The organism is Chitinophaga oryziterrae, assembly GCF_009758125.1.
Taxonomy (GTDB): Bacteria; Bacteroidota; Bacteroidia; order Chitinophagales; family Chitinophagaceae; genus Chitinophaga; species Chitinophaga oryziterrae.
Genome location: NZ_WRXO01000002.1, coordinates 576160 through 633830 on the forward strand (window position 1 = coordinate 576160; position 57671 = coordinate 633830).

Annotated in this window: 43 protein-coding genes (2 of these 43 only partly in view); 27 read left to right on the plus strand and 16 right to left on the minus strand. The window is 44.1% G+C overall.

From position 1 onward, the window contains the following. The 5 genes in view from GO495_RS10010 to flxY are tightly spaced (at most 15 nt apart) and all read left to right on the plus strand, a layout consistent with a single transcriptional unit that may run on beyond the window. Window positions 1–1568, plus strand: partial view of a 1-acyl-sn-glycerol-3-phosphate acyltransferase gene (locus tag GO495_RS10010; protein WP_157299541.1) — the 3' portion only. It extends 2287 nt beyond the left edge of the window; the window shows 1568 of its 3855 coding nt (coding positions 2288–3855); its start codon lies beyond the left edge, outside the window; the stop codon is at window positions 1566–1568. Then, window positions 1565–3073: a phytoene desaturase family protein gene (locus GO495_RS10015; RefSeq protein WP_157299542.1), complete on the plus strand. Its 1509-nt coding sequence runs from the start codon at window positions 1565–1567 to the stop codon at window positions 3071–3073. Before GO495_RS10010 ends, GO495_RS10015 begins: the two co-directional genes overlap by 4 nt. 15 nt (window positions 3074–3088) lie before the next feature. Continuing rightward, a complete protein-coding gene (locus GO495_RS10020; RefSeq protein ID WP_157299543.1) occupies window positions 3089–4762 on the plus strand; it encodes a C45 family autoproteolytic acyltransferase/hydrolase in 1674 nt (557 codons plus the stop codon). Then, complete coding sequence (gene acpS, locus GO495_RS10025) at window positions 4759–5142, plus strand: holo-ACP synthase (protein ID WP_157299544.1); 384 nt, start codon at window positions 4759–4761, stop codon at window positions 5140–5142. The genes GO495_RS10020 and acpS overlap by 4 nt, the downstream gene beginning before the upstream one ends. A gap of 6 nt (window positions 5143–5148) precedes the next feature. After that, window positions 5149–6450 carry a flexirubin biosynthesis putative acyl-CoA ligase FlxY gene (flxY, locus tag GO495_RS10030; protein ID WP_157299545.1) on the plus strand — a complete coding sequence of 434 codons (1302 nt, stop codon included), beginning with the start codon at window positions 5149–5151 and terminating at the stop codon, window positions 6448–6450. Here the strand turns inward: flxY and GO495_RS10035 are convergent. Further along, window positions 6447–6923 (minus strand): DUF6702 family protein, encoded by a 477-nt coding sequence (locus GO495_RS10035; RefSeq protein ID WP_205691234.1) that lies wholly within the window; start codon window positions 6921–6923, stop codon window positions 6447–6449. The two genes, flxY and GO495_RS10035, sit on opposite strands and share 4 nt — an antisense overlap. A 69-nt stretch (window positions 6924–6992) precedes the next feature. On the opposite strand from GO495_RS10035, the gene GO495_RS10040 reads away from it, so the two are divergent. Both GO495_RS10040 and GO495_RS10045 read left to right on the plus strand, forming a co-directional pair. Further along, entirely contained in the window at window positions 6993–7583 is a 591-nt protein-coding gene (locus GO495_RS10040; protein ID WP_157299546.1) for a HupE/UreJ family protein, read from the plus strand. 46 nt (window positions 7584–7629) lie between these two features. Further along, the gene (locus GO495_RS10045) at window positions 7630–9951 is read left to right on the plus strand and encodes a M1 family metallopeptidase (protein WP_157299547.1); all 2322 of its coding nucleotides are present in this window, start codon (window positions 7630–7632) and stop codon (window positions 9949–9951) included. 195 nt (window positions 9952–10146) lie between these two features. On the opposite strand, the gene GO495_RS10050 is transcribed toward GO495_RS10045, so the two are convergent. From GO495_RS10050 to GO495_RS10090, 9 genes are all read right to left on the minus strand, one after another. Continuing rightward, window positions 10147–10329 (minus strand): type II toxin-antitoxin system antitoxin, encoded by a 183-nt coding sequence (locus GO495_RS10050; protein WP_157299548.1) that lies wholly within the window; start codon window positions 10327–10329, stop codon window positions 10147–10149. A gap of 13 nt (window positions 10330–10342) precedes the next feature. Continuing rightward, window positions 10343–11212 carry an SPFH domain-containing protein gene (locus GO495_RS10055; RefSeq protein ID WP_157299549.1) on the minus strand — a complete coding sequence of 290 codons (870 nt, stop codon included), beginning with the start codon at window positions 11210–11212 and terminating at the stop codon, window positions 10343–10345. A 227-nt stretch (window positions 11213–11439) separates the two neighbouring features. After that, the gene (locus tag GO495_RS10060; RefSeq protein ID WP_157299550.1) at window positions 11440–13026 is read right to left on the minus strand and encodes a SusD/RagB family nutrient-binding outer membrane lipoprotein; all 1587 of its coding nucleotides are present in this window, start codon (window positions 13024–13026) and stop codon (window positions 11440–11442) included. Between the two features lie 19 nt (window positions 13027–13045). Further along, on the minus strand, window positions 13046–16165 hold the full coding sequence (locus GO495_RS10065; RefSeq protein ID WP_157299551.1) for a SusC/RagA family TonB-linked outer membrane protein: 3120 nt from the start codon (window positions 16163–16165) through the stop codon (window positions 13046–13048). 226 nt (window positions 16166–16391) lie between these two features. Further along, window positions 16392–17960, minus strand: a complete 1569-nt coding sequence (locus tag GO495_RS10070) for a SusD/RagB family nutrient-binding outer membrane lipoprotein (RefSeq protein WP_157299552.1) — start codon at window positions 17958–17960, stop codon at window positions 16392–16394. A 12-nt stretch (window positions 17961–17972) separates the two neighbouring features. Continuing rightward, window positions 17973–21440 (minus strand): SusC/RagA family TonB-linked outer membrane protein, encoded by a 3468-nt coding sequence (locus GO495_RS10075; RefSeq protein WP_157299553.1) that lies wholly within the window; start codon window positions 21438–21440, stop codon window positions 17973–17975. Window positions 21441–21480: 40 nt separating this feature from the next. Next, window positions 21481–22482, minus strand: a complete 1002-nt coding sequence (locus GO495_RS32520; RefSeq protein WP_157299554.1) for a FecR domain-containing protein — start codon at window positions 22480–22482, stop codon at window positions 21481–21483. Window positions 22483–22558: 76 nt separating this feature from the next. Further along, window positions 22559–23158, minus strand: a complete 600-nt coding sequence (locus GO495_RS10085; protein ID WP_157299555.1) for an RNA polymerase sigma factor — start codon at window positions 23156–23158, stop codon at window positions 22559–22561. Between the two features lie 280 nt (window positions 23159–23438). After that, the gene (locus GO495_RS10090; RefSeq protein WP_089782859.1) at window positions 23439–24314 is read right to left on the minus strand and encodes an AraC family transcriptional regulator; all 876 of its coding nucleotides are present in this window, start codon (window positions 24312–24314) and stop codon (window positions 23439–23441) included. Between the two features lie 284 nt (window positions 24315–24598). On the opposite strand from GO495_RS10090, the gene GO495_RS10095 reads away from it, so the two are divergent. From GO495_RS10095 to GO495_RS10125, 7 genes are all read left to right on the plus strand, one after another. Continuing rightward, the gene (locus GO495_RS10095) at window positions 24599–25618 is read left to right on the plus strand and encodes a substrate-binding domain-containing protein (protein WP_157299556.1); all 1020 of its coding nucleotides are present in this window, start codon (window positions 24599–24601) and stop codon (window positions 25616–25618) included. 979 nt (window positions 25619–26597) lie between these two features. Then, window positions 26598–29885 (plus strand): SusC/RagA family TonB-linked outer membrane protein, encoded by a 3288-nt coding sequence (locus GO495_RS10100; RefSeq protein WP_157299557.1) that lies wholly within the window; start codon window positions 26598–26600, stop codon window positions 29883–29885. A 36-nt stretch (window positions 29886–29921) separates the two neighbouring features. Next, window positions 29922–31508 carry a SusD/RagB family nutrient-binding outer membrane lipoprotein gene (locus GO495_RS10105; RefSeq protein ID WP_157299558.1) on the plus strand — a complete coding sequence of 529 codons (1587 nt, stop codon included), beginning with the start codon at window positions 29922–29924 and terminating at the stop codon, window positions 31506–31508. A 243-nt stretch (window positions 31509–31751) separates the two neighbouring features. Continuing rightward, a complete protein-coding gene (locus GO495_RS10110) occupies window positions 31752–32114 on the plus strand; it encodes a hypothetical protein (protein WP_157299559.1) in 363 nt (120 codons plus the stop codon). A 363-nt stretch (window positions 32115–32477) separates the two neighbouring features. Beyond that, window positions 32478–33053 carry a redoxin domain-containing protein gene (locus GO495_RS10115; protein ID WP_157299560.1) on the plus strand — a complete coding sequence of 192 codons (576 nt, stop codon included), beginning with the start codon at window positions 32478–32480 and terminating at the stop codon, window positions 33051–33053. Between the two features lie 2 nt (window positions 33054–33055). Next, a complete protein-coding gene (locus tag GO495_RS10120; RefSeq protein WP_157299561.1) occupies window positions 33056–34348 on the plus strand; it encodes a cytochrome c in 1293 nt (430 codons plus the stop codon). Then, window positions 34345–35643, plus strand: a complete 1299-nt coding sequence (locus GO495_RS10125; RefSeq protein WP_157299562.1) for a cytochrome c — start codon at window positions 34345–34347, stop codon at window positions 35641–35643. The genes GO495_RS10120 and GO495_RS10125 overlap by 4 nt, the downstream gene beginning before the upstream one ends. Before the next feature lie 378 nt (window positions 35644–36021). Here the strand turns inward: GO495_RS10125 and mutS are convergent, their stop codons facing one another. Beyond that, window positions 36022–38628 (minus strand): DNA mismatch repair protein MutS, encoded by a 2607-nt coding sequence (mutS, locus tag GO495_RS10130; RefSeq protein ID WP_157299563.1) that lies wholly within the window; start codon window positions 38626–38628, stop codon window positions 36022–36024. Window positions 38629–38692: 64 nt separating this feature from the next. On the opposite strand from mutS, the gene GO495_RS10135 reads away from it, so the two are divergent. The 9 genes from GO495_RS10135 to GO495_RS10175 all read left to right on the plus strand — a co-directional run bounded on the left by GO495_RS10135 (window position 38693) and on the right by GO495_RS10175 (window position 45217). Then, window positions 38693–39235: an RNA methyltransferase gene (locus GO495_RS10135; RefSeq protein WP_170302655.1), complete on the plus strand. Its 543-nt coding sequence runs from the start codon at window positions 38693–38695 to the stop codon at window positions 39233–39235. Further along, window positions 39232–40098 carry a UbiA-like polyprenyltransferase gene (locus tag GO495_RS10140; RefSeq protein ID WP_157299564.1) on the plus strand — a complete coding sequence of 289 codons (867 nt, stop codon included), beginning with the start codon at window positions 39232–39234 and terminating at the stop codon, window positions 40096–40098. Before GO495_RS10135 ends, GO495_RS10140 begins: the two co-directional genes overlap by 4 nt. 1 nt (window position 40099) lies before the next feature. Next, the gene (gene ruvX / locus GO495_RS10145) at window positions 40100–40510 is read left to right on the plus strand and encodes a Holliday junction resolvase RuvX (RefSeq protein ID WP_157299565.1); all 411 of its coding nucleotides are present in this window, start codon (window positions 40100–40102) and stop codon (window positions 40508–40510) included. 66 nt (window positions 40511–40576) lie between these two features. After that, window positions 40577–41155: a peptide deformylase gene (gene def, locus GO495_RS10150; protein WP_157299566.1), complete on the plus strand. Its 579-nt coding sequence runs from the start codon at window positions 40577–40579 to the stop codon at window positions 41153–41155. A gap of 67 nt (window positions 41156–41222) precedes the next feature. Beyond that, the gene (locus tag GO495_RS10155; RefSeq protein ID WP_157299567.1) at window positions 41223–41771 is read left to right on the plus strand and encodes an RNA polymerase sigma factor; all 549 of its coding nucleotides are present in this window, start codon (window positions 41223–41225) and stop codon (window positions 41769–41771) included. A 4-nt stretch (window positions 41772–41775) separates the two neighbouring features. After that, on the plus strand, window positions 41776–42627 hold the full coding sequence (locus GO495_RS10160) for an anti-sigma factor domain-containing protein (RefSeq protein ID WP_157299568.1): 852 nt from the start codon (window positions 41776–41778) through the stop codon (window positions 42625–42627). A gap of 235 nt (window positions 42628–42862) precedes the next feature. After that, the gene (locus GO495_RS10165; protein WP_157299569.1) at window positions 42863–43411 is read left to right on the plus strand and encodes an RNA polymerase sigma factor; all 549 of its coding nucleotides are present in this window, start codon (window positions 42863–42865) and stop codon (window positions 43409–43411) included. A gap of 6 nt (window positions 43412–43417) precedes the next feature. After that, window positions 43418–44257, plus strand: coding sequence for an anti-sigma factor domain-containing protein (locus GO495_RS10170; protein ID WP_157299570.1), 840 nt, complete (start codon window positions 43418–43420; stop codon window positions 44255–44257). An 18-nt stretch (window positions 44258–44275) separates the two neighbouring features. Continuing rightward, a complete protein-coding gene (locus GO495_RS10175; RefSeq protein WP_157299571.1) occupies window positions 44276–45217 on the plus strand; it encodes a hypothetical protein in 942 nt (313 codons plus the stop codon). A gap of 243 nt (window positions 45218–45460) precedes the next feature. Here the strand turns inward: GO495_RS10175 and GO495_RS10180 are convergent, their stop codons facing one another. Further along, entirely contained in the window at window positions 45461–47122 is a 1662-nt protein-coding gene (locus tag GO495_RS10180; RefSeq protein ID WP_157299572.1) for a T9SS type B sorting domain-containing protein, read from the minus strand. 247 nt (window positions 47123–47369) lie between these two features. After that, on the minus strand, window positions 47370–48455 hold the full coding sequence (locus GO495_RS10185; protein ID WP_240915199.1) for an RluA family pseudouridine synthase: 1086 nt from the start codon (window positions 48453–48455) through the stop codon (window positions 47370–47372). Window positions 48456–48507: 52 nt separating this feature from the next. Here GO495_RS10185 and lipB point away from each other — a divergent pair, with 52 nt between their 5' ends. After that, complete coding sequence (lipB, locus tag GO495_RS10190) at window positions 48508–49242, plus strand: lipoyl(octanoyl) transferase LipB (protein WP_157299573.1); 735 nt, start codon at window positions 48508–48510, stop codon at window positions 49240–49242. A 65-nt stretch (window positions 49243–49307) separates the two neighbouring features. Here the strand turns inward: lipB and GO495_RS10195 are convergent, their stop codons facing one another. The 3 genes from GO495_RS10195 to GO495_RS10205 all read right to left on the minus strand — a co-directional run bounded on the left by GO495_RS10195 (window position 49308) and on the right by GO495_RS10205 (window position 53350). After that, the gene (locus GO495_RS10195; protein ID WP_157299574.1) at window positions 49308–50075 is read right to left on the minus strand and encodes a hypothetical protein; all 768 of its coding nucleotides are present in this window, start codon (window positions 50073–50075) and stop codon (window positions 49308–49310) included. A gap of 130 nt (window positions 50076–50205) precedes the next feature. Next, window positions 50206–51066, minus strand: a complete 861-nt coding sequence (locus GO495_RS10200; protein WP_157299575.1) for a 1-aminocyclopropane-1-carboxylate deaminase/D-cysteine desulfhydrase — start codon at window positions 51064–51066, stop codon at window positions 50206–50208. Next, window positions 51047–53350: a family 20 glycosylhydrolase gene (locus tag GO495_RS10205; RefSeq protein ID WP_170302656.1), complete on the minus strand. Its 2304-nt coding sequence runs from the start codon at window positions 53348–53350 to the stop codon at window positions 51047–51049. Before GO495_RS10205 ends, GO495_RS10200 begins: the two co-directional genes overlap by 20 nt. Window positions 53351–53540: 190 nt before the next feature. Here GO495_RS10205 and GO495_RS10210 point away from each other — a divergent pair, with 190 nt between their 5' ends. The 3 genes from GO495_RS10210 to ilvD all read left to right on the plus strand — a co-directional run. Further along, on the plus strand, window positions 53541–54443 hold the full coding sequence (locus GO495_RS10210; RefSeq protein WP_157299577.1) for a sugar phosphate nucleotidyltransferase: 903 nt from the start codon (window positions 53541–53543) through the stop codon (window positions 54441–54443). A gap of 391 nt (window positions 54444–54834) precedes the next feature. Beyond that, a complete protein-coding gene (locus GO495_RS10215; RefSeq protein ID WP_157299578.1) occupies window positions 54835–55740 on the plus strand; it encodes a branched-chain amino acid transaminase in 906 nt (301 codons plus the stop codon). A gap of 344 nt (window positions 55741–56084) precedes the next feature. Further along, on the plus strand, window positions 56085–57671 hold the 5' portion of the coding sequence (gene ilvD, locus GO495_RS10220) for a dihydroxy-acid dehydratase (RefSeq protein WP_157299579.1). 93 nt of this gene lie beyond the right edge of the window; only the first 1587 of its 1680 coding nucleotides appear in the window; the start codon lies at window positions 56085–56087; its stop codon lies beyond the right edge, outside the window.

The following is a 57671-nucleotide window of genomic DNA, read 5'->3' on the forward strand; positions in this document are numbered from 1 at the left end:
CAATTACTACCATCCTTGGATTAGGTGTGATGATCTTTGCAAAACATCCATCCTTACAATCTATTGCACTGATCTCTATCATTGGTATCAGTTGTGTGGTATTGATATCTCAGGTATTAATTCCCTTCCTGTTCAACTGGCTGATAACAAACAGAACGACTAAAGGCAAAGCTCCCTGGACATTATCCGGTTTAATAAAATCCGTTTTTGCTTTCTCCTTTTTTGTGATGGGCAGCCTGTTATTAACTGTATTGGGTTTTGTGCTGATCAAATTAAACCCTTTTAATAAAGAGAAAGGCAAAGTAATATATCATACGCTCTTATCTGCTTATACGTGGGCCCAGATTTATATCATGGGTAATGTGAAAAAGCAGATCATCAATCCATTAAACGAACAACTGGATACACCTGCTGTCATCATCAGCAACCACCAGTCATTCCTCGATATTCTCGTATCTACCATGCTGCATCCGAAAGTGGTCCTGCTCACGAATAAGTGGGTATGGAACTCACCGGTATTTGGAGCGGTCGTCCGCCTGGCAGATTACTACCCGGTAGCAGAAGGCGCAGAAGGCAGCATAGAAAAGCTGAGAGACAGGGTAAAACAGGGTTATTCCATTGTAGTATATCCGGAAGGCACCCGTTCTCCTGATGCGGTCTTAAAACGTTTCCATAAGGGCGCATTTTACATAGCGGAACAACTGGGACTGGATATCCTCCCTATCCTGTTGCATGGTACTGCTTTTACCATGGAGAAAAATGATTTCCTGCTGAAAGATGGTACTATTACGGTAAAATATTTACCAAGGATAAAGGTGAATGATACCAGTTGGGGAGATAATTATTCAGCCCGTACCAAACAGATCAGCCGTTATTTCAAAGAGGAATATGAAGTATTGAGAGCAGCCACAGAAACGCCTGCTTATTTCCGTCAGCAACTGATCTATCAGTATATCTACAAAGGTCCTGTGCTGGAATGGTATATGCGGATCAAAACAAAGATGGAGAATAATTACGAACTGTTCCATCAACTGCTGCCGGAAAAAGGCCGTATTCTCGATATTGGTTGCGGATATGGTTTCCTGAGTTATATGTTACAGTTCATGTCCCCGGACAGGCAGATCGTGGGAATAGATTATGATGAAGATAAGATCAGCACGGCACAGCATAACTACATAAGAAGCGAAAGACTTAATTTTGAATGCGCAGATATTACAAACTATACGTTTGATAATTATGATGCGTTCGTAATTAGTGATGTACTGCATTATCTGCCATCAGAGGACCAGGAAAAAGTACTGGCGGAATGTATCCGCCATCTTAATCCCGGCGGAGTGATTGTAGTGCGTGACGGAGATCTGAACCTGGAAAGAAGGCATGAGAGGACCCGTTTAACAGAGTTCTTTTCTACTAAGCTGATCGGATTTAACAAAACACAGAATGAGTTGTCTTTCTTCTCTTCCACCCGCATGCGTGAAATAGTTACACGGTACGGCGCCACCATGGAACAGATAGACAACACGAAATATACATCCAACGTTATTTTCATCATTAAAAAAGCCCCATGAAACAATATGATGTAATCATTATCGGAAGTGGCCTTGGAAGCCTGGTATGCGGTGCCGTACTGGGCAAGAACGGGTATAGTGTCTGTATATATGAAAAGAACAGGCAGATTGGTGGTTGCATGCAAACTTATGCGCGCGACAAAACCATCATCGATTCCGGTGTGCATTACATTGGCAGTCTGGACGAAGAGCAGGCGCTCTGCAAGGTATTCCGTTACCTCGGTATTATGGATGCCATGAAACTGAAACGCCTGGACATGGACGGTTTTGACCATATCCATTTTAAAGACGAAGACAAAGTATACAAACATGCACAGGGATATGATAACTTCATTGAACAGCTGGCAAAGGAATTCCCTAAAGAAAAGGATGCCCTGCATGCTTACTGCGGGATGATGAAAGATGCCTGTAGTAAATTCCCCTTGTTCAACCTGCGCACAGGAGACTTCAGGGAAAAGGAAAAGATACTGGGGATAGATACCGCAGGCTATATCCGCAGTATTACAGACAATGAGCGTTTACGGCAGGTACTGGCAGGTAATAACCTGTTGTACGCCGGTGTAGAGAATAAAACACCTTTTTATGTGCATGCCCTGGTGCAGAACAGCTATATAGAAAGCGCCTGGAGATGCCTGGATGGGGGTTCGCAGATTTCCCGTGGATTGAACAGAGTGATAAGAGAACAGGGGGGAGATATCATCCGCAATGCAGAAGTAAAAAGCATAGTGGGGAAAGATGGTTTGGTAGAGTATATCAGACTGGCTGACGGACAGGAGATCAGCGGGAAATATTATATCTCCGGATTACATCCTTCACAGACCATCGCCATGACGGAAAGTGATAGCCTGCGTGGCGCTTACCGGTCAAGGATTGCCAACCTGGAGAATACTCCCGGTACCTTTATGATCAATGCGGTACTGAAACCGGGTAAATTCCCTTATCTCAATTACAACTATTATCACCACGCATCAGACAATGCCTGGGCGGGTGCTGATTATACAGCCGATACCTGGCCTCAGACCTTTGGGATGTTTGTCTCTGCGGGTGTAGGGAAAGATCAGTATGCAGACAACCTTTGCCTGATGACCTACATGCATTATGATGAAGTTGCGGCCTGGCATGATACCTTTAGCACAGATAGTTTTCCGGATACAAGGGGAGACGACTACCAGGCTTTTAAAAAGGAGAAAGCGGCAAAGCTGCTGGAAATGGCGGAAAAGCGTTTCCCCGGATTGAAAGACAGCATACACGCTTATTACGTGGCTACACCACTCACGTTCCGCGACTACCTGGCCATGCCGGAAGGAAGCATGTACGGGGTAGTGAAGGATTGTAATGATCCGTTAAAAGCATTTATTTCACCCTCTACCCGTTTACGTAATTTGTATCTTACAGGACAAAATATGAACTTACACGGGATACTCGGGGTTACTATGAGTTCCCTGGTTACCAGTGCAGAACTGGTGGGCATGGATAAACTGGTAAATGATATTATAGAAGCATAACAAACAGACTAAATAATGGGGACAAAAAGAAGTGGCTGGCGCAAACTTGGAAGAGTATTATTATATATCACAGGTAGTATTGTACTCCTGTTACTGATACTGATCATTTACGTGGTAAGTGTATCTCATATCAACCCTCCCGAGGTTGCAGATAAAAGCGCTCTGAAATGGGAACGTACACAAATCGATACCAGTTGCTATACACTTGGCAATAGCTGGTTCCGTAAAAGCAAAAGCGGATTGTACGAAATGTATGTAGAGGGTAAACCTTTTGAACGTGGGGTTGTGTATGGTAAATTGTCTGCCGAATTAGTAAAAAGACAGGAAGATCATTTCACCGATCAGATCAAAAAAATGATCCCTTCCCAATCTTATCTTAAATTCCTGAAATACTTTGTAGGGTTCTTTAACCGTAACCTGGCGGAGAATATCGCAGAAGAAAATAAAGAAGAGATTTACGGTATTTCTTTTTCTGCTTCTGATAAATATGATTTCATAGGTACTAATTACGAACGTATTCTCAACTACCATGCTGCTCACGATATCGGGCATGCTTTACAGAACATGGCGCTGGTGGGTTGTACTTCTTTTGGTACCTGGAATGATGCATCCGCAGACAGTAACCTGATCATAGGCCGTAACTTTGATTTTTATGTAGGAGATAAATTTGCAGAGGACAAGATAGTAGCATTTTATCATCCTGATAAAGGATATAATTTCATGATAGTGACCTGGGCAGGCTTCACCGGCGCTGCTTCGGGTATGAACGATAAAGGACTGACGGTAACGATCAACGCGGATAAAAGCGCCATCCCTACCGGTTCTGCTACGCCTGTGTCCTTAGTGGCAAGAGAGATCCTGCAATATGCAAAGAACATTGATGATGCCTGGGCAATTGCAAAGAAACATAAGATGTTCGTCTCTGAATCTTTCCTGATTGGCTCTGCGGAAGATAACCGTGCTGCTATCATCGAGAAAAGACCGGAAGGAATGGACCTGTATGATCCTAAAAAGAACTTCATCACCTGTACCAATCACTTCCAGGGAAGTATCTACGGTAATCAGGCAGAGAATATTAAACAACGTGATGAAACGGCTTCCGGCTATCGCTTTGAGCGCTTATCCGAGTTAATGCAGCAGAACGGTCAGAATACGGTACAGAAGACGGTAGATATTCTGAGAGACCGCTTTGGTTTACACGGGCAGAATATAGGAGTAGGTAACGAGAAGGCAGTGAACCAGTTCATTGCTCACCATGCCGTAGTATTCGAGCCAAAGAAGAAACTGGTATGGGTATCTACTTCACCCTGGCAGATGGGAGAGTTTGTAGCATACAATTTGGATTCTATCTTCAGTATGCATGGTTTAAAAACCAATCATGAGCTGAATGATACAACTAAGACTATTGCAGCAGATCCTTTCCTGAAAACAAAAGATTTCCAGTCGTTCGTTACTTACCGTGCTATGAGAGCCGCTATTATGAATGGGGAAGAAGTAGATGTAAAAGCAATGGTAGCGCTTGATCCTGAGTTTTATAACGTATATTTAATGGCCGGTGATTACGAATTCAAACGTAAGCACTTTGATAGTGCAAAGCAATACTATGAAACAGCATTGACGAAAGTAATGGCGAATAAAGGAGAAGAAATACATGCACGTAAACAAATAGAAAAATGCATTAAAAAATGATCTACGGATTAGGTACTGACATAGTAGAAGTAGACCGCATTGCCGCTAAAATTCAAAAGGGGCAGGGCTTCCGTGAGCTGGTATTTACACCGCATGAGATCAGTTACTGTGAAAAACAGGTGAATGCATATGAAAGTTATGCTGCCCGTTTTGCAGCAAAAGAAGCATTCCTGAAAGCATTGGGTACAGGGTGGGGGAATGGGGGTGTTGATTTCAATGAGATCGAAATTACAAATGATGAGGCAGGCAAACCCTCTCTGCGACTGATAGGGAAAGCGGCCGGCCGTTATACAAGATTACAGATCAGACAGATCCTTGTTTCATTATCTCATATCAAAACGACCGCTATTGCCACTGTGATAATAGAGGTCCGAAAATAGCTGACCATGTATATACCCAACATAGAACTGCAATCAAAAGCAGTGATCAGAAAATTCCAGGAAAAAGAGGTCCTTCACCTGCTGGGTTACCTGCGTGAATTCTCTCCCTTTTACAGGGAATGGTTTGTACAGCATGGCATTCAGCCATCGACTGTAAAATCTTTAAAGGACCTGTGGTTGATTCCTCCTGTTACCAAAGAACATTTGCAGGAACGTAACTGGGATTTTCTATGTGTTGATAAAAGCAAGATAGCTGAGTATACGACTACTTCGGGTACTTTGGGCAAACCTGTGATCATTCCCTTGACACAGAAAGACCTGGACCGTCTTACCTATAACGAATACATCTCTTTCTGCTGTGCCGATGGTACAGAGAATGATATCTTCCAGTTAATGTTAACGCTGGACCGTCAGTTCATGGCGGGTATGGCGTATTATAACGGTATCCGTAAACTGGGTGCCGGCATATTACGTGTAGGCCCCGGTGTTCCTTCTTTACAATGGGAGAATATAGATCGTATACAACCTACTACGATCGTAGCGGTGCCTTCCTTTATTGTGAAGTTAATCGCTCATGCAAAGGAACATAATATCGATATCAATGCTTCTTCTGTAAAGAAAGCAGTGTGTATAGGAGAGAATATCCGGAATGCAGATTTCTCTCTGAATGTACTGGGGACGAAGATTACAGAGCAGTGGGATATCAAACTGTATTCTACCTATGCTTCTACAGAAATGCAGACAGCCTTTACAGAGTGTAGTGCAGGTGTGGGAGGGCATCATCACCCTGAACTTTTATATATTGAATTACTGGATGATAATAATCAGCCGGTAGCTCCCGGTGAAGATGGAGAAGTAACCATTACCACACTTGGCGTTGAGGCGATGCCTTTACTGCGATATAAAACAGGGGATATCTGCAGATACTATGAGGAACCTTGTTCCTGCGGACGTCATACAATGCGCTTGTCACCTGTGATAGGCCGGCGTAAACAGATGATCAAATACAAGGGAACTACGCTGTATCCACCTGCATTATTCGACCTCCTGAATGATATGGAAGAGATAAGAGAGTTTGTGGTAGAGGTATTTTCCAATGAGATAGGAACAGATGAAATATTATTACACCTGTGGCCTGTATCAGAATCTGAGGATACGGACAGAAGGGTAAAGTCATACTTACAGGCGAAGCTGCGCGTAATACCGCAGGTACATTATATCTCCCAGGGAGAAATCATGAAAATGCAGATGCCGGAAGGGGCCAGGAAGCCTGTCAAATTTATGGATAACAGGAAACCGATGGTTTAGAATACGATATCTGCATTGGCGTTTGGATTATCCAGTTTCGTACTTTTACGTTCGTCATGGAGGATTACATGGATCATATTGATCTGGTTCGGATGTTCTGCATATAAAATGTCATCCTTTACATGTACCTGTTTAAAGGGTTTGATATTCTCCGCTTCCAGGAAGCACCAGGCTGCTTCTTCTTCGATCTTATAGCCTATGTAATGCAGTTTTACTGCTTTACCGTCTACGGTGATCACAAGATGTTTGCTTACATAAGCGGCTATCAGGCTGTCTGTCTGGGTGCGGTTGGCAGGATGAATAATATCCACCGCCCGCCGCGACTGCTTTTTCAGCACGTTTTCCAGGTCATCGGCAAAGATGCGGGAACTTATCTGTAATTCATTGGTGGCCGCATCATGCTTAATCTCCGTCACGCTTACGTAGAAGGGATGTAGTACAGTAAATAACCATTTAAATAATAATATTCCCACTTGCCTAAAAAATTTTAATTATTTGTCGCGCCGTTGTATAATTACCAAAATAAGAAGCAAATATAGGTAATGGCTGAATTTGTGATGTACTTTGAAATGGGATGGCAGCACATAGTGGCCTGGGACGGATATGATCATATATTGTTTATCATCGCCCTGTGTGCCATTTACGTGATGGAGGACTGGAAAAAAGTACTGGTGCTGGTAACGGCTTTCACAATAGGACATTCAGTTACACTGGCATTGAGTGTAACAAACATCCTCCATATACCGACGAAGACGATAGAGTTCCTGATACCGGTTACAATATTTATTACGGCCTTTTCTAATGTGGTAAGAAAACAGGCCATTCCGGAGAAGATACAGCTTAACTACTTTTTTGCATTGTTTTTCGGATTGATCCATGGACTCGGGTTTTCCAGTTATCTGAAAAGTTTACTGGGTACACAAACGAATATAGTGGCTCCTTTGCTGGCCTTTAACCTGGGATTGGAGTTCGGACAGATGCTGGTCGTAATGGGCATTTTACTGTTTACAGGCATTATTGTAAATATTACAGGTGTAAAACGCAGGGAATGGAATATCTTCCTTTCTGCGGCTATCTTCGGAATAGCAGTGATGCTATCCATAGAACGGTTAAAAGATCTGATATCTAAGTAGCTGGCTCAACCAACGGCTGTTTACCTTTTGAAATACAAATTTGTTTATGAGAAAAAGAAGCTTGAAACTGGCGCTTGGCCTTTGTTGTATCACAGCAATGGCGAATGCGCAAAACCCGGGATCTAATCATGGTAACCGCTTTGAACAGCTGGGTACTATGCTGGAAACCCCTAATATGTACCGTTCGGCCTCCGGCGCACCCGGACCAAAATACTGGCAGCAACGGGCCGATTACGATATCACCGCTACACTGGATGATGAAAAGCAGAAGCTCACCGGTGCGGAAACGATCACTTACTACAATAACTCACCGGACCCGCTCACTTACCTGTGGTTACAACTGGATGAGAATGAACACGATCCTAAAAGCGATAATAACAGTTTTGACGGCAGTGCTATGTCCGACAAAATGAATATGCGTAACCTTAGTGGTATCCTGGGACCAAGGACCGGTTTCGGTACCAATATCGTGAAACTGACGGATGAAAACGGGAAGGCATTGCCTTATACCATCAACCAGACGATGATGCGTATAGACCTGCCACAGACCCTGCAGCCAGGTCAGAAACTGCGCTTCAGGGTAGAGTGGTGGTACAACATCTCCGATCGTATGATTGAAGGTGGCCGTGGTGGTTATGAATACTTCCCGGAAGATAAGAACTACCTGTACACTATCACTCAATGGTATCCCCGCCTGGCGGTATATTCCGACTTCCAGGGATGGCAGAACAAGCAGTTCACCGGTCGTGGTGAGTTTGCACTGACTTTCGGCAATTTCCATGTGAGCATGAACGTACCTGCGGACCACATTCTGGGCGCTACCGGTGAATGTCAGAACTACAAAGATGTACTGACACCTGCGCAATTCCAGCGCTGGCAGCAGGCACAGACAGCTAAACAGCCTATAGAGATCGTAACCCTGGATGAAGCGAAAAAGTCGCTTGCAGGGCATGCTACCGCCCGTAAAACATGGGTGTATGAAGCGCAGAATGTACGCGACTTCGGTATGGTTGCTTCCCGCCGCCTGGTATGGGATGCAATGGCTGCCAATGTGGAAGGTAAAAAGGTGATGGCCATGTCTTACTACGGACCGGAAGCGTATCCTTTATACAACCGTTATTCTACCAAGGTAGTAGCGCATACGGTAAAATCTTACTCAAAGCATACGATCCCTTACCCTTATCCTGTCGCTATTTCTGTAGAAGCAGCGAATGGTATGGAATACCCGATGATCTGCTTTAACTATGGCCGTGCTGAAAAGGATGGTACTTATTCTGAAGCGACCAAAAACGGTATGATAGGCGTAATCATTCACGAAGTAGGGCATAACTTCTTCCCGATGATCGTGAACTCCGATGAACGTCAGTGGACATGGATGGATGAAGGGCTGAACACTTTCTGCCAGTTCCTGGCAGAGCAGGAGTGGGATAACAACTTCCCTTCCAACCGCGGACCTGCATACAAAATTGCAGACTACATGAAGATGCCGAAAGATCAGCTGGAGCCTATCATGACCAACTCTGAGAACATTTCACAGTTTGGGCCAAATGCATATGCTAAACCGGCTACAGCGCTGAATATCCTTCGCGAAACAGTCATGGGCCGCGATCTGTTCGACTTTGCTTTCCGTGAATATGCACGTCGCTGGGCATTCAAACACCCAACACCAGCGGATTTGTTCCGTACAATGGAAGATGCTTCTGCAGTGGACCTGGATTGGTTCTGGCGTGGCTGGTTCTATGGAACCGAACCGGTAGACATTGCTATCGACAGTGTGAAATGGTACCGTTTGGATACCAAGGACCCACAGGTAAGCAATCCGGAAGCAAAAGCGAAATATGACCGTAATGCAGATCATATCTCCCGTGCACGTAACCGTGCTGCCGGAGAGAAATTTGCGGTAGAGCAGGATACCAGCTTACAGGACTTCTACAGCAAATGGAACAGGTTCGATGTAACGGATGAAGACAAAACCGCTTATAACAATCTGTATGCTGGTCTGAGCCCTGAAGAGAAGAAGCTGTACGATAGCAAAAAGAACTTCTATGAAGTGTCTTTTACTAACTTAGGCGGTCTGGTAATGCCACTCATTATTGAATGGACATATGCAGATGGTACTAAGGAGACAGACCGTATCTCTGCTTATATCTGGCGCCACAATGAATCACAGGTAAAGAAAGTGTTTGCCAAGGATAAAGAGGTGGTAGCTATTAAATTAGATCCTTTACGTGAAACAGGAGATATTGATGAGGGGAATAACAGCTGGCCAAGAGTAGCAGCACCTACCCGCTTTGAACTGTTTAAACAGCAGCAGAGCGTACGTGGGGCATCTGTAGGAGGTAATCCTATGCAGAAGGCTAAGAAATAAGGTCCTGAATTAAAGAGGCAATAAATAATCAGGCGAAGGCCTGTAAATAAAAAGAGGGTGTACTATTACTGGTACACCCTCTTTTATGTCTGGAAACAGTAACAAAACAGTAATTGAACAGGATTATCCTCCGTTCAATTACTATTCAGAAGCCGTTCAAGAGCTATTCGGAAACTATTAAGAGTATATAAGTTCCTACTTCTTCTCAGGTTTGCCCTTATCTGGCGTTTTAACGGCCCTTCCGGCCTCTTTTAGTGCACGGTTGATTAACCATTCCATCTGGCCATTAACGCTCCTGAATTCGTCCGCAGCCCATTTTTCAATGGCTTCGAATGTGGGGGCATCAATCCTTACTACAAATGTTTTCTTCTCTGCCATAAGCCGTTTATAATTACTGGTGCAGCGTGCCGGTATTCACTACAGGAGTTACTTTGGAATCTCCGCAAAGTACTACCAGCAAATTGGATACCATTGCTGCCTTACGTTCTTCATCCAGTATAATGATCTGTTTTTCAGACAATCTGGCCAATGCCATTTCCACCATACCTACCGCACCTTCCACGATCTTGGAACGGGCGGCTACTATAGCTGTGGCCTGCTGGCGCTGTAGCATGGCGCCTGCAATCTCAGGCGCATAGGCCAGGTGACTGATCCTTGCTTCCAGTACGGAAATACCAGCCGGAGCAAGGCGTTCGTTCAGTTCTTTTTCCAGCATTTCATTTACCTTATCACCACCATCGCGCAGGGTGATATCGGCCGATTCATCTTCCATGATATCGTACGCATAACTTACTGCCAGGTGGCGCACTGCTGCTTCACTTTGTACATTTACGTACTGCTGGAAGTTGGATACCTCGAAAGAGGCTTTGTAGGTATCACTTACGCGCCATACAATTACAGCGGCTATTTCGATGGGGTTACCCAGTTTATCATTCACTTTTAACTGCTGTCCGTTCAGGTTCTGAGACCTTAATGAGAGGCTGGCAGAACTATACAGGGGATTTACCCATAACAGACCGTTTTCTTTCACAGAACCGGTGTATTTACCAAAGAAGGTGAGTACACGGGCATGGTTGGGATTTACTATTATGATCCCTTTCACTTCAAAAAAGAATACGATAAACAATAGTATGGCCGTCCAAAGGAACTTCAGGTCGCCTGTCACACTCATTAAGATAAACATGTAAACAGCTAAAGGCAGGGTAATAATGGCGACTACAAGTGCCAGGTAGCCGGAGAAGGGTTTAAGAATCTTTTCCATAAAGGTTTTAATTTGATATCAATATGATATCAAAAGTAATCAAATTAATTGAACCGGAAAACTTAGTTTTTGGGTGCAGGGAGAAGCCCTGCAAAACCCCTTCATTTTTTGGTGAGGGTGCGAAGCACCTTCACCAAAAAATCAAAACAGAAAAGCCGGACCTCGATAGGCCCGGCTTGTTATTTGCTGCTTTTTATAGCGGTATTGATGGCTATATAAAATCTTTGTTACTGCTTATCCCACCATACAGGTGTCATAAGGCTATTAGACCCCTGTCTTGAAATAGCTGACTGGTAATTGGTAGGATTAGATGCTGCTTCCGAAGAAGGGTACAGCATTCTGCGGGGTATCTGACCTCCCGTAGCATTCCCCACATAATTTACAGGTACCAGCGCCGGGTAACCGCTCCTGCGCCAGTTGGACCATGCTTCGTACCAGTCCAGCAGACAGGCGGCCCAATACTGGGTATTGATCTGGTTGTAACCGTCAGCGTCCACATAAGGGTGGGCTGTTAAATATGTTTGTATCGCTGCGCTGCTGATAGTAGCGCTGGCGTCGTATTGTACAAATTGTTCCATGGCAGCAGTTACACCGGCATTATAATGTGTCTGTGCATCTGCACCCACTGCCCATCCTCTCTTTGCCGCTTCTGCCAGTAACAGTTCTGTTTGCGCATAAGTAACCAGGAAAGTAGGTCCGTTCAGTTTCAGCAGGATATTTTTATTAAGGATAGAATACCTCTTCAGATCTCCCGGATAATCAGGTGCTTTGGATATATCTGTAGTGCTGCCGGAACCATTCTGGTCGTAGCCGTTTGGCATACCTAACTGGTCGGAAGGCAGTGTGCTGCCGGTAGCAGGAACGATGGCTGTAAATGCCAGACGGGGATCGTTGTTTGTTTGCAGGAAGTCTACAAATGTTTTACCCAGACTGGCCTGTCCTGGATCGGCGGTAGCATTCCATTCGCCGGAAAGAATGTTACTCACCCTGTTAACGGTAAGTCTTCCACCAGATGCATCGTGCAGGATATAAGCATTCTCTGCGTTGGATGATATCACGCCGCCGGTATAGGCTTTCTCTACCCATTTTTGTGCAGTACCGGCATCTATTTTGGTAAGGCGCATCGCAATACGCAACATCAGAGAGTAAGCCAGCTTTTTCCAGTTGTTTACGATTTGTGTAGCAGGTACTGAACCACCTTTGTTGTAGATGAGGTCTCCCTGACCAGGTACTGGTTTGAACGCATCCAGCGCTGCTGCCGCTTCATCCAGTTCTTTCAGCATATCCAGGATGATGGCCTGTTGTGCATCATATTTGGGAGTGGATATAGAACTGGCATAACCAAGACCCGCTTCTGAATAAGGGATATCCCCATAGATATCAGACAGGCGGTGGAAGATCATTACACGGGTTATACGACTGATGTGATAGAGGTTTGTCAGGTAAGGGTTACCATTGGTAACATGCAATACATCTGCGATGTATTTTATCTGATCAAGATATGCACGCTCAAAATAAGAACTGGCCCATCCATCATTCTGCATGTATTTGTCACCGGCATACCAGGTAATATTGGATAACTGCTGCATCATCATACCGCAGTAGATGATGTTTACACGCCATGTATCATAGCTGAAATCACTGTTACCGGTATATTCCAGCAATGCACGGGAAAAATTATATTCCGGTACGCCACTTTGTTCACTGGATTTATTTTTATCCGTATTAATATCATCAAAATTCTTTGTACAGGCCGGCATGATCATCATCACCGGAACAGACAACGCCATTATTATTTTATGAAGAGATTTCATGATGTTGGATTTAGGATGATCAGAATTTAACGTTCAGATTAAGACCAAAAGACTTGCTGGTAGGTAAACCTGCGTATTCAAGTCCCTGTGCATTTGCATTACTGTAATTGGATTCAGGATCAATGTTAGGCGTGGACTTCTTGATGTAGAAGAGATTACGGCCAACCAGGGAAACACTTAATCCATGCAGCTTGTTATGCAACATGCTGTTGTTGAAATCATAGGTAAGACTTACAGATCTGAACTTGATGAAATCTGTTTTGTATACATGCAGTGCAGAGATAGTAGCCAGTTGGGTGTAGTAAGTCTGTGCATCTATTGTATTGGTAACAGGTGTTCCTTCGTCTGTTACACCTGTTACTACTATACCACCTTCACGTCCCGGAAGGGTTTCTTTCTGTAATCCGTATTGGTAAGCTCTTGCATTGGTACCGGAATATATTTTGCCACCTGATTTGAAATCTATCAGGAAGGAGAGATGCAGATTTTTGTAGGAGATAATGTTATTCCATCCACCTGTTAAAGGGGCTACACCAGAACCTTTTGCCACAAGTGCATCCGTACGTTGGGGTAATCCGGATGAATTTACTACCAGGTTGCCTTTGGTATCACGCTTGAAATCATATACCATGATCTGTGCAAAAGGCAATCCTACTACCTGGTTGATATAAGCGCCTTCGGTACGCGACTCTCCGTCTGTTACCAGCATGGATGTCTGGCCTTCTGCTAACTGCAACACTTTGTTATTGTTGCTGGCAATATTGATGCTGGTAGTCCAGGTAATATCAGGTGTTTTCACCGGCATACCACCTATCAGTAATTCAATTCCTTTATTTTCCAGTTTACCTACGTTTACAATGGCACTGGAATAACCGGAACCGAGGGAAACGGTAGCAGAAACGATGTCGTTGGAGATTTGTTTATTGTACCAGCTAAAGTCTGCAAATAAGCGGTTGTTGAACATTTTCAGTTCGATACCTGTTTCTATTTCCTTTGCTTTTAAAGGTTTCAGCTTTTTATTGGGGATTTCACTGCTGATATCACCCAATGGTACACCATTGATTGTACTACCCAGTGTGGTGTAATACAGTTTGGTTTTATATTCATCGGCGTCACCTCCTACCTGTGCATAACCCGCTCTTATTTTACCGAAACTCAGCCAGTGTGCCCTCAGTGTTTCGGAGAAGATATAGGAGAGGTTGGCAGATGGATAGTTGTATGAATTATTCTGCAATGGTAAAGTAGAACTCCAGTCGTTACGGTCTGTTAAGTTCAGGTATATTGTGTTTTGCCATCCCAGTTCCAGTGAACCATATACAGAGTGGATTTCTCTTCTGCTGTCTGTGATCGTACTGTTTTTTGTGCTGGCCGTAGAAGGATTATATACAAAGGGGAAAGCAAATCCTGAAGCATTCACATCATTCGTCTTATCTGTTTTCTTTAACAGGTTGGCCCCTGCGTTAAAGTTCAGTTGTAAGGAACTGGTGAGGTCTTTTTCGATGCCTAGTAATACGTCTGCATTCATTTCATTGAACTGACGGTTACGTTCCATTTCCAGGCGACCGTTAGGGAGATAAGCCGTACCGGTAGGCGTGATGGAAGTAGCGTTAAAGCCAAAATAATCATTGGTAACACGGCCTTGAATATATAACCAGGAGAAAGGAGCATACTTCAGACTGGTAACGCCCAGTACGCGGTTTTTCTCTGTGTTGCTTATAAAACGGTTAGCTGCAAAGTAAGGGTTAGTGGTGAACAGGTCAGTACTGTACACTATTTCATTTCCCTGCGGATCAGCACCCGGAGCCAGGTAATCAGCCTTTACGTTTGCAGGAAGGAATGCAATACCATAGTTGCCATTACCAGGAGCATCGCTGAGGTTAGAGCGGTTGTTGGCGATCTCTTTTACATAGGTCACATTTGTTTGTCCACTCCATTTTTCAGATAATTTATAATTCAGGTCCAGGTTAATGTTGTCGCGGAAGTAACGGGTATTGGGATAAATACCGCTGCTGCGCAAATCGCCTGCAGCTACCCGGTAAGTGGTTTTGCCGTTACCGCCGGAAACAGACAGTGTATTACTGAAGGTGGCACCTGTTTTGTAAAAATCTTTGAGGTGATTACCCTGTTTGGAATAAGGGTGTAACTGGCCGTCGAATAATGTAGTCTGGGAGCCGTCGAGTTTCGAACCAAAGCTTTGTAATCCGCTGCTGAGTGCAGATGCTTTATCTGAAGGTTTGACGCCTTTCAGCCCCTGTCCGTATACTTCCTGAAAGTCCAGGAAATCGTTCACTTTATCTATTGAAATGTTACTGTTCAATTCTACGGCCATTTGACCCGACTTACCGGATTTAGTGGTGATCAGGATTACACCGTTAATACCACGCTGACCGTATAATGCAGATGCAGCACCACCTTTCAGTACGGTCATTTCTTCAATATCATCAGGATTGATGCTGGAGATGCCATCACCAAGGTCTGCACCGCCGTACTTCTTAGCGGAACCCAGGTTGTCATTATTCATCTGGATACCGTTCACTACATATAAGGGCTGGTTGTTACGGTTTAAAGAGGAGTTACCCCTGATAGTGATACGGGAAGAACCACCGGGGCCGGTAGAGGGAGGGGTACTGTTTACACCGGCAATGCGGCCTTCCAGTGAATTGGCCACGCTTATTTCGCGTGCTTTGGTAAGATCTGCACCCTGAATAGTGGATACAGCATAACCGTTACTACGGGCTTTTCTTCGTATGCCCAATGCAGTTACTACCAGTTCGTTCAGGCCCCTGATATCTCTTTCAAGTATCGTGCTGATAACGCCTTGTGTGTTTACAATAATTTCCTGGGGGATGTAACCAACATAGGTGAAAACTATTACGTCTCCGGCATCGGCAGGGATCAGGTAAAAACCGTTGTCATCAGTTTTTGTTCCCCTGTTACTGTTCTTGATAGCAACAGTAACGCCTGGGATGGGGTATCCTTTTACATCGCGGACCGTACCTGTAATGTCGCGCTGGGGCAACACCTTGTTCAATAACGGAGAAGTTCCGGCGGTGGCAACCTGTGTGCCACCTGCAAGCATCAGTAACAGCATGATACCTGCTGCACTGCACGCTTTTCTAACGTGTAATGTACGTTTCATAGATACTGCTTTAAATAGTTAGAGATTAAGTAGCCCATAGTAATAGCAGCTGGATATAGTTATACATCCATTCATTCCGGAGAAGCGTGTTTCCTTTTTTTTGATTGATATTATTACCTCGTGTTTACGCTATCTTGTCCCGCGTGTCTTAACAAGTGTTTTTTACTATGCGCATATTGAGATGTCGTGCTGAAATTAAAATAGTACCACGCTGAGAGAAAAAAAATTATGGTTTATTCCACCATAATCTGGTACCCCCGTTATCGGGTCCGTTTAATGAGAGTAATGCCCTGTTTACACCGGCAATATTAGTGGCATATTCGAATTGAATAAAAGGGATACGGCGGATAAAAGTTTCTGTTGCAATTTTCCCGCCGCTGTTGTTGATGACTACAGGAAATAATTTTGGATAACCGGTGCGACGGAATTCGGACCATGCTTCCTGTCCGTCCGGAAATACGGCAATCCACTTCTGGGTGATGATACGTTCCAGCTTTTTTTCTGTGCTGGCAAACGGGTCCCATTGAATGGTAATGGTACTCAGGTGGGGATCTCCTTTGTAGATATTGTTGGCCGCATTTTGCGGGTCGGCATAGGCTTTGGCCGTATAGGTGCTGTTATGGATGTAATTATTAAAGCCACTGGTAACATGGTATTGCTGGAAAGAAGTATAAACTCCGGTCTCATAATCGGTTTGTGCATCACCGGCGCCTTTCCAGCCATAGAGGGCTGCTTCTGCTTTCAGGAACCAGGCTTCCGAAGCCGTCAGCAACTGGATATAGGAAGGTAATAATGCCAGTCTGGAAAAGCCGGCGTAGGTATCTTTTCCTGTAATGGTGATACCGTTACGGATGCCTCTGTAAATAGAATCTTTTACGTCCATCGGTAAGAAGTAGTAAGGCAGGCGGGGATCATGATAACCGCATAAAAGGGATTCCATGGGAGCGCCCATGCGGATGTCGTTCCATGAATTACAGATGACGTTCAGCGGGTGTGTAACCGGACTGATATCAATATTGAAATTATCATCTTTGGTAGTGAGTATACCGTATGACTGGTTAAGCGCCGCTTCTCCTTCTGTTCTTGCTTTATCAGGATCAATTTTAGAGATGCGTATGGCCAGTCGCAGACGTAGTGTATTGGCTAATTTTACCCATTGGATATAATCACCGTCATAGGAAAGGTCGAAGTCGGTAAAGTGCCTTTTTGTAGCGTTTTTTGCGTAGTAGCTAAGGGTGTTGATCGCTGAATCAAGATCGCTGAAGAAGGCGTAGTATGCTGTCTGTTGTGAGTCGTAATCAATGCTGCGGTCCGGATTGATCACTGCGTAGTGTGTGTAGATGACCGGGCCATAAATATCGCTGATACGATGCATGGCCAATACTCTCAGCACCTGCGCCCAGGCGTAGAAATCGGGGTACTTGCCCCTGGAACGGTCCATCACGAATTTGCAGTTAGGCATTACGTTGCCGTAGGCGGTGATCCATGCATCATCGTTCCAGTTATCGAGCAGGTCGTAGGTCATGTTATTCCGGTTATCCTGAAAAGGATTGGGCGTCATCATATAACCGGAGTATACATCGCCCATGAGGTTCTGTTGCAACTGTGCAACAGATACATCATTCACGGAAAGGATATTCAGCATGGATTGCACCAGCGGATCTCCCAGTAATTTGAAATCCGGTTGTAACTCATCATCATAAAGATCGTACGGATTTGTATTGATATGTTCGAAGTTGCGCGTACAGCCAACCAGCATAGTAATACCAATGCATGTAATGATTATGTTACGCATAACAAGTGGTCTTTAAAATACTACTTTAACATTTGCTCCCATACTCCTTGTAGCCGATACGCCAAAAACATCTATCCCCTGCAATCCATTCCCGCTACTCATGGAAATTTCGGGATCAAAGGGAGCATTCAGTTTAAAGAAGCATAGATTTTTTGCGATCAGCCCTATCTGCATTTTACTGATAAACCTTGATTTTACCGGTAACTGACAGGTGAGGGATAATTCACGTAAACGGATATTGGTTGCATCATACATATACATTTCCCCGATACCGGCACGTCCGCCGATAGCGGTATAATATTTTCTTGCATCATATTTTCCCGTGAATGCAGTACCATCTTCATACACTGCATTGATATTTACGCCGCCATTGTCTCTTGCTTTTGCACTTGCTTCACTTACGCCGTAGTTGTCCAGCACAGAATTGGTAACACTCATCACTTCTCCGCCAAAACGGGCATCTACCAGGCAACTGAGGGAGAATTGTTTATAGCTGAGGGTATTATTCCAGCCCAGCATCAGCCTGGGATTGGGGTTGCCTACTTTTTTAAATACATTGCGGGTGATAAGGTTTCCCTGGTTATCCAGCACGTATTGTCCTTTCTCATTTTTATACAATTCTTTGTTGGTGTAGATATCTCCCCATGCACCGCCTTCTTTGATAAAAGAGCCGTACATGTTGGTAAGGAAATCTGTGAGTATGTAGTAGTTGTCGGGGCCTGCACCAGGGATATTACTACTGCTTAGTGTCACTACTTTATTGTGGTTGACAGTAGTATTGATGGCGGTAGTCCATCTGAGACGGGTGCTCTGTAAAGGTGTTCCGGAGAGGGAGAGTTCTATTCCCTTGTTCTGGATATTACCCAGGTTCAGATAGTAGTAAAGGAAGCCGGAGCCGGAAGGGGCGCGTACTTCCATGTATTGCTGGTAGTTATTGTTTTTGTACCAGGTAAAGTCTATGCTGATCCTGTCTTTTAATAAGCGCAGTTCTGCACCTGCTTCCAGGGATCGGTTATCTTCCGGTTTCAGGTAGATACCGGGATAAGGCGCTTTGGTATTGAAGTTGACCCGCGTAACACCCCCTGTTGTCTGCAGGATAAAACGGGCAGGTTTGGATACATAGGCTGCGATATCATTACCTGCACGGGCGTATGAAATACGTGCCTTGGCAAAATTGATGGCCGGAGGCATGGGTATTAAATCGCTGATGATGGCGCTGAGTCCTGTAGAGTAATAAAAGTACCCTTTGTTTTTGATGGGAGTGAAAGCGAAGGTGCTGGACCAGTCGTTCCTGCCGGTAAGGTCTAAGAATATTTTATTCTGCAGGCTTAACTGCGCACTGGCAAAGAGGGCCTGTAGCTGTTTACGTTCAACACTTTGCTGTGCATCCATTGCATTGCCTGCAATGTTCTCTACAGTGAATTTATTGCTGTATATCAGTCCTGTTGCAGCCGTAGGGTTCGTGCTGACAAGCGACCTGTCGTGTGCTTTTACATCGGTGATACTGGCGCCCAGCATAGCCTGTAAATGTAATTGTTCATTTAGTTTCCTGCATACGGTGAGCATCATATCACCGTACAACTGTGTATTGGTTTCTTTTTCCAGGGTATATCTTCCGTTGGGCGGGGAGAGTACCTGTTGTGTACCTGCATGTGCCTTTAGTTCGTACTGGTCGTAGCTCTTGTCAAAGTTCCCACGTAGCTGTAATGAGAGCCATTCGCGTAACTGGTATTTCAGGCCGAGAGAGGCCATTGCCCGATAGCGGCCTTCTACACGCTGATCGCGTTGTAATACCCAGTAAGGGTTTTGCTGATCATCCTGGCCGGTCCATCCCAGGTCACGATGGATGTTCCACCAGTTTTGGAGGGGCATGTTGCGTTCCGTATCGAAGTATTCGAAGTGTTTGTAGTTGTCAAAATCGAGTCCCCGGGGCAAAGTATAGAGCCCGGTGAGGGCATTATAATATAATCCTGAAGAAGGGCGGTTCAATGCATTCTGTGCCAGGAAGGAAATATTGGCATCTACTGATAGTTTATTATCCAGCAGGTTACCGGTAACACGGGCATTAAAGGTGTGTTTATCAAGTTTATTCACAGGTAATATGCCTTTGTTGGTCGTGTTGGAGTAGGAGAGGTAGAACTGTGTTTTATCTGCACCACCGCTGAATGAGAGGGCGTTGGTGAGGGTAGCGCCGGTATTGAAGAATGGTGTCACATGGTCCGGCGATGAAAGTTTTGTTCCCCAGCTGTCTGCTGATCCGGGTTGTAAGACATCTTTATCGTCTTTATAAGGCTGAACGGTTTGTCCGTAACGGTACTGTAGTTTAGGTAAGAGCAAAGGCTTTTCTATGGTGAAGTCCGAAGAGAAGTTGATATGTCCTTTGCCTATGTTGCCTTTTTTGGTGGTGATCATAATGACCCCGTTGGCAGCCTGACTGCCATACAATGCCGCCGCAGAGGCCCCTTTGAGGATGCTGATGCTGGCAATATCATCGGGGTTGATGTTAGAGATACCATCCCCTCCGTCCCTGCCGCCGCTGCCTACGATACCGGATGATTGTCCCCAGATGTCGGTAGGCTGTGAGGGCGTGAAGTTCGCCATGGGAACTCCGTCTATTACATAGAGGGGCTGGTTTTCGCGCGTAGATTTGTTACCTCTTAAGATCACGCGTGCAGAGCCGCCTATACCAGATGCGCTGCGGTTGATCATTACGCCTGCCACTTTACCAGAGAGGCTGTTAATGACATTCGCATCTTTAACGGTAGAGAAGTCTTCGCTGACCAGTTGTCCGGCAGAGTAGGAAAGTTCCCTGGTGCTTTTGGTAAATCCGAGCGCAGTCACTACCAGCTCACTTAAACCTTTGATATTTTCCTGGAGTATCACGTCGATGATATTGTCGCCACCGGCAACAACTTCTTTATTCAGGAAACCTACAGAGCGGAATACGAGCACTTCTCCTTCAGCAGTTCTGATGGTGAAATAGCCGTCATCATTACTTTGTACCCCTTTAGTGGTGTTTTTGATAAGGATAGTGACGCCGGGAATGGGTCTGCCCCCGGCATCCATTACCATGCCGGTGATGTCTCTGCGGATTGCCGGGCCGGTTTGGAGCAGTGAATCTTCTTCTTTGGTAGCAGGGGAGGATAGGCTGATGATGATCTTATCGTCCCGGAGGATAAAAATAAATCCTGTTTGGGCGGAGAGAAGATTGAGGACAGTGCTGACAGTTGTCTTATCACAATGCAGTGTTACCTTTTTCCTGACGTCAATAGCAGCTTTATCGTAGTGGAAGTTGAGATTGGTTTTGAAGGCTATTTCAGCCATCACGGCGGCAAGCACTTTGTTTCTGGCGTAGAGGGTGATATTGGTGTTGGATGGCGCTATGGTTTGGGCAAAAAGTCGCGTCTCACCTGTTAATGATGACATTATCAGGAAGCTGGCAGCAATACATACTTTACCGAAGTATGATTTTCCTTTCATATAGCCCCGGTATGTTTAGGTTTCAAAGCAGCAATAGTATTTACTTCTTATTCTTCAGAAGTATGGTATCGTTCTTCCTCGTATAAGACAGCGATTCGGTCAGGCAAATTGTTTCCATTACATTTTTCAAGCTCTCTTTTTTGAAATTGCCTGTATAAGTCCAATATTTTTTATCACTCTGGTTGATGATGGTCACACCATACATATTCTCTATTCCTGCACGTACTTCTTCAAAAGAGGCGTCTTTGAAGAACAGGGTACCCTGCTGCCAGCCAGTCACTTCATCCTGCCGGAAAGTAGTTTTTATGAGTTCCAGAGAGTGGCAGTCGTAGTTGGCCTGTTCGCTGGAAGACAATATGACGGGTGTTTGTCCCTGACGGGCGGTGACAACTTTCACTTTACCAGTCAGCAATGCTACAGTAATCTTTTGTTCGCTGCTATAGGCGCGGATATTAAAAGAAGTACCGAGGGCGGTGGTGCTGGTGTTGCCGGCATGTACGGTAAAGGTGCTGCCAGTTTCGGGAGCCACGTTAAAGAAGGCTTCCCCTTCTTCCAGGTAGATATCACGGTGACCGTCTGAAAAATGAACGGGATAACGGAGACGGCTGGCAGCGTTGAGAATAATGGTGCTGCCGTCTTCGAGGGTAATATGTCCGGTATCTCCTTTGGCGATGCTAACGATCATATAGCCGTTGGAGATGACGTTATTATTTTTCAGGGCAAGCGGTTGTTCCTGGGTCCCGGAATGGGTAGCAGGTTTGCTGCGGAGCTGGAGGAACCAGGCGCCGGCGGCAATCAGCATAGCAACTGCGGCCGCCATGTAATACCATGGGCGCAGGGTGCGTGTCTGAGAGCGTTGTATACGTTTGGTCAGTTGCTGTCCGATGATGTCCAGTTCTGTCTGTAATTCGCTTTCATCTATTTGTGTAGCGTGTTCGGGGTGAATGTCTTCAAACCACTGTTCTATTAAACGGGATTCTTCTGAAGTGCATTTTCCTTCGTTGTAACGCTCTAATATTTTCTTGATCTGTTCTAGCTCCACCGCTTTGCAATTTAGATGTTGTCCTAATGTTGATATTGTCCCTGTTAGATGTCGTCCCTCTTCCTTAGTAGTACTATCAGTTGGCAAAAAAAGTGTACATGCTGGCTGCGGTGAGCAGTAGCAGTACAATATCTGATTTAGCGTGGTTGGTGCGTAATATCTTTAATGCTTTGGTAATCTGGTTCTTTACGGTTTGCTGTGAGAGCCCCAGGCGCAGGGCTATCTGCTCTACTGTCTGGTGTTCTACGCGGCTGAGTATAAAGATTTCTTTCATACGTTCGGGCAGGTGGTTGATGGTATCAAACACGTCTTTGGTCCTGGCTTTGGTATCTACCAGTTCTGCGATACCGCCCGGTTGTACGTCGAAATGTTCTATAAGTTGTTGCAGGTATTTGCGGTAGGTACTGTTTTTACGGTATATATCGATGATTTTGTGTCTGGCAGATTGATAAAGGTAAGATTTGAGTGATTCGTGTACGCTGAGGGACTGTCTTCTTTCCCATAGGGAGGTGAAGAGGTCCTGTAGTACGTCTTTACTGGCTTCGCCCGCATCCATTTTGCTGAGAATGTACAGGTATAAAGGCTGACTGTAGCGGGCATAAATTACATTGAATGCCTTCACATTGTCCTGTTGCAGCAGCAATAGTAATTCTTGGTCGGTATAATTACTATACATGGATTACAGGGGATTATAAAAGATTTTGGTTGAAAAAAGGGTTTATTACCAACGGATAGTGTATCATCTGTTAGCTTTTGGTTAATGTTATGTTAACGAAAATTAATGCATTTTAATCAATTCCCAAACAATTTGCGGGGCTTACTTCACAAGCAGGGTCTTATGTGATGAAGATCAAAGCTTTGGTAGTGACTCAGTTTAATTTTGGGGTGCAGGGCCTTGCCCTGCAAAAACCTTTAATTTTTGTGGTGGAGCGAAGCCCCACCACAAAAAAATGTTCTTATGCTTCTTTGAGTCTGAGTTCGTTTTTATACTCTTTGGGTGTTTTACCGACTATCTCTTTAAAGAAGCGGTTGAAGTTAGAGAGGTTCTTGAATCCGCAGGAATAGGCTATTTCTGCGATGGACCAGTCTTCTTCGGTCAGGCGTTTGCAGGCATGGCCGATGCGTACTTCGTTGAGGAACTGTACGAAGGACTTCTTTGTACGGTTTTTAAAGAAGCGGCAGAAGGACTGTGGAGACAGGTTGGTGATGCTGGCTACGTCATGGAGGGAGATCTCTTTGGAGAAATTGCTCATCACGTATTTGAACACCTCGTCTATCTTGTGGTTGTCCTTAGCGTTAAAGGCGTGGGAATAACCTGTACTGGCCAGGTAATGCACGTCTTTGGTCTCTGTGAGTACTTTCAGGATGCCCAGCAGGGAGATGATGCGTTCCAGTCCTTCTTTTTTGGGAAGGGTAAGGATTTCATCTTTGAGCAGATCGTAGGTGGGGCCTTCGATCTTCATGCCGCGTTGAGCCCTGTGGAAAAGGTCTGTGAGTGCTTTTGTTTCGGGCAGGCCATAGAACTTATCCCCGAAGATGTCTTTCGGGAAGTAAATGACTACGGAGCGAGCCTTCAGCGCTTCATTGTTCTGATAGTAGCTTTCATCGTTATACCATACATGCGGGATGTGTGGGCCGAGGAAGACCATATCACCTACGTCAAAGCTCTCGATGCTGTCGCCAACAATTCGTTTACCGTTGCTTTCGGTCACAAAAACCAGTTCACATTCCGGATGGAAGTGGAACGGTGTATTAAAATAAGGATCACATCGCTCAATGATAGTGATCTGATTGTCGGCAAATGCCCCCACTTTAATAAGAATGGGTTTCATGTATTTATAAGTTTAAGCATCCTATTGCTCCGGCTGGTGGCTCTCGACGGCAGTATACAGCCATTCACGCATGACCCTGGCAGCTGACTGATTGCCGTCAAATATTGATTTTCCCCCCTAACGGAACTTTTCCAGTGAATGTGCCAAATTATCAAAAATCGGTTAAAAAAACATCATTTTTCAATAAATCTCATTTATAAATATGAAAATGGCAGTATTAATTTATTTGGCGCTTTGCTGTTAAGATTATAATTTTCTAATAAATCAAACCAAATCTAAATTTCGTGAAAGGAATATCCATTAAAGATATAGCCCAACAGGCGGGCGTTTCACCCACAACAGTTTCTTTTGTATTAAATGGTAAAGGGAAGGAAAAGAGGATCAGTGAACAGGTAAGCAAGCGTATAATGAAGATAGCTGCAAAGCTGAAATACAAGCCCAATCAGCTTGCGCGCGGTTTACGTACAGGTAAGACCAAAACAATCGGGCTAATTGTAGAAGATATAGCTAATAGTTTTTTTGCCAATGTGGCAAAGGTGGTAGAGGATGAGGCCGATAAATACGGTTATAAGGTGTTATTTGGGAGTACCGAGGATAATGAGGAAAAGGCCAAAGGTTTGCTGGAGGTATTGCGTTACAGGCAGGTGGACGGGTATATTATCACCCCTACGCTGAACCTGGACAAGGAGATTGCTTCTTTGCAAAAGCCGGTGGTACTGATGGACCGTTACTTTCCGAATGTGGAGGATTTCAACTATGTGGTAGTGGATAATTTCCAGGGAGCGTATACGGCGGTGAGTCATATGGTGGACCAGGGATATAAGAAGATAGCTATTATTACCACTTCCTCTACACAGATCCAGATGCAATTACGTTTGGATGGTTTCGTACAGGCGTTGAAGGAGCATGACCTTCCCGCAGGTAAGAACATGATCAAACGGTTGGCTTTTGATCTTGACCGGCCGGGATTTATACAGGAGATTACGAAGTACCTGCAGCATAACACAGACCTGGATGCTATCTTTTTTGCCACCAACTACCTGGGCATCTGTGGTATTGAGAGCATCCGCGGATTGAAGTTACAGATAGGGAAAGACCTGGGCATGGTAAGTTTTGATGATCATGATATCTTTAGATTGCATAGTCCATCTATTACCTGTGTAGCACAACCTGTAGAAGAAATAGGCCGCAGGTTAATTCAATTGCTGATAGAGGAACTTGATAATAATTCAGTGACAAGGGCGCATGTAGTACTACCATTGGAACTGCGCAAGAGAGAATCTACGATGATGAGAATGAAATAAGTTTTTTATCCCGTTATGAACATAGTGTTAATTCATGTTGTTGCGCACAATATATATTTGCGAAGTAAGATTTTTTTTTATAAGTTTGAGAAGAGCAGAGATTATTCTGCTTTTATGAAAACTGATGATAACCCGTACCTGCTATGCCTGAATAATGTGAATCATCTCTGATCTTTTATCTGCAAAAAACTTTCGAAGGAATACGAAGTATTATCTATAAGGATGCTGTGTTTAATCCGAACTCATCCATATAGCAAATAAAATTTAATATATAAAAAGAGTAGTGAAATGAGCTGATGCTTTATTGTTAAATTATAGTAGCATATTGTTAATATGCTAAATTTTATAGCTATTTAAAATCGCATAAAGCATTAATTATCAACATTTACAACGAAGATGTTATTGTATCATTAATTCCATTTAGCAATCATGAATTGTGTTAAAATTTTGTAAAAAAGATTTGCGAAGTAGAAAAACTTTATATAAGTTTGAAGCCACAATGAAGCTAAGGGACAAGGCTGTAGAGAAATAGTGAATGATTTCTTTTTTTTATAAGAGTATGCTAAAACGTAAAAGTATTGTAGGCTTAATGATAAGTAGCAGGAATACGGATAGCAGGATTGATAATTAAGCAGGGAACAATGAAAGGGTACTTTTTCGTAACGAACGTTATGCGAACATTAAGAGAATGTAGCATCAACCAAATGGACATTATTAAATACACTCAACTATAGAAGTAAACGTAACATAACACAATGACCATTAGTTCAAAATAACAATACTGGATTTCGGGATTCCTATGCTTATATGTGTCGAAATCACAGTTAAATAATAACTGGAATTTATTGTATGCTGCTTTTTAAGTGCTATCAAAAGATAGTGCATGGCTATTGCCTTGTGTCAACTATATAAAACAATACAACCTTGTATATAAAGTTTATCCTTAAACACACCACAGTTTCAATTTAAAAAAATAAAAATGAAGAGATCGCTTTTCTTATTTGCGGTTCTTTCTGTTTTGTGCATTCAGTTAGCCTGGGCGCAGCAGAAAATAACCATCACGGGCGTTGTAAAAGACTCGAAAGGCTCCGCTCTCCCAGGCGTGAGTGTTTCTGAGAAAGGAACCACCAGCGGTACTATGACCGATGGTGCAGGTAGCTTTAAATTAAGCGCCAGTTCTACAGGTACCCTTGTATTTTCATACATCGGATATCTGAAACAGGAAGTTGCTGTAGGCGGCAATACTAACCTGAATATATCACTTGCTGATGATCCAAAAGGATTACAGGAAGTAGTGGTGACAGCAATGGGTATTAAAAGAGAAACCCGTTCCCTGGGTTATTCAGTTAGTACTGTTACTTCCAAAGAACTTACACAAACTGGTAGCACCAACTTTGCATCTGCTTTATATGGTAAAGCTGCTGGTGTGAAGATCGTTTCTGCTCCGGGTGGTGCTTCTTCAGCAGTATCTGTACAGATCAGAGGTGTATCTTCTTACGGTAACAATACACAACCTTTATACGTAATTGATGGTGTGCCTTTGAGGAACTTTAATGATCTGACCAAACCTTCTTTCAACACTAAAGACAGTAGAATTGAAGGTAATGGTATATTGGATATCAACCCTGAAGACATCGAATCACTATCTGTACTGAAAGGTGCGAGTGCAAGTGCGCTGTATGGTTCTGAAGCAACCAATGGTGTAATTGTAATCACTACCAAAAAAGGCAGCAAAGGTGCTCATGGAATGGGTGTTGATGTAAACTACGTTATTAACCAAGAGAAGGTTGCTGCAAGTCCTGATTACCAGAACGAATATGGTCCTGGTTATGATGCTGTAACAAACATCGGCGTTGGTGGTACTTACGATGGTATGATCACTGATGCTAGTGGAAAAAAGCATCCGTTTTACAGAGCATATGGTCAGTTTGGTCCTAAGTTCGACGGAAGCGATGTACTTTATTGGGATGGTACTACCAGAAAATATTCTGCTAACAAGAATAACTACAAAGATTTCTACCAGACGGGTTATAACTCTGCTTTAAACGTAGCAATGTCTAATGCGAGTGAAAATGGAAGTTTCCGTTTTTCATATACCCGCACAGACAACAAGAGCATTATGCCAGGTGCTAATCTGTACAAAAATAACTTCAACTTCAATGGTACGCTGAACATTAGCAAGAGAATCACCATTGATCTGGTTTCTACTTATAACAATAGCTTCACGCACAATCGCGCTGGTACTACCGGTACTATCTTTGGTTCTTACAATGGTTTCTTCAGCCGTATGGATGATTTGAAAACCATGAAGGATAGGGCCATAACCAAAAATGGTTACAAATACGTAGTATATAACAACAATGACTATGATCAGGACGAGAAGTTTGCCCTGAACATGAGAGCTACACAGTTGTTGGATTATTTCTACACAAGTCTGCGTAACAGTTATGATGAAACGCAGAACCGTTTTATCAACAGCGTTACTTTGAATGTTAGTCTGCTTGACAATCTGCGTTTCAGAGCAAGAGTAGGCGGTGACTTCACTAACCTGGGTATTGAAGATAAGGAACATAACGAAAAACCTGCGGCACTCGCTACTACAGGAAGATACTGGATGCAGAGCCAGGTTAACAATGCTATCTACGGGGATGCGTTAGTGGTTTACTCTCCAAAGCTGACTAAAGACTTAGATCTGTCAGTAACTGGTGGTTTGACTGGTCGTAAACAGAATTATAACTATCAGTCTGCTACCACCTCAAATGGTCTGGTGAATGAAAATTGGTTCAGTTTGAGCAACTCTGCAGCTACTGTGTCTACTCAGGGTACACGTGCAGAGCAGCTAGACGTCGCAACATTTGGTATTTTGAATTTGAGCTATAAGGGCTTCCTATACCTGGAAGGTACTGGCCGTTACGAAGCAACTTCTACCCTGGCAAAAGGTAACAACAGTTATTTCTACCCATCGTTCAACGCAGGGTTTGTGTTCTCTGATGTAGTGAAACTGCCTAAGTTTGTAAATTTTGGTAAGTTAAGAGCTTCTTATGGTCTGGTGGGTAATCATCCTTCCATTTATCAGGCTAACGTAGCTTACAATCAGTATAACCTTGCTTATGGTGGTGGTAACCTGTTGTATCAACAGCCAAACGGTAATAAATTTGGTAATAATGGACTGAAGTCTGAACAGAAGAGAGAAACTGAAATTGGCCTGGAAGCAAGGTTTCTGGGAGGCAGACTCGGTTTGGATATGAGTTACTATAATAACAAAGTAAAACGTCAGATTCTGTACTCTACAACCAGCCCTTCTGTAGGAGCAGGATCAGCGTTGATCAATGCTGGTGACCTCGCTAACTATGGTTTTGAAGCAGCTATCAACGCTACTCCAATCGCAACTAAAGATTTCCGTTGGTCTACCCGTTTTAACTTTGCTGTAAACAGAAACAAACTGGCTGCATTAACAAATGGTCAGACAAGTTTAACAGAAGCTGTTGAGTCTGATTTCGTAATTGTACGTTCTCAGGTAGGAGACCCATTGGGTAATATTTATGTACACCCTCATACTACGGATGGCAAAGGTAACAACGTTATCGACGCTGGTACCGGTATGTACAAATATTCTTATGGTTCTGAAGATTACAAATACGTAGGTAATATTATGCCTAAGGTAGTTGGTGGATTCTCTAACACATTCTCTTACAAAGCCTTCGCGCTTGATATCTCTTTGGACTATCGTTATGGTGGTAAACTGATATCTACACCAACTTACTATCAGATCGGTACTGGTAACTTCAAGAGTACATTGCAGTACAGAGACGCTGCTCATGGTGGTATCTCTTACAACGTAGTAAACGAAGCAAAGGCTGAATATGTCGCTGCTGCTGGTGGCTCCCGTAATGATGGTCTGATCCTGAAAGGTGTTAAACCAGACGGAACTCCTAACGATAAAGTGATTTCTGCTGCTAACTACTACCTGACTAACTACTACTGGCATGATGGAGATTATACTGCAGCAGTATTTAACAACAGTTATATCAAAGTTCGTGAAGTAGCATTGACTTACAATATGCCTAAGAGCATCGTTCAGAAACTGCATTTCCAAGGTCTGCAATTATCTCTGATAGGACGTAACCTGTTCTACCTCTACAAATCTGTTCCTTACGGTATCGATCCGGAAGTTGCTACAGGTTCAAGATGGCTTGATCAGGGTGTTGATAACGGGACTGCAGGTCCAACAAGAAGCATGGGTGCGAGTCTGCGTGCACGCTTCTAGTTAATTCATTTCTTAACGAATTTTAAAAAGATAATAATGAAAAAACTTTTGATAAATACAGCTCTCCTCGTTTTACTTATAGGATCTTTTAGCTCCTGTAAGAAAAAACTGGAGGATGATTACCTGAACCCGGAATTAACTACTACCGGTTCTATTGGCAAGCTGTTCTCCGGTATGTTCATGAATAAAAGGATACATCCTTCTTACTGGGATTATTATACCTTCATAGCGCCTACTACAGCTGCATTCTCTCAGTTTACCACTATCTCTCCTGGTGCACAGATGTATACTCCTAATACTTCGTATACGGAAGGCCGCTGGGTTGATTTCTACAATGGTTCTGTAGGTGATGACTATAACTATAATGGTCCTGGTATCCTTAATTCTTATGTAGAAATGCAGACTAGCCTTGCTGCTCTTTCATCTTCTCAGCAAGACGAACAGCGGGTATTCCTGAAATGTGCACAGGTACTGGTATACGATCAGGCAGCACAGATGATTGACCTGTGGGGAGATATTCCTTTCTCTAAGGCAAGTTCTCTGAATACTTCAGGCCGTACTGTAATATTGGCTCCATATGATAATGCTGCTGCATTATACGATACGCTGATTGCTGGTCTGAAAACCGTTAATACATATTTAGATACTGTTCATTTAGTAAAAGCTACATCTGCAGAATTCACTAAGCAGGACATCCTGTTTAATGGAAATCTGTCTATGTGGCGTCGTTATGCCAACTCACTGCGTCTGCGTTTATTAATGCGTATATCTAATGTGAGTGAAGCATCTGCAAAAACAGAAGTTACAGCAATGCTTGCTGATGCAACTACTTATCCTTTAATCACTGATAACAGCCAGAATGCATTATTCAAGATGAGCCCAACTGCAGTGAGAAGTGATTTACATGATGTATTCGCAGATTTTGGTTTTGCTCCTGATTATCTGATGAACACACTGATGAGAGCTAATAGTGACCCGCGTACAGAGGTATATTGGGACCAAAATGATACTACTGGCTGGAGAGGTGTTCCTTTTGATGTAACAGCTGGTGATTATAATGCTGGTGGATACGCTACCTATGACTCCGCAACTTTCTTCTATAACGATGCTATTCCTGCTGTACTGTTTACAGCATCTGAAGTAAGTTTCTTAAAAGCCGAAGCTGATGAAAGATGGGGCATTTCCAGTGCACAGACAGATTACGAAGCTGGTATTAATCAGTCAGTAGGATTCTGGTTTGGCATTAACCAGTTAAGGACTCCAAGAAACGCAGGTAATCCAAGATCTTGGGCTACACTGGTTACTCCGGATGCGGCAACTATCAGTGCTTACGTAGCTAAACCAGCTATCGCTTATACTGGTACTACTGACGAAAAACTGGCGAAGATTTATACACAGAAATGGATGCACTTCTTCATTCTCCAGGCCGGTCAGGCATGGGCTGAATTAAGAAGAACGGATTATCCTGTTCTGCAGTTTGGAACGCTGAGTTCTGCTGTTGATAAGGCGCCTCCAACCCGTTTACTGTATCCTTCTTCCGAGAAGCTCTACAACACAGCTAACTATTCTGCTGTAGAAGCAAAAGATACAAAGACTACCAGGATTTTCTGGGACGCGAAGTAATTCACTTTCATAATAACTTTGGGATGGCCCGCCTTATGGCGGGCCATTTTTATGTAATAAAAAACAACTTGCTTTTCGGTAATCCGCAATATTATTATTCTATCCCCTGAAGAATATCGGATAGCTATGAGATTTCATTTACTGATCAGCAGTTAGCGCAGCGTATTTAGCTGATAGCGCTGCTACACCAGCAAAAGGAATTTACACAGATTCGCTATGGTCCTAATTTATAAAAGAAATACCATGATCAGATACTATTGTTTTTTTATAACTGTTTTATTACTTACCGCTTGTATAAACAAACGGGATAAGAGTGATTTTAGATCAAGTTTTAAGTCTTGTAATAATCTAACTACTGAGTTATATAGAGTTTATGGAGGTGGCGCATTAGGCGGAGACTTGTTGACAGCTTATCTGACTGATTCAACAAACTTCAGAATGTATCTCGGATTATTTGATGATGCAAAGGGTGGCTATTTCTGTGAATGCCGTGGAGACACTATTGTTGTTGAAGAAATTATGACAACTGATAATGGATACAGGAAAATCGTCGGAACAAGAAGGTTTAGTCTGAAAGAGTTGAAGAAACAGGGGAAATTTGAATAGCCATAACAGGTACTAAAACCATACAAGCTTTCAGGTACCAGAGAAAATGTTAATTGACTTTATGTACTTAATACTAAAACGGCCGTTCCTAACGGAATGGCCGTTTTTTTAACCAGCCATTTTGCTTAAATGGAACAGTGGAGTTAGGAGTCTTATATCTGCAGGTATGATTAATTCATCAACATTATTTTATCATAATAGAAAAACGTTGAGAAGCAGAGAACCTATACCCCATTAACCCCAAACCCCTCATTTCCTTACAAAAAGGTTTATTTTTCAATATATAAGAAAATTCATATTGTTAATCCGTACATTGTATTGAGCCACTTTCAACCAGAATTTAGTTATGATAAACGCATCGTTATGGCGAAACTATTGTTATTAGCGCTGTTCAGCGGACTGTTCCTGACTCAGTCGCTGAGCGCCCAGCTAATCGCCGGTGAGAAACTAGCGCCTGCCAACAGGCTGAAAGACTTTAACGGGAAAACGTTCCTGGTAAAACCCACGGGGAAGCCGGTGGCGTACATATTCCTGTCTACAGAGTGCCCTTTATGCAAGAACTATGCACCTGTATTACAGGCCATGCAGCAAAAGCACCCGGAAATACAGTTCTATGGTATCATCAGCGGTGTAACCTTCCTGAGAAGCGAAGTGGCTGCCTTTACCAGGGATTATGGTATCACATTCCCGGTGCTGATGGACCCTGCCAAACACATCGCCAGTTCACTGGATGCTACCGTTACGCCGGAAGTAATCCTGATAGGATATAATGGCAAAGAGTATTACAGGGGATTGATAGACGACTGGGTGGTAGGACTGGGGAAAACAAGGAAAGTAGCTACGAAAAAGTATCTTGAACAAGCCATCAGCAGTGTAGAAACAGGAGGAGAACCTCTGACCGCCACTACACCAGTTGGTTGTCTTATCAGCAATTATTGAAAATGAGAGGCATTATTGCTGTTGTACTATTATTTATTTCTATACCAACGAATGCACAACGTATCACCTGGTACCAGCATATCGCTCCACTTATACACAGTAACTGTTCTCCCTGTCACCGCGAGGGGGATGCTGCGCCGTTTCCATTAATTACCTATGAGGAAGTGGCCAAAAGAGCGTCCTTCATTAAAAAAGTGACAGAAAGCCGGTACATGCCGCCCTGGAAACCAGATACGCATTACACCGCCTTTTCCAATGAAAGGAAACTGACAGATGAACAGATAACCATGATCGCCGACTGGGCAGATCATAATATGCCTAAAGGCAAAGACACACAAGAAGCTATTACGCTTATAAAAGGTACCCATTATAGCCGCAAGCCGGATATGGTACTGACCATGAAAGCACCTTTTATTATCAAAGGGGATAACATGGAACGCTTTATCGTATATAAAATCCCTTTCGAACTGCCGGATTCCATGAACGTGGAAGCAATCGAGTTTACTTCCAGCAATAAGAAAGTGGTTCATCATGCTAACTATGAAATAGATGATGTACCCGACCTGGACCTTTACAATACGATCGATTACATCAACCTGACCGAAGGCTCCCGTCAGAGCTATGAACAGTACGTACCCTACCGGAAAAAAATGATCTACTACGGGGGATGGATACCCGGTACTTCCTATGAATCTTATCCTGCCGGCATAGGCTGGAAAATGCCTAAGCGGGGAGTGATGTTACTGACATTACATTATGCGCCATTAGGCAGGGAAGAAGAGAATATCAGCGGGGTACAGTTGTTTTTTACAAAGGCGCCGGTGAAAAGACAGATCATGGCCGTATCGTTTGGCTCGGGTGGAATAGGAGAGAAAGATATTGATCCGTATTTTTTCATACCAGCTGACGTAATAAAGAGTTTCAGGTTAAAGGTGACAGTGCCGGAAGACCAGTCAATATTATACGTATGGCCACATATGCACTACCTCGGAAAAATATTCAAAGCATATGGCGTATCTCCGGAAGGAGATACTATTCCGCTGGTATCAATAAAGGACTGGGATTTTAAATGGCAGGAACCTTACTGGTTCCCTACACTGAAAAAAATCCCCAAAGGGACGGTGATCAATGTGGAAGGGACATATGATAACACGATCAATAATCTTTCTAATCCAAACATTCCACCCCGACTTATTTACTCCAGCGGGGACATGAAAACGACAGACGAAATGCTGACACTGGTGATGGTATATATGCCATATGAAAAAGGAGATGAAAAGAGAGCTTTAAGATGATAGTTCGTGTGAAATACATCGTTGCAATATTATTGCTGTTCACGTATACTGCAAACGGACAGAAAATTACATGGTATCAGCATATAGCGCCGCTGATACATAGCAACTGCACACCCTGTCACAGGGAAGGAGAATCTGCGCCCTTTCCGCTTGTTACCTATGAAGATGTGGCAAAGAGGGCCGCGTTTATTAAAAAGGTGACGCAGAGCCATTACATGCCACCCTGGAAGGCTGATCCGCATTATTCTACCTTTGCCAATGAAAGGAAATTATCCGAAGAACAGATTACTATGATAGCCGACTGGGCGGATCATAAAATGCCTAAAGGTACTGCTACTGCCAAAGATGAAAATCCCTATGTAACAGGTACGCGTTATAAACGGAAACCGGACCTGGTACTCTCTATGAAAGAAAGTTTTCACCTGCCGGGAGATAATACGGAAAAGTTCATCGTGTATAAAATCCCCTTTGAATTACCCGATTCTATGAACGTGGAAGCGATTGAATTTACTTCCAATAACAGGAAGGTGATCCATCATGCAAATTATGAAGTAGATAATGTACCGGAACTGGATTTATATAACACCCCCGCCTATGTGAATAATACCGAATCCCACCTCGACTACTACGAACAATATGTAAAGTACCGGCAGAACATGGTCTACTTTGGAGGATGGATCCCGGGTAGTTCTTACGAGTCTTATCCTGCTAATATCGGATGGGTAATGCCTAAGCGTGGTGTTGTCCTTTTAACGGTGCATTATGCGCCTTTAGGTAAGGATGAAGACGTCATCAGCGGGGTACAGTTCTTCTTTACCAAAACGCCCGTTAAAAGGGTTATTAAAGCGGTTTCTTTGGGTTCCGGGGGGATAGGAGAGAAGCAGATCGATCCTTATTTTTATATACCGCCAAATGTAGTGAAGAGCTTTAAGGTAAGGGTAGCTACACCTACCGATCAGTCTTTGTTGTATGTATGGCCACATATGCATTACCTCGGTAAGATTTTTAAAGCATATGCAGTGACACCTGAAGGAGATACAATTAAACTGGTATCTATTCCCGACTGGAACTTTAACTGGCAGGAGATCTACTGGTTTCCCAAACTAATGAAGATACCGGCAGGAACGATCGTGAATATAGAAGGTACATATGATAATACAGCGGATAATCCCTCTAATCCTTCTTCCCCGCCGGCAATAGTGTATGGGGCGATGAAGACAAAAGATGAGATGATGACATTGGTGATGGTGTCTTTGCCTTATGAGAAAGGGGATGAGGAGATAAGTACTAAATAGAAAAAGCTCCGTATTTATAGCCAACGTCTTACATAATACAACACAGGAAGTGCCTAAACTCTCCTGTAAACGCTGTATAATTGGTAAGAGACTTCTATATAAGCTGTATATAAGCCCCCTCTAAATAAGGTGGGCTTATAGGGGGCTTATAGGGGGCTATGAGTGGGCTTATATAGGGCTTATACTACCTTATGAGTAGCATCAGATATCCATATAGGCTGAGTGTCAGTAGGTTGTAAGCAGTAATTACTGTTTCAATACGTTTTGATATTGATTATCAATGTATTAGGATGTATGGGAGATTATTATGGCAGGAAATGGGGAAAAATTCAATATCATACAGGCTCCATAGGAGGAACTCCTACGGAGCCTTTTTTATCAGATAAGATTTTTAATCTCACTTAGTTTTAGCAACGCTTCTACCGGAGTAAGGCGATTAATATCTACATTATCCAGCATCTCCCGGATTTGTTTAAACGTATCGCTGTGCGCATCGAAGATGCTTAATTGTACTTTACTGGCAGGACCTGCAATGTTCTTAACATGCTTTTCCAGCGGCGCATCAATGTGTTTTTCTTCCAGATGTGCAAGCACTTCATTGGCCCTTTGCAGCAATTGTGGCGGCATCCCGGCCATACGGGCCACATGGATACCAAAGCTATGCCGGCTGCCACCAGGAGCCAGCTTCCTCAGAAATATTATTTTATTCCCGGATTCTTTATTGGTGATATGGAAGTTCTTTACACGACCATGTTTGTTCTCCAATTCATTCAACTCGTGATAGTGCGTAGCAAACAGCGTTTTAGGCCTGTGCTCTGTCATATCGTGCAGGAACTCCACAATGCTCCAGGCGATGGAGATACCATCGTACGTGCTGGTGCCACGGCCTATTTCATCGAGAATAACGAGGCTGCGGGAAGTGATATTGTTGATGATACTGGCCGTTTCGTTCATTTCCACCATGAAGGTAGATTCTCCACCACTGAGGTTATCAGAGGCGCCCACACGGGTGAAGATCTTATCCGTTAAACCTATTTCAGCCGCCGCAGCAGGTACAAAACTACCCATATGCGCCATGAGCGTAATCAACGCCGTCTGACGCAGCAGGGCAGATTTACCACTCATATTCGGACCAGTAAGAATAATGATCTGCTGTTGTTCTTTATCAAGGATAATATCGTTGGCCACATAGGTATCTCCCGGTGGTAAACCACGCTCGATAACAGGATGACGGCCTTCACGTATATCAATATTGAAACCATCTGTAATAAGCGGACGACGGTATTTAAACTGGATCGCGTTCGTAGCAAAAGAGAGCAGGCAGTCTATATTTCCGAACATCTGCGCATTCTGCTGTATAGGCTGAATGTACGACTGTAAGGCAAGCAGCAGTTCGTCAAAGATTTTTATTTCCAGGGAAAGGATCTTTTCTTCTGCACCAATGATCTGCTCTTCGTATTCTTTCAGCTCCGGAGTAATATAACGCTCTGCACCTGTCAGTGTTTGCTTGCGGATCCAGGTCTCAGGAACTTTGTCTTTGTGCGCGTTCGTTACTTCCAGGTAATAGCCGAATACATTGTTGTAAGCTACTTTCAGGCTGGAAATACCGGTAATCTCCGCTTCTTTTTTCTGTATTTCCAGCAGGTAGGTTTTACCGTTGTTGGAGATATTGCGGAGTTTATCCAGTTCTTCGTCGATGCCTGGTTGTATCACACCGCCTTTGCTTACAAGAACAGGAGGTGTTTCCACGATCTGTTCCAGGATACGGCAGAGGATACCGGGGCAGGGGTCCATCTTCTGACTGAGCTCGCGCAGGTAATTATTGGGAGAGTTCTCCAACAGCTTCTTTACGCCTTCCACCTGTTGCAGGGCTTTGGCCAGTTGCATCACTTCCCTGGGATTTATTTTCCTTAGAGGGATTTTAGATACCACGCGTTCAAGGTCGCCGGTTTGTTTCAGGTGCTGATGTAAAGACCTGGAGAGATCTGTTTCTTTGATGAAGTACTCTACAACGTCCAGCCGCTCATTGATCTCGTTGATGTTGCGCAGGGGGAATACCAGCCAGCGTTTTAACAGGCGGGCGCCCATAGGGCTTACAGTAGTGTCCAGTGTACTGAGTAACGTATGACCGTTTTCCACGCCGCTGTTAAGCAATTCCAGGTTGCGGATAGTGAAGCGGTCCATCCACAGGAAGTCGTCCTGTTCTATACGCTGTATGTTGGTGATATGCTGCAGGTGCGGATGTTCTGTATCGCGCAGGTAATGCAGGGCTGCGCCGGCAGCGATAATAGCATCCGGCAGGCCATCTATACCAAAGCCTTTGAGGCTGTGAGTTTCAAATTGTTTTAATAAAGTTTCCTGCGCATAGGTAGTGGTGAAGATCCACTCCTCCATCGTATACACGTAGAAGCGGGTACCGAAATGCTGACGGAAGAGTTTCTGCTGCTGTTTGGCATACAATACTTCCGCGGGTCTGAAACTCTGCAGGAGTTTATCCGCATATTCAACATTCCCCTGTGCCACGAAAAATTCGCCTGTAGAGATATCCAGGAAGGCAAGTCCGATGTTGTCCGCACCGAAATGGACCGCTGCCAGGAAGTTATTACTGGCGTTTTCCAGTATTTTATCATTCACAGCCACACCAGGAGTTACCATTTCGGTAACACCGCGTTTCACGATGCCTTTTACTGTTTTCGGGTCTTCCAGCTGATCACAGACAGCCACGCGATGGCCTGCCTTCACCAGTTTATGGAGATAGGTATCCAGCGAATGATGCGGGAAGCCGGCAAGGTCTACATAAGTGGCAGCGCCATTTGCTCTTTTGGTGAGTACAATGCCTAATACTTTAGAGGCAATGACTGCATCTTCATTAAAAGTTTCATAAAAATCTCCCACACGAAACAACAGCACGGCATCCGGATAACGGGTTTTAATAGCCTTATGCTGTAGCATGAGTGGGGTTTCTTCCGATTTGCTTTTAGCCATGGCGCAAATATATAGAAATGTAGGGACGTGCAGTTGGGCTCACTAATTATCTTATTTTTGCAAAATGCGAAAACTGAGCATGGATGAACTGGGCCGTAAAACGGTGGAGCAGTTCAAAGCAGCGGATAAAACACCATTGGTGCTGGTACTGGATAATGTGCGCAGCATGCACAACGTAGGTTCTGTATTCCGTACAGCAGACGGATTCCTTTTACAGGGCATTGTATTATGCGGATATACGCCCGTACCTCCTCACCGGGATATTCAGAAAACAGCGTTAGGCGCTACCGAAACTGTTGAATGGCAATATTTTGCGACAACAGCGGAAGCTGTAACAGCTTTACAGGAAGCGGGTTATACGGTGATGGCCATAGAACAGGCAGAGCAGAGTATCATGCTGGACGCGTTTACACCGGAAGCGGGGAAACCGCTGGCATTGGTGTTTGGTAATGAAGTATCGGGAGTAGATGGAGAGGTGATGAAAATGGTGTCGGGTTGTATTGAGATCCCGCAATCTGGTGTAAAACACTCCCTTAATATATCTGTTAGCACAGGTATCGTGGTTTGGGATATCTTTGTAAAGTTGAAAAAAGAAAAAGCATTATGATCAGTACAGTTAATAAGTACCTGTCACTTGTAAAATTCAGTCATACGATTTTTGCTATGCCGTTCGCCCTGACCGGCTTCTTTATAGCTACGGTGAAAACCGGGCAGTCGTTCAGCTGGGAATTATTCCTGCTGGTAATATTATGTATGGTGTTTGCACGCAGTGCAGCGATGGCGTTCAACCGCTGGCTGGATGCGGACATTGACAGGAAGAACCCGCGTACGGCGCAGCGTGAGATTCCCCGTGGCGTGATTACAGAAAGCAATGCATTGCTGTTTGTAATTGTGAACTGTGTGTTGTTTATGGTAGTGACCTGGTTCATCAACCCGCTTTGTTTTTACCTGTCTCCCGTAGCTTTACTGGTGGTACTGGGATATAGTTATACCAAGCGTTTTACAGCGCTTTGTCATTTGATATTAGGACTGGGCCTGTCACTGGCGCCGGTAGGTGCCTATCTTGCCGTAACAGGACATTTTGCCCTGTTGCCGGTATTATTATCTGTACTGGTATTATGCTGGGTATCTGGTTTTGATATCATTTACTCTTTGCAGGACGAGGAGTTTGACCGCTCTTTATCGCTGAATTCCATTCCGGCCTGGCTGGGTAAGGCAGGTGCCCTGCATTTCTCTGAAGGGCTGCACCTGGTAGCGGGCATCCTGGTGATCATCATTGGTCTGCAGGGTCAGTTCCACTGGTTATATATCATTGGAGGAGCCGTATTTATCCTGATGCTGATCTCACAGCATCTGCTGGTAAAACCTAATGACCTCAGCAGGGTGAACATTGCATTTATGACTACAAACGGTATTGCAAGCGTGGTATACGCAGTATTTGCCATTGCAGATATGTTATTAATAGGATAGTATGGCACGTATAATGGCAATTGATTATGGTAAGAAGAGGACAGGCCTGGCAGTAACAGACCCTTTACAGTTGATAGCCAGTGGGTTAGTGACGGTATTGACGCATGAGCTGATCCCTTACCTGAAGAAATATATGGCAGCAGAGCCGGTAGAGCTGATGCTGATAGGGGAACCTAAGAACCTGGATGGCAGCAGCACAGATGCCACGGCCCTGGTGACGGAATGTATCCGTATCCTGGGAAAGAATTTCCCGGAGCTGCCTGTTAAGAAGATAGATGAGCGGTTTACGTCCAAGATGGCTTTCCAGACGATGATTGACAGCGGACTGAAAAAGCAGGACCGCCGGAATAAGGCGCTGGTAGATGAGATCAGTGCGACCATTATTCTGCAGGAATATCTGCGCAGCAGATAAACTGCTGCATTTAATTCGCTATTGATCTTTACCTTTGCACTTCTGAAAAATTGAAAACAGATATAAATGATTCTACCTATCGTTGCATACGGACACCCGGTTTTACGCAAAATGTGTGAAGATATAACGCCTGATTATCCAAAGTTGCAGGAACTTATCGCCAATATGTGGGAAACCATGTATAGCTCCAGTGGAGTGGGCATTGCTGCGCCGCAGGTAAACAGACCTGTCCGCCTGTTCGTAATAGATAGTGAGCAGATCATTGAGAGCCTGGAGGAAGAGGAAAAAGCAGAATACCCCGGAGACAATGGCGTGAAGGGAGTATTCATCAATGCACATATTGTAGAGGCAGCCGGCGAAGAGTGGGCGTATAACGAAGGTTGTCTGAGTATTCCAAAGGTAAGGGAAGACGTATATCGCCCTGAAACCATTACCCTGCGCTATGTAAACGAAAATTTTGAACCCCAGGAAAGAACTTTCTCCGGCGTAACTGCCCGTGTCATCTTCCACGAATATGATCATATTGATGGTAAATTATTCATTGATCACCTGAAGCCTCTCAAGCGCAGAATGATTAAAGGAAAATTGGAGGACATCACAAAAGGTAAGATCAGTGTGGATTACAAGATGATATTCCATAAATAAAATAGACAAAAATTTTGTAATGTTAAAAATCCCTGTTATTTTAGTGCCTGCAAACTAAGCAAATACATTGGGTACAGCACTAACATATACAGAAGCCGAACTTGTTCTTGGATTAAAATCCAGGAGTGAGAAACATTTCGGTTACTTATATGATCATTATTCACCGGCATTATTTGGGATCGCTTTAAAGGTGACCAATGATGAGAATATTGCCGGGGACGTGCTGCAGGAAATCTTTCTCAAAATCTGGCGGAGTATAGAACGTTATGATACAGATAAAGGCCGTTTATTCACCTGGATGGTGAATATTGCCCGTAACACCGCTATCGATACTTTACGTTCAAAAGCACATAAACAGGGACTGAAGGTACAGGAACTGAGCAGCAACTCCACAGGAACGGAGCAATTTGCTGTGCATCAGTCTGTGGACCAGATTGGATTGACGAAAGTAATTGAACAGTTGAACAAGGAACAGCGCATTATTATTGATCTGGCTTATTACAAAGGATGTACACAGGATGAGATTTCGAAAATCCTGGACATTCCTTTAGGAACTGTGAAGACCCGGATGCGTAATGCGATCATACAATTACGGACCATTCTAAAACAGTTGTAATTAAGTGGATGTTCAACGTTACATATCATCTGGCATTATAGAAAGCCACGTTGCGGGGCTGGTATCCGATTCGGAGGCCCGTGAAGTGGAAGCTGCTATCCAGCAGTATCCCGAAATAAAAGCGGCTGCTGATGCGGTGCGCCTGGATATGGAACGCTATGTACAGATGTGGGCGGTGAAACCTCCTGCGGGGCTGAAACAGCAACTGATGGCGCGTTTGAATGAAGTGGAGAAAGAAGAAGCAGAAGTGCCTGTTGCAGAAGATAAACAGGAAAAAGAAGAAGAAGAACCCCGTTTTGTAATGCCACAGATCCCCGTGCTGAAAATATGGCAATATGCAGCCGTAGCGGCTGGTGTATTACTGGTTGTGAGCGCAGGTATGAATGTTGTTTACATGGGTCGTGCAGATGCCTTAGGTGAAAAAATCGCAAAAGCGGAAGAAGAGCACGTAGCATTATCTGCGGAGAAAAGCGCTTTTGCAGACAGATATCAGCAAACACAGAAAGAACTGGACCTGTTAAAAGACCCTGCTTTCAAATGGATCAAGATGCAGGCTGTTGGTAAACATACTGACATTGTCGCTACTATTTGCTGGAACCCGGCTACGAAAGAAGCATATATAATCCCACAAACATTACCCGAACCCCCTGAAGATAAACAATACCAGCTATGGGCCATCGTCAATGGTAAACCAATTGACGCAGGTGTTTTCCAACTGGGCAATATGGCCAAAGCCTTACAAAAAATGAAAGAGGTGACAAGCGCACAGGTATTTGCAGTTACCCTGGAAAAAAAGGGCGGCAGTACAACGCCAAGCCTGGACCAGATGTTTGTTGCCGGTAAAGTAGCCGGCTGATCTTAGCCCGTACCATTCCTTTATCTCCTCATTATCAATTATTCCCTGATAATTGCTATATTTCCTTTATAATTGCATTCCCATTAACCGTTAGTTAAGACTTACTTTGAGAGTAAATATGCAGCTGTACCGGTAAACGGTTATCTTTTCTGTAACGTATACGGCTGACGTGACATTTTGCTTTAATCGTTTAGCAGTATCGAAACGTTATTTTTAACAAAATTTATTAATTGTTTTGGAATCCGCGTTCACATATACGGAATCTGAGTTGGTGCAAGGGCTTAAAGCTAAAGACCAGAAGGTATTCGGCTACCTGTATGACCGTTATTCACCTGCTTTATATGGAGTGGCTATGAAGGTGCTCAATGAAGAAAGCAATGCGGGTGATGTTCTGCAGGAAGTATTCCTTAAGATCTGGCGTAATATTGACCGGTACGATGAAAGCAAGGGACGTTTGTTTACCTGGATGCTTAATATTACCCGTAATACCGCCATTGATACGCTCCGCTCAAAGGCTCATAAGATGGATCAGAAAATCCAAGTGATCGGTGATGACGTACATTTATATACAACGAATCTAACCGTACACCCATCAGTTGACCATCTTGGCCTTTCAAAGGTTCTTGAAAAGCTGACCAAAGAACAACGAGTCATTATTGATCTTGCATACTACAAAGGATGCACCCAGGAAGAGATTTCCAAGGTGTTGGAGATTCCTTTGGGTACCGTAAAAACAAGAATGAGGAACGCGATTATTCAATTAAGGAACTTGTTAAAAATATAATAAGAAGTGGGCGCATCTCGTTACATATCGTCCGGATTGATTGAAGCTTATGTAAGCAGGCTGGCGACTCCACAAGAGGCGCAGGAGCTGGAAATAGCGATAAATCAATATCCGGAAGTAGCTACAGCAGTAGAAGACTGCCGGCTGGGTATGGAGCATTATATAATGTTGCAGTCTGTTACACCACCAACAGTTGTGAAGCAAAATCTGATCAGGATCATTGCTGATGAAGAAGCCGGAAAATTAACCGGAGAAGAAGCAGAAGAAACGCAAATTATAGAAGATACTCCTGGCAGGAAACTGTACGTAAGCAGTTCCTGGCGTTGGGCCGCAGTTGCAGCAATATTATTATTACTGGGCAGTCTGTTACTTAACTATATTTATTCCGCTCGTTACAGTGATTATCAGGTCAGGTACGACGCATTATTAACCAGCAACAATACACTGGCATCGGAACAGAACGTTTACCGGACGCGAATGGAACAATTGGAACATTCACTGGATATTGTGAAAGATCCTTCCATGCAGACGGTGAAGATGCCGGGTACTAAATCTTTCCCTTCATCACTCGCAACGGTCTATTGGAACAAGGCTTCGAAAGAGGTGTTCCTGATGGCCAATAATCTGCCCCAGCCTGCTGCCGGTAAACAATACCAGCTATGGGCCATCGTGGCCGGCAAACCCATGGATATGGGCGTGTTTGATATCAGTACGGACACAGCAGCTATCCTCCAAAAAATGAAATCTGTTGACAACGCTGACATGTTTGCTATCACATTGGAAAACAAAGGTGGTAGTCCCGCTCCAACAATGGACCAGATGTATGTGGCAGGAAAACCTAGCTAAAATTCATAATTTCGCAGTATGCGGAAACTTTGGATGTGCTTAGCAATATTATTCTTTTACAGTTATTCTCACGCACAGGATACTTCTGTTGTTTATAAAGGGATGACCGTCACCCTTGATGAAGTAACCGTACAGGCAAAACGTATAGGCTTTGATGTCAACAGCTTTATCAAAAGGGTAGAAGAGGATACTACCTTTTACCGTGCTTTCAAGAACCTTCGTTTGCTGGGTTATGTCTCTGATAATGATATCCGCATCTACGGTAAAAAAGGACAGATACAGGCATTCCTGAAAAGCCGGATCCAGCAGAATATGCAGGGTCGCTGCCATACAATGAAGGTATTGCAGGAAGAAACGGGGGGCGACTTTTACAACTCAAAAGGAGCATACAATTACTACACGGCGGAATTATACGCTAACCTGTTTTTTACAAAAGGAACCGTTTGTGCGGATGCCAGCGGAGAGGTCCCTGAAACTTCCGGCGGTAGTATGGCCAAACATAAGAACCAGTTAAAAAAGCTGATTTTTAATCCCGGACAACCCGTAAGAGGGGTGCCCATCGTAGGCGGTAAGGTTGCCATCTTTGATCCTGAAGTAAGACGGCTGTACGACTTCTCTATCCGTTCGGAAAATTACCAGGATATTACTCCCTGTTATGTGTTTACAGCAATTGCCAGGAAGGACTTAAATAGTATTGACAGGGGAGATATTGTTATCAATGAATTAATTACCTACTTCAATAAAGAAAACTTCGAAATTGTAGGACGGAAATATTCTCTCTCTTATAAAACCTTATTATTTGATTTTAATGTGCGGATGAATGTACAGATGACCAAACAACAGGGTTTACTGATTCCCTCTTTAGTAACTTATGATGGTACCTGGAATGTTCTTTTCAAGAAAAGGGAGACTTCCGTATTTATTGCCAAGTTTCATGATTTTACAGGATCTGTTCAGTAGGTGAACATAAAGAACAGGCTGTCAAAAGTAACTAATACCCCCTCTATATGTTTGCAGCAAAAAATAGAACAACAAACGCAGACTCCGTTAGGAGTCCCCTAAAATTGCTAATATCAGGGGACTCCTAACGGAGTCTATTATGTAGAAGATAAATTGTTTGCTACAAACACGGGGCTCCTAACGGAGCCTTTTTAGTGTCTACAAATACTTTTGACAGTCTGTTAACTATGTTTGAAGCTGTATTTAATAGATGATAGTGACTGATCCGTTCTTTTTTATCAGTTTACCTGTATCTCCGCTGACGTATTGCATGATCCAGATATAAGTACCTGTGGGTAAAGGAGTTCCTTGTTTTTTACCTGTCCACCCTATTTGGGGGTCTGTGGTATAGTAGACCCTTTCTCCCCATCTGTCATACACGCTGATCTCAAAATTGGAGATCATACCCCGGAACCGTGGCCGGAAGTAATCATTCAAACCATCTCCGTTCGGACTGAATGCCGTAGGCATGTATACCTGTGAGGAGCAATCCTGGAAGCGGACATCTACAGAATCTGTTGCCCGTCCGCAGGTGTTGGTACTGACCAGTGCATATGTTCCGGGCTCCGTAACATTAAAGATAGGAACAGAGGAGCTGTCCTGCCATTTATATTGAGCACCTGCGCCCATTGGATATAGTTTAAGTACTTCCCCGTTGCACATCAGGCTATCTGGTCCAAGGTGGATATGCAGTGTATCATCGAACATTACGTGAATGGTATCGGTTGATTCACAACGGCCTATTTGTGCGTGTACATAATAATAGCCGGGTTTCCTTACATAGAAGGTGGCCTGTTTGGAAGTATCCTGCCAGCGGTAGGTACCTGTTCCAAAGTCGGCTGTGAGTACCAGTGTTTCTCCTTTACAGATGGTGGTATCTCCCCCGAGATCTACATTCCTTAATGCATTGAACCGTACTTTGATGGTATCCAGCACTTCACAGACCCCGCCGATGCTGACGAATACCCAGAGGTCATACCGGCCATTAATGGTCGTCGTCGGGGTACGGGCGCCGTTGCTCCAGCGATAGGCGGTAGCACCGGGAGTGACAGCGGAAATCACAATGCTTTCACCAGGGCAGAGCAGGGTATCAGGCCCCAGGGAAAAGGGGTGCTGTGTACCTGCGAAGGTGATGTTGATGGTATCTCTGTAAGTACCACAGCCTTTGGCGTCGGCGATAACGATGTATTCGACGGTAGGACGAACGGTATCACTGTGTACGATGATATCCGGGGTGGTAGCGCCTGTACTCCATAAGAAGGTACAGTTCTGGGCAGTTGCATCCAGTTGCAGGGTTTCTCCTGCGCAAAGCGTCACATCGGGGCCCAGGTCTATTTCCGGGATGGGAGTGAAGAATACGTTTACGGAGTCTTGTACCAGGCATCCGTTGATTTTCACTTTATAGGTAGCCGAGGTATCGGCAACAATACTTTGATTGGTGGAGCTGTCCTGCCATTCATAGGTAGCACCGGCCACCGTAGGAGCGGTGAGGGTGATGCTGCCGCCATCGCAGAGCGTCTGGTCCTGTGGGCCAAAGTCGTAAGGCACGGGTGTTACGATGGTAATGGTTTGAGTGGTAAGGTCCTGCACACCGCTTCTGAATGCTATAAGGGTAACTGTATAGGTACCTGCGGTCACGTAAGTGTGTGCACCCTGCATGGAAGAGGACGTGTCTTTTACACCGGAGGCGAGGTCGCCATAATCCCATTTTAAGGAATCAATGCCTGCCTGGTCAGCTTTAGCAATGGTAAATTTCACAATATCGTTCAGGCAGGTAGTGTTATAAGTAAAGGGTGTGTCAGCTCTGGCCGTGGTGGAGCCGAGTGTAAATAGAATGACCACTATAAATAGATATAGGTTTCTCATGTGAGGACATGGGTAAGGCACTAAATTAAAAGATTTTTATGATATGTTTAATTTTTTTAATGGAATTAACAGAAAAGGCCGTTTGTTAACATTGGATTAGGATTAAAAACGAGAGAAAATTCATTTGTTAACATCGGGTTAGCATCCTCAACCATATGAATGTCTTACTTTTACACCTGAGAGAAGTAAAACAGCTGCGGCTGATTTCAGGCCCCCTGCTTGCAGGGGGCCTTTCCTTTTTAGTGAGTTATTCTTCCTGTAGTGGTCTTGCAGATACGTAAGTCCTCCACTTGTCCAGTACAGCGGTGAAGTCCGCAGGGAGCGGGCTTTCGAAGTGTATAGGCTGACGGGTACGGGGGTGGACAAAGCCCAGTGTCTGGGCATGAAGGGCATGCCGGGGCATGAGTTCGAAGCAGTTTTCTACAAACTGTTTGTATTTGGCGAAGATGGTACCTTTCCTGATACGGTCTCCACCATAAGTGCTGTCATTAAATAAGGAGTGACCAATATGCTGCATATGTACCCTGATCTGGTGGGTACGGCCGGTTTCCAGTCTGCACTCTATTAATGTTACATAATTAAAGCGTTCCAGTACTTTGTAGTGGGTGATGGCTTCCTTTCCATATTCTCCGTCCGGATAGGCATCCATAATTTTACGGAAGCGCTGATGGCGGCCTACATGGGCGACTACGGTACCTTCATCTTCTTCAAAATCTCCCCATACCAGGGCCAGGTAACGGCGTTGTACACTATGGTCGAAGAACTGTTTGGCCAGGTCGTTCATGGCTTTGTCCGACTTGGCGATAACCAGTAATCCGCTGGTATTCTTGTCGATACGATGTACCAGTCCGAAGCGTGGCAGGGCAGGTTCTGGGTTGGTATGGTCACCCAGGTACCAGGCAAGGCCGTTTACCAGTGTGCCGGTATAGTTACCACAGCCGGGATGTACTACCATACCCGGATGCTTGTTAATCAGCATGATATCTTCGTCTTCAAATACGATGTCCAGTGGCATCTCTTCAGGCACCACCTCCATATTTTCAGGGTTCTTGCTGGTAAAGACGATGATATGATCATGCGCTTTTACCTTATAATTGGACTTGACAGGTTTGTCGTTTACAACAACCAAACCGTCTTCGCAGGCCTGCTGGATTTTATTACGGGTGGCACCTTCCACTCTGTTCATCAGGAACTTATCTATCCTTAAAGGTTCCTGACCTTTATCGGCGATAATATTCACCCGTTCGTACAGCTCCTCGCTGCCTTCTTCATTTTCCAGCTCATCGTCCAATTCAATCAATTCTTCCGCCATGAGGATCTTAAATTTTTGCAAAGGTAACAATTGTTTACCGGTTGCCCTATGTATCGTAACTTTACCGTTGCATATGAACAAACAGATCCATATTACCGATTTGGGAATCATAGATTACCAGAAGGCCTGGGATTACCAGGAAGTCTTGCTGAAGGAGAATGTACAGGTGAAACTTGCGAAGGGGAAGGGTAGCCCGGCTACTGATATTCCGGTCGTTACAGAGGAAGAAACTACCAATTACCTGCTTTTCTGTGAGCATCCTCCTGTATATACATTAGGTAAAAGCGGGCATATCGAAAACCTGCTGATCAATGAGCAGCAGATGCAGGAGCAGGGGATCAGCTTTTTCCCTACTAACAGAGGAGGGGATATTACCTATCATGGCCCTGGGCAGGTAGTAGCATATCCTATCCTGGATCTTGAAAACTTCTTTACAGACATAGGAAAATACCTGCGTAACCTGGAAGAGATCGTGATCCGTACTTTAGCGGAGTATGGAATTATTGGTACCCGTTCTGCCGGTGAGACCGGCGTATGGCTGGACCCGGAAGATAAAACCCGTGCCCGTAAGATCTGCGCTATGGGAGTAAGGTGCAGCCGCTGGATAACAATGCATGGGCTTGCCCTGAATGTAAACACTGATCTTCAATACTTTAACAATATTATTCCCTGTGGGATCGCCGACAAAAAAGTAGCTTCCATACAGGAGGAATTAGGCCGGGAAGTATCCCTGGCAGAAGTAAAAGAAAGGATGCAAAGACACTTTGCCGATGTATTTGGCGCTGAAATGGTACTTAAAAATAATTAAGCTTTTGGGTGCAGGGCTTCGCCCTGCAATTTTTTATGGTACGAAGCACCATAAAAAAGATAGTATTAGTTCTTATAGTTCAAAGGAATGAACAAATTCCACTTCTCATAGGGCTTACCGCTTTCGTAAATCTCGAAGTTGAACCAGCCTGAGTGCAGGAAGATGGCCTTTTCCAGTATCAGGAAAGGTTCTTTCACCTCTTTGATCTCGAAAAGGAAAGATCCATCCGGTTCAAAGAATTTCACTTCGTATTTCTTACCTGCAGCATCCGGCAGCTTGATATTGATATTACCATCTGCAGTGGTATATACATAGTTGGAAGGATGCCATACTATCTTCTCTACCTTTTTCTCTGCTTCTTTGGTCTCTGCAACCGTAGGCGTAGCCCCGCCAGCACTCTGTTTGGCAGCAGCAGCCACCATCTGTTCCTTTACATCAGCCAGTTGTAACTTCTGACCGGCATCAATAGTGCTGTCCGGTACGGCCAGCATAATCTTAGTATACAAGTATCTGCCTGAATTGAACGTTACCAGTAAACGGTAATAGTTAGAACCCGGCAATGGCTTATTATCCGAATAACTGTTTCTGTAATCGTTAGGGTTGTTTACGTAACCTATTGTATAGAAATATTGTGCACTGTCCAGGGAACGCTGTACACCTATCTGTGCTACATCCCGGAAACCTGAGATGAAGTCCAGCTGTATCTTACCTGTCTTAATAAGGGCTGAGAACGCCGGGAGAACCGGAGGATTTGTATTCTGTGCCTGACCTGTAAATGCTGATGCTATAATAATAACTACCGCTACAATAAAAAAACGCGTCAACTGCTTCATATAAACTGATTCCTGATCCAAGGTTGTCAAAAGTACAACTACATCCAAATATAGTGAACGACTTTTTAAAAGTTGATATATCTGAGATAAGATTTCTCCTTAACGATTTAACGTTCAGATATATTTCTTATCAAAAGGTTAAAATACCGGGAGTTAGAGACAGATTACCCTGTAAACCGCCTGTGTGGATGAGGAGGATTTTGCTGCCCGGGGGGAAACGGGACTGACTAAACCCCCGGACCAGTTTACCGGTATACACTACATCCAGAGGGATTTTTGTTTCCCTGTAGAAGTTGTTGATGAAACTGATCAGTTCCGGAGATGTTTTAGCGTAGCCCCCGCCATGATGATCATGTACCAGTTGCCAGTTGGTGCCTTGTGTGAGTTGCGCTACCTGCTCTTTTAAATATTCCGCTCCTTTCAGTACTACATAACCCTGTACCTGCTGATGGGGCATAGCGCTGCTGATAAGTCCTGCCAGGGTAGTGCCTGTGCCCGTAGCACAGAGGATGTGGGTAAAGGAGCTGGTATCTGCCAATGACAGGATATCCCGGCAGCCCCTTGCCCCGGCTTCGTTATTTCCCCCTTCCGGGATGATATGGGCATCAGGATAATGTGTATGCCAGTTGGTAGTACCTTTTTGCCGGTAGGCTTCCCTGCTGATAAACTCCAGTTGCATGCCATCAGCGATAGCTTGTTGAAGCGTGTGACTGAGGTTTGCCGGTCTTTCCCCGCGGATGATACCTATGGCGGGCAAACCTGCCAGTTTACAGGCAGCGGCAGTAGCTGCAATATGATTGGAATAAGCCCCGCCGAAGGTGAGTATAGTACGTTTGCCGGCAGCCTCTAAATTGTACTTCAGCTTAAACCACTTGTTGCCGGAAACTTCCGGATGCAGCAGGTCTAAACGCAACATGGCTGCCTGGATATTGTCCGGCAGCCATGAAGGTGAAATATCTTGTAAAACAATATTACTGTAATTGAAATTCATCTTGGTTAAACAGGATCGGATTCAAATTTACTTTTTCTCCGTCTTTAAACATAAATACTTCTAACCATTTCAGATCTCCTGTATTAAAGTATAGCGTCTTTATCTTATGAAAACCTTTACGTAAAGGAATGAAAGCCGCTTTATCTGTTAATGCATGCGTACCATCATTATCAATCAGTACATTATCATCAATATATAAAACTGCCCCATCATCTGCGTTTACATGAAACTCATATAACCCATCAGTATCTATCTTTACATATCCTTCGAATGTTACACCGAAGTTTACCTTACCCTGGTTGATAAAAGACCTTATTTCTATGTTGGGCACAATACCTGTGCTGTCTGCTTTTGCAGGTATCTGTTTTGTTTGTGTTAACGAGATATTGTTACTAACGGCAAAGCGTACACCCTTTACAGCTGGATTTACATTTACGGCAGGCAGGTAATCCTTATTTACGTAAGTCGCACTGTACAGAGGGCTTTTACGACCGGCAGGAGTTACCACAATACATTGTAATTGTACTTCGCTGCTGGCAGGCACCTGCAATGCAACAGGCCGGGTATAAAGTTTGCTGTTAAGACCAGGCTTACTTCCATCAACAGTATAATAAACAGCCGCACCTTTTACCGGCGCTGTTAATTTGACAGTACTTAAACCAGTAGTGATTTTACTTTCCAATCCCACAGGTTCGGGTATACGGAAATTGACATGTTCTTTTTCCATTCTCTCTAACTCCGCAGGCATCTTCTTTAAAAACCTGCCTATGTTCTTTTTGGCAGCAGGAGACCATGCTGTTTCTGATAAAGCCATGGCGCGCGGCCATGTCATGTAATCCACCATTGCCTGATCGGGGATGAATTCTGTCCAGATATTTGCCTGTACCCCTTTAATATACCGCTGTTCTTCAGCAGTAAGAGAAGCCGGTAAAGGTTCGTAATTATAAACAGTAGATAAAGGCAGATAACCGCCAGCATTCAAGGGTTCCGTAGCAGGATGCCCCTGATAATAATCGAAGTAGAGGTAAGTATTAGGGCTCATGATCACATCATGTTTTTCTTTGGCAGCAGCAATACCACCTTCTTCTCCACGCCAGCTCATGACAGTAGCATTAGGCGCAAGGCCCCCCTCCAGGATCTCATCCCAGCCGATGATACTACGTCCTTTGCTGTTCACGAATTTCTCAATGCGTTGTATGAAATAACTCTGTAAAGCATGTTCATCTTTCAATCCTGATTTTTTTATCATCGCCTGTACCTGTGCAGATGCTTTCCACTGGTCTTTAGGGCATTCATCCCCACCTATATGAATATACTTGCTGGGGAAGAGCTCCATTACTTCAGTTAGTACATCTTCTAAAAAAGTATATACAGAATCATTGGCAGGATTGAGCACGTCTGTAGAAACACCCCATGTACCACGCACTGCATATGGTCCGCCGGTAACCCCAAAGCCGGGATAGGCCGCTAATACAGCCTGTGAGTGTCCTGGCATCTCTATTTCAGGAATGATAGTAATATTATGTACCGCTGCATATTTCACAATATCACGCACTTCATCCTGTGTATAATATCCACCATATGCCTGACCATCGTAGCCGCTACTGTAGCGATGATGCCCCACTATTGTTTCCTTGCGGACGGAAGCGATTTCCTGCAGGCGCGGATATTTTTTTATTTCTATACGCCATCCCTGATCTTCTGTTAAATGCCAGTGGAAGCGGTTGAACTTATATTGCGCCATTACATCAATGAACTGTTTAATGTAGGAAGGAGGGAAGAAATGACGGCCCACATCCAGCATCAGTCCACGGTAAGCGAAGCGGGGTTCATCTTCTATATGAACTCCGGGAACGTGAATGGTCGTATTTTTTTCTACGGGTAATAACTGATGTAATGTTTGTAATCCGTAAAATAAACCTGCCGCATCTCCTTTCAGGGAAAGAGTACCGGTATTGACTTCCATGACGTATGACTCAGGCTTGCCGGTAGTGGATTCTATGAGATTGATAACAGGATGTAATGGTTGTTTCGGTAAAGGCCCATCGCTGACTTCCAGTGTTAATTCGTAGTTACTTTTTAAAAAGGACTGCAGAAGTTCTGCCGTTGTTTTTCCTGCTTTGCCTTTATAATGAATGAGGGCATGGTCGTTTAACACAAAGCTTCCCGGAACGGCTTTTAGCAGTTTAGGTTCCGGAATAATAGTAATATCTCCCGTTTTTAATTGTGCGATTCCATGTAAAGATGACAACACAGCTATAATTGATAACAGTAATTTTCTCATAGATGTTATATTTACTTGGTACGGAGTTTGCAGCTTTGTAGCCCCGGGCTTCATATTACAGGCTCTTTTAATAAATCATTAAAAGGATCTCTGATAGCAAAAAGAAAGTGTGAAAATACTTTTAATCATTAAATTTAGCCCTTGGAATTTCTCTATCCAACATAATCACAATTAAAAAAATCTCATAAAGATGCAACCTACTTTATTGATTTTAGCGGCAGGTATGGCTAGCCGTTACGGTAGTTTGAAACAGATACAGCAGTTTGGCCCCAGCGGAGAAACCATTATCGACTACTCAATCTATGACGCGATCAGGGCTGGTTTTGGCAAGATCGTATTTATTATCCGTAAAGATTTCGAAGCAGAATTCCGGGAAATTTTCGAACCCAAGCTGAAAGGCAGGGTAGCAGTGGATTATGTTTACCAGGAGATGGACGCTTACCTGAACGGATATCCGGTACCTGCAGACCGTACTAAACCATGGGGTACCGCTCATGCCGTATTATGTGCGAAAGATGCTATCAATGAACCTTTTGCAGTAATTAACGGAGACGACTTCTATGGCCGTGATTCTTTTGAAAAGATGGCGGCTTTCCTCAATAGCGCATGTAAACCGGCAGTATATAGCGTTGTAGGGTATGAATTAGGTAAAACTATCAGCGAACACGGTTCTGTGTCCCGTGGGGTATGTGCGGCAGATGCAGCAGGTAACCTGGCAGCTATCAATGAAAGGACCAAGGTATATAAAGATGGTGATCAGATCGTATATGAAGATGCAGATGGCAGCAAACACCCATTGGATGCTAATACGCCTGTATCCATGAACTTCTGGGGTTTCCATCCGTCTGTATTTGAATTAAGCCAGCAGCTGTTCAGGGATTTTCTGGAGAAAGACGGGGATAAACCTAAGTCTGAATTCTTTATTCCGATCGTTGTAGACCATTTTATAAAGAACAAGCTGGGCGTGGTAAATGTGTTACCATGTGCGGCACAATGGTTCGGTGTAACCTATAAAGAGGATGCTCCGGGAGTACAAACGAGCCTTTCTGCGCTGGTAGAGAGCGGTGAATATCCAAACAATCTGTGGAAATAGGCTCGGATTATTTATAATAAATGTGCCAAAATCCATATTTAATCTAAAGAAACGCTCTTATATTTCAATATTTTCAAAAAGCGAACATTTGTTTGCGAATTGACGAAATCTTTTTCATTGTATTGTTTTTTACTTTAACGACCAATACTTTTGTAAAAGCAAAAACGAACACCTCCATGTGGGTAAATAAGAACAACAATAAGATCAGTCAAATCGTACCAGAGCTCAATTGGGCTATTACACTGGTCGTGATCGTCGTTGTCATTATTAGCCACCAATTTGGAGGATAGGGAACTGTGTACAATCACTAACGATAACAATCGCCTTCCTCCACAAAAGGAAGGCGATTTTTTTATGCCTGTATAAACACGATTTCTAATATCTGAATTATATGTATAGCTATTACAACGAGAACACCATTCTTTACATTGACGGAGAGTTCAAAAAAGCCACTGCGGCTACTACAGACCTGTATGGTCAGTCTTTACATTACGGTTATGCGGTATTTGAAGGCATACGTGCCTACAAAACAGCTAGTGGAGAGGTAAAGATCTTTAAGGCAAAGGAACATTTTGACAGATTCAAGCGTTCATGTGAATTGATCCACATCCCTTACCATTTTGATAATGAGGCGTTGATCGCAGCTTGTTACAAAGTACTGGAACTGAACAATCTCCAGGAAGCCTACATCCGTCCGCTTGCTTTTTGTCCGCCAAACATGACATTAAAAGCTGCCAGCGAAACGCATGTACTGATCTGTGCATGGGACTGGGGTGCTTACCTGGGTGAAAAGCTGCTGAATGTAATGACTTCTTCTTACGAGCGTCCGAACCCTAAAGCATTTAAGATAGAATCTAAATCTGCCGGTTTATACGTGAACTCTATCCTGGCTTCGCAGGAAGCTAAGGACAAAGGTTTCGATGAAGCATTGCTGCTGGACATGAATGGCTTTGTGGCCGAAGGTCCTGGTGCAAACATCTTCTTCGAAAAAGATGGTAAGATTTTCACTCCTCCTCCGGGAAACATCCTGCCTGGTATTACCCGTGCTACAGTGATTGAACTGTGTAAAGAACTGGGTATCCCACTGGAAGAGAAACTGTTCACTATTGAAGAATTGAAGAAGGCAGACGCTGCATTCTTCTGTGGTACTGCTGCTGAAGTGATTGGATTTGGTGCATTGGATGGTCAGGCATTTGGCAAACCATGGGCAGAGTCGCTGGGCAAAGTATTGCAACAGGCTTACAAAGCTAAAGTACTGGAAAAAGAATTTAAACGTGAGGAGGCCAAAGTAGCATAAGCTACTGGTGTTCAGTGCATAATGTTGCCATATTTTCCGGGTTTTACCCGGAACCGGGGCAGTATTGTATATAATTTAGATAAGAAGATACCCGTGGGTGGTCAGGCGACTACCAGTTGTCTGACCACTTTTCCGCGGGAATGAAATATTTGGAATTTGGATTTTTGGCATCACGTTATGCAGTACCAGTAAGGATTTGGACGTAAATGTGACAGATTTGAAGACCGGCTAACCGGTAATTGTTGGTTTGGAACTTGCCTCATTTCACCGCTATTTTGCATCCTACTTAATATGACTAACCATATCGGTTAACAGACAACCGGTATAAGGAAATTTTACAACAGATGGAACTCAACAAATACAGTAAAACGCTCACCCAGGACCCTACACAACCTGCCGCACAGGCACAGTTATACGGGATAGGTTTAACGGAAGAAGACCTGAAGAAAGCACAGGTAGGCGTTGCCAGCATGGGCTACGACGGTAATACCTGTAATATGCACCTCAATGACCTGGCTCAACAGGTTAAGAAAGGTGTATGGGCTAATGACCTGGTCGGACTTACATTCCATACTATTGGCGTAAGCGATGGTATGAGCAATGGTACACCCGGTATGCGCTATTCCCTGGTCAGCCGCGATTTGATTGCAGATTCCATCGAAACAGTCTGTGGCGCTCAATATTATGATGCGCTGATCACCGTTCCGGGTTGTGATAAGAACATGCCCGGTTCCCTGATGGCTATGGGCCGCTTAAACCGCCCTTCTATCATGGTATATGGTGGTACAATTGCCCCTGGCAAATACAAAGGACAAGACTTGAACATCATTTCAGCGTTTGAAGCACTGGGTCAGAAAATGGCCGGCAACCTGGATGATGAAGATTATAAAGGTATTATCATGCATTCCTGCCCTGGCGCTGGCGCCTGTGGTGGTATGTATACCGCTAATACCATGTCCTCTGCGATAGAAGCGCTGGGTATGAGCTTACCTTACAGTTCATCCAGCCCTGCTCTTAGCAAGGAAAAACAGAAAGAGTGTGAGGAAGCAGGTAAATATATACGCCTGCTGCTGGAAAGAGACATCAAGCCTTCCGATATCATGACGTATGAAGCATTTGAAAATGCAGCTACCGTGATCATCGCACTGGGTGGTAGTACTAATGCTGTATTGCATTTCATCGCTATCGCAAAGTCTGTAGGATTGAAATTCGGGTTAGAGGATTTTCAGCGTATCAGCGATAAAACACCTCTGATAGCCGATCTGAAACCAAGTGGTAAATACCTGATGGAAGACCTCCACAACATAGGTGGTGTTCCCCTGGTAATGAAATACCTGCTGAAAAAAGGCTTTTTACATGGTCACTGCCTGACAGTAACCGGTAAAACGATCGCAGAGAACCTGGAAAGCGTACCTGACCTGGAATTCGAAACACAGGACATTATCAGGGCGCTGGAAACACCGCTGAAAGAAACCGGTCACATTCAGATGCTGTACGGTAATATAGCTGAACTGGGTTCTGTAGCTAAGATCACCGGTAAGGAAGGAGAACGTTTCAAAGGACCTGCCCGTGTATTCGATGGTGAGTTTGAACTGATCGCAGGTATAACCAGCGGACGCGTGAAAGCAGGTGACGTAGTGGTGATCAGGCAGGTAGGTCCCAAGGGAGCGCCAGGTATGCCTGAAATGCTGAAACCAACATCTGCTATTATGGGTGTGGGTTTAGGTAAGAGTGTGGCGCTGATCACAGATGGCCGTTTCTCCGGTGGTACCCATGGTTTCGTGGTAGGGCATATTACGCCTGAAGCACAGGAAGGTGGTAACATCGCGCTGATACAGGACGACGATATTATAGAAATAGATGCAGTGAGTAATAAGATTAATGTGCACCTGAGCAATGAAGAGCTGGCAGCACGCAGGGCCAAATGGGTA

Bases quoted from the DNA above. Each gene is read 5' to 3' on its own strand.
- GO495_RS10070 (WP_157299552.1), bottom strand. From the start codon at position 17,960: ATGCGTAACATAATCATTACATGCATTGGTATTACTATGCTGGTTGGC.
- GO495_RS10125 (WP_157299562.1), top strand. From the start codon at position 34,345: ATGATAGTTCGTGTGAAATACATCGTTGCAATATTATTGCTGTTCACG.
- GO495_RS10065 (WP_157299551.1), bottom strand. From the start codon at position 16,165: ATGAAACGTACATTACACGTTAGAAAAGCGTGCAGTGCAGCAGGTATC.
- GO495_RS10040 (WP_157299546.1), top strand. From the start codon at position 6,993: ATGGCTGAATTTGTGATGTACTTTGAAATGGGATGGCAGCACATAGTG.
- GO495_RS10200 (WP_157299575.1), bottom strand. From the start codon at position 51,066: ATGAATTTCAATTACAGTAATATTGTTTTACAAGATATTTCACCTTCA.
- GO495_RS10015 (WP_157299542.1), top strand. From the start codon at position 1,565: ATGAAACAATATGATGTAATCATTATCGGAAGTGGCCTTGGAAGCCTG.
- mutS (WP_157299563.1), bottom strand. From the start codon at position 38,628: ATGGCTAAAAGCAAATCGGAAGAAACCCCACTCATGCTACAGCATAAG.
- GO495_RS10195 (WP_157299574.1), bottom strand. From the start codon at position 50,075: ATGAAGCAGTTGACGCGTTTTTTTATTGTAGCGGTAGTTATTATTATA.
- GO495_RS10215 (WP_157299578.1), top strand. From the start codon at position 54,835: ATGTATAGCTATTACAACGAGAACACCATTCTTTACATTGACGGAGAG.
- GO495_RS10205 (WP_170302656.1), bottom strand. From the start codon at position 53,350: ATGAGAAAATTACTGTTATCAATTATAGCTGTGTTGTCATCTTTACAT.
- GO495_RS10045 (WP_157299547.1), top strand. From the start codon at position 7,630: ATGAGAAAAAGAAGCTTGAAACTGGCGCTTGGCCTTTGTTGTATCACA.
- def (WP_157299566.1), top strand. From the start codon at position 40,577: ATGATTCTACCTATCGTTGCATACGGACACCCGGTTTTACGCAAAATG.
- GO495_RS10055 (WP_157299549.1), bottom strand. From the start codon at position 11,212: ATGGAAAAGATTCTTAAACCCTTCTCCGGCTACCTGGCACTTGTAGTC.
- GO495_RS10100 (WP_157299557.1), top strand. From the start codon at position 26,598: ATGAAGAGATCGCTTTTCTTATTTGCGGTTCTTTCTGTTTTGTGCATT.
- GO495_RS10115 (WP_157299560.1), top strand. From the start codon at position 32,478: ATGGCGAAACTATTGTTATTAGCGCTGTTCAGCGGACTGTTCCTGACT.
- GO495_RS10175 (WP_157299571.1), top strand. From the start codon at position 44,276: ATGCGGAAACTTTGGATGTGCTTAGCAATATTATTCTTTTACAGTTAT.
- GO495_RS10085 (WP_157299555.1), bottom strand. From the start codon at position 23,158: ATGTATAGTAATTATACCGACCAAGAATTACTATTGCTGCTGCAACAG.
- GO495_RS10110 (WP_157299559.1), top strand. From the start codon at position 31,752: ATGATCAGATACTATTGTTTTTTTATAACTGTTTTATTACTTACCGCT.
- GO495_RS10120 (WP_157299561.1), top strand. From the start codon at position 33,056: ATGAGAGGCATTATTGCTGTTGTACTATTATTTATTTCTATACCAACG.
- GO495_RS10090 (WP_089782859.1), bottom strand. From the start codon at position 24,314: ATGAAACCCATTCTTATTAAAGTGGGGGCATTTGCCGACAATCAGATC.
- GO495_RS10060 (WP_157299550.1), bottom strand. From the start codon at position 13,026: ATGAAATCTCTTCATAAAATAATAATGGCGTTGTCTGTTCCGGTGATG.
- GO495_RS10105 (WP_157299558.1), top strand. From the start codon at position 29,922: ATGAAAAAACTTTTGATAAATACAGCTCTCCTCGTTTTACTTATAGGA.
- GO495_RS10050 (WP_157299548.1), bottom strand. From the start codon at position 10,329: ATGGCAGAGAAGAAAACATTTGTAGTAAGGATTGATGCCCCCACATTC.
- acpS (WP_157299544.1), top strand. From the start codon at position 4,759: ATGATCTACGGATTAGGTACTGACATAGTAGAAGTAGACCGCATTGCC.
- flxY (WP_157299545.1), top strand. From the start codon at position 5,149: ATGTATATACCCAACATAGAACTGCAATCAAAAGCAGTGATCAGAAAA.
- GO495_RS10180 (WP_157299572.1), bottom strand. From the start codon at position 47,122: ATGAGAAACCTATATCTATTTATAGTGGTCATTCTATTTACACTCGGC.
- GO495_RS10135 (WP_170302655.1), top strand. From the start codon at position 38,693: ATGCGAAAACTGAGCATGGATGAACTGGGCCGTAAAACGGTGGAGCAG.
- lipB (WP_157299573.1), top strand. From the start codon at position 48,508: ATGAACAAACAGATCCATATTACCGATTTGGGAATCATAGATTACCAG.
- GO495_RS10210 (WP_157299577.1), top strand. From the start codon at position 53,541: ATGCAACCTACTTTATTGATTTTAGCGGCAGGTATGGCTAGCCGTTAC.
- GO495_RS10075 (WP_157299553.1), bottom strand. From the start codon at position 21,440: ATGAAAGGAAAATCATACTTCGGTAAAGTATGTATTGCTGCCAGCTTC.
- GO495_RS10140 (WP_157299564.1), top strand. From the start codon at position 39,232: ATGATCAGTACAGTTAATAAGTACCTGTCACTTGTAAAATTCAGTCAT.
- GO495_RS10020 (WP_157299543.1), top strand. From the start codon at position 3,089: ATGGGGACAAAAAGAAGTGGCTGGCGCAAACTTGGAAGAGTATTATTA.
- ruvX (WP_157299565.1), top strand. From the start codon at position 40,100: ATGGCACGTATAATGGCAATTGATTATGGTAAGAAGAGGACAGGCCTG.